57 protein-coding genes, 1 other RNA gene and 1 other annotated feature (1 of these 59 running past the window's edge) are annotated in these 57671 nt (G+C 35.6%); of the genes, 10 read left to right on the top strand and 48 right to left on the bottom strand.

Translation table 11 applies throughout. From position 1 onward, the window contains the following. A protein-coding gene (locus tag J2S19_RS13335; RefSeq protein ID WP_307342719.1) for a hypothetical protein crosses the window boundary here: on the bottom strand, positions 1-48 show its beginning. It extends 108 nt beyond the left edge of the window; 48 of the gene's 156 nt are visible here — the first part of the coding sequence; it begins with the start codon at positions 46-48; its stop codon lies beyond the left edge, outside the window. A 212-nt stretch (positions 49-260) separates the two neighbouring features. Here J2S19_RS13335 and sigK point away from each other — a divergent pair, with 212 nt between their 5' ends. Then, complete coding sequence (sigK, locus tag J2S19_RS13330; protein WP_307342716.1) at positions 261-1001, top strand: RNA polymerase sporulation sigma factor SigK; 741 nt, start codon at positions 261-263, stop codon at positions 999-1001. 137 nt (positions 1002-1138) lie between these two features. On the opposite strand, the gene J2S19_RS13325 is transcribed toward sigK, so the two are convergent. The 3 genes from J2S19_RS13325 to mtnN form a co-directional block, all read right to left on the bottom strand. Then, complete coding sequence (locus J2S19_RS13325) at positions 1139-1276, bottom strand: YrzI family small protein (RefSeq protein ID WP_307342713.1); 138 nt, start codon at positions 1274-1276, stop codon at positions 1139-1141. Positions 1277-1767: 491 nt separating this feature from the next. Further along, positions 1768-1998 carry a YrhC family protein gene (locus tag J2S19_RS13320; RefSeq protein WP_307342710.1) on the bottom strand — a complete coding sequence of 77 codons (231 nt, stop codon included), beginning with the start codon at positions 1996-1998 and terminating at the stop codon, positions 1768-1770. 216 nt (positions 1999-2214) lie between these two features. Continuing rightward, complete coding sequence (gene mtnN / locus J2S19_RS13315) at positions 2215-2913, bottom strand: 5'-methylthioadenosine/S-adenosylhomocysteine nucleosidase (protein ID WP_307342707.1); 699 nt, start codon at positions 2911-2913, stop codon at positions 2215-2217. A 196-nt stretch (positions 2914-3109) separates the two neighbouring features. Between mtnN and J2S19_RS13310 the strand changes: the two genes are divergently transcribed. Next, on the top strand, positions 3110-3316 hold the full coding sequence (locus J2S19_RS13310) for a DUF2536 family protein (protein WP_307342704.1): 207 nt from the start codon (positions 3110-3112) through the stop codon (positions 3314-3316). A gap of 237 nt (positions 3317-3553) precedes the next feature. Here the strand turns inward: J2S19_RS13310 and J2S19_RS13305 are convergent, their stop codons facing one another. The 22 genes from J2S19_RS13305 to J2S19_RS13200 all read right to left on the bottom strand — a co-directional run bounded on the left by J2S19_RS13305 (position 3554) and on the right by J2S19_RS13200 (position 26629). Beyond that, a complete protein-coding gene (locus J2S19_RS13305) occupies positions 3554-4240 on the bottom strand; it encodes a YrrS family protein (RefSeq protein WP_307342701.1) in 687 nt (228 codons plus the stop codon). A gap of 233 nt (positions 4241-4473) precedes the next feature. Then, positions 4474-6222: a peptidoglycan D,D-transpeptidase FtsI family protein gene (locus tag J2S19_RS13300; protein ID WP_307342698.1), complete on the bottom strand. Its 1749-nt coding sequence runs from the start codon at positions 6220-6222 to the stop codon at positions 4474-4476. A gap of 304 nt (positions 6223-6526) precedes the next feature. Further along, positions 6527-7000, bottom strand: coding sequence for a transcription elongation factor GreA (gene greA, locus J2S19_RS13295; RefSeq protein WP_307342695.1), 474 nt, complete (start codon positions 6998-7000; stop codon positions 6527-6529). Positions 7001-7356: 356 nt separating this feature from the next. Then, complete coding sequence (gene udk / locus J2S19_RS13290; RefSeq protein ID WP_307342694.1) at positions 7357-7992, bottom strand: uridine kinase; 636 nt, start codon at positions 7990-7992, stop codon at positions 7357-7359. Between the two features lie 3 nt (positions 7993-7995). After that, positions 7996-9264: a peptidase U32 family protein gene (locus J2S19_RS13285; protein ID WP_307342691.1), complete on the bottom strand. Its 1269-nt coding sequence runs from the start codon at positions 9262-9264 to the stop codon at positions 7996-7998. Positions 9265-9382: 118 nt separating this feature from the next. Next, the gene (locus J2S19_RS13280) at positions 9383-10312 is read right to left on the bottom strand and encodes a peptidase U32 family protein (RefSeq protein WP_307342688.1); all 930 of its coding nucleotides are present in this window, start codon (positions 10310-10312) and stop codon (positions 9383-9385) included. A gap of 168 nt (positions 10313-10480) precedes the next feature. Then, entirely contained in the window at positions 10481-11125 is a 645-nt protein-coding gene (locus J2S19_RS13275; RefSeq protein ID WP_307342685.1) for an O-methyltransferase, read from the bottom strand. Between the two features lie 226 nt (positions 11126-11351). Next, positions 11352-12491, bottom strand: coding sequence for an endolytic transglycosylase MltG (gene mltG, locus J2S19_RS13270; RefSeq protein ID WP_307342682.1), 1140 nt, complete (start codon positions 12489-12491; stop codon positions 11352-11354). Between the two features lie 444 nt (positions 12492-12935). Next, complete coding sequence (locus tag J2S19_RS13265) at positions 12936-13223, bottom strand: DUF1292 domain-containing protein (protein ID WP_307342680.1); 288 nt, start codon at positions 13221-13223, stop codon at positions 12936-12938. A gap of 40 nt (positions 13224-13263) precedes the next feature. Then, on the bottom strand, positions 13264-13683 hold the full coding sequence (ruvX, locus tag J2S19_RS13260; protein ID WP_307342677.1) for a Holliday junction resolvase RuvX: 420 nt from the start codon (positions 13681-13683) through the stop codon (positions 13264-13266). 54 nt (positions 13684-13737) lie between these two features. Continuing rightward, positions 13738-14022, bottom strand: a complete 285-nt coding sequence (locus J2S19_RS13255; protein ID WP_307342922.1) for an IreB family regulatory phosphoprotein — start codon at positions 14020-14022, stop codon at positions 13738-13740. Between the two features lie 79 nt (positions 14023-14101). Next, on the bottom strand, positions 14102-16741 hold the full coding sequence (gene alaS, locus J2S19_RS13250; RefSeq protein ID WP_307342674.1) for an alanine--tRNA ligase: 2640 nt from the start codon (positions 16739-16741) through the stop codon (positions 14102-14104). A 511-nt stretch (positions 16742-17252) separates the two neighbouring features. Beyond that, positions 17253-18314, bottom strand: a complete 1062-nt coding sequence (locus J2S19_RS13245) for an AI-2E family transporter (protein ID WP_307342671.1) — start codon at positions 18312-18314, stop codon at positions 17253-17255. A gap of 159 nt (positions 18315-18473) precedes the next feature. Further along, entirely contained in the window at positions 18474-18605 is a 132-nt protein-coding gene (locus J2S19_RS13240) for a YrzQ family protein (RefSeq protein ID WP_307342668.1), read from the bottom strand. A gap of 14 nt (positions 18606-18619) precedes the next feature. Then, positions 18620-18811 carry a YrzR-like zinc ribbon domain gene (locus J2S19_RS13235; RefSeq protein WP_307342665.1) on the bottom strand — a complete coding sequence of 64 codons (192 nt, stop codon included), beginning with the start codon at positions 18809-18811 and terminating at the stop codon, positions 18620-18622. 13 nt (positions 18812-18824) lie between these two features. Then, the gene (locus J2S19_RS13230; protein ID WP_307342661.1) at positions 18825-19301 is read right to left on the bottom strand and encodes a PRC-barrel domain-containing protein; all 477 of its coding nucleotides are present in this window, start codon (positions 19299-19301) and stop codon (positions 18825-18827) included. Positions 19302-19920: 619 nt separating this feature from the next. Then, positions 19921-22290, bottom strand: a complete 2370-nt coding sequence (gene recD2 / locus J2S19_RS13225) for an SF1B family DNA helicase RecD2 (protein ID WP_307342658.1) — start codon at positions 22288-22290, stop codon at positions 19921-19923. A gap of 41 nt (positions 22291-22331) precedes the next feature. Further along, positions 22332-22988, bottom strand: coding sequence for a tetratricopeptide repeat protein (locus J2S19_RS13220; protein ID WP_307342654.1), 657 nt, complete (start codon positions 22986-22988; stop codon positions 22332-22334). A 152-nt stretch (positions 22989-23140) separates the two neighbouring features. Further along, complete coding sequence (mnmA, locus tag J2S19_RS13215; protein WP_307342651.1) at positions 23141-24250, bottom strand: tRNA 2-thiouridine(34) synthase MnmA; 1110 nt, start codon at positions 24248-24250, stop codon at positions 23141-23143. A 21-nt stretch (positions 24251-24271) separates the two neighbouring features. Beyond that, complete coding sequence (locus tag J2S19_RS13210; protein WP_307342648.1) at positions 24272-25414, bottom strand: cysteine desulfurase family protein; 1143 nt, start codon at positions 25412-25414, stop codon at positions 24272-24274. A gap of 105 nt (positions 25415-25519) precedes the next feature. Continuing rightward, entirely contained in the window at positions 25520-25936 is a 417-nt protein-coding gene (cymR, locus tag J2S19_RS13205; RefSeq protein WP_307342645.1) for a cysteine metabolism transcriptional regulator CymR, read from the bottom strand. A 12-nt stretch (positions 25937-25948) separates the two neighbouring features. Then, positions 25949-26629 (bottom strand): YczE/YyaS/YitT family protein, encoded by a 681-nt coding sequence (locus J2S19_RS13200; RefSeq protein ID WP_307342642.1) that lies wholly within the window; start codon positions 26627-26629, stop codon positions 25949-25951. Between the two features lie 371 nt (positions 26630-27000). On the opposite strand from J2S19_RS13200, the gene J2S19_RS13195 reads away from it, so the two are divergent. Together J2S19_RS13195 and J2S19_RS13190 are read left to right on the top strand one after the other, a co-directional pair. After that, positions 27001-28257, top strand: a complete 1257-nt coding sequence (locus tag J2S19_RS13195) for a replication-associated recombination protein A (RefSeq protein WP_307342919.1) — start codon at positions 27001-27003, stop codon at positions 28255-28257. A gap of 113 nt (positions 28258-28370) precedes the next feature. After that, complete coding sequence (locus J2S19_RS13190) at positions 28371-28937, top strand: hypothetical protein (RefSeq protein ID WP_307342639.1); 567 nt, start codon at positions 28371-28373, stop codon at positions 28935-28937. 37 nt (positions 28938-28974) lie between these two features. Here J2S19_RS13190 and J2S19_RS13185 read toward each other — a convergent pair whose 3' ends face one another. After that, on the bottom strand, positions 28975-29742 hold the full coding sequence (locus tag J2S19_RS13185; RefSeq protein ID WP_307342636.1) for a tRNA threonylcarbamoyladenosine dehydratase: 768 nt from the start codon (positions 29740-29742) through the stop codon (positions 28975-28977). A gap of 464 nt (positions 29743-30206) precedes the next feature. Between J2S19_RS13185 and ssrS the strand changes: the two genes are divergently transcribed. Then, a non-coding RNA gene (ssrS, locus tag J2S19_RS13180) (6S RNA) lies at positions 30207-30396 on the top strand. A 174-nt stretch (positions 30397-30570) separates the two neighbouring features. On the opposite strand, the gene aspS is transcribed toward ssrS, so the two are convergent. From aspS to J2S19_RS13165, 3 genes are all read right to left on the bottom strand, one after another. Beyond that, on the bottom strand, positions 30571-32340 hold the full coding sequence (gene aspS / locus J2S19_RS13175; protein ID WP_307342633.1) for an aspartate--tRNA ligase: 1770 nt from the start codon (positions 32338-32340) through the stop codon (positions 30571-30573). Between the two features lie 219 nt (positions 32341-32559). Continuing rightward, positions 32560-33828, bottom strand: coding sequence for a histidine--tRNA ligase (hisS, locus tag J2S19_RS13170; RefSeq protein ID WP_307342630.1), 1269 nt, complete (start codon positions 33826-33828; stop codon positions 32560-32562). 311 nt (positions 33829-34139) lie between these two features. Further along, positions 34140-34373 (bottom strand) — a binding site (T-box leader). 47 nt (positions 34374-34420) lie between these two features. Beyond that, positions 34421-34594, bottom strand: a complete 174-nt coding sequence (locus J2S19_RS13165) for a hypothetical protein (protein WP_307342628.1) — start codon at positions 34592-34594, stop codon at positions 34421-34423. Between the two features lie 225 nt (positions 34595-34819). Between J2S19_RS13165 and J2S19_RS13160 the strand changes: the two genes are divergently transcribed. The 3 genes from J2S19_RS13160 (at position 34820) to J2S19_RS13150 (ending at position 37557) form a co-directional block, all read left to right on the top strand. Next, the gene (locus J2S19_RS13160) at positions 34820-36343 is read left to right on the top strand and encodes an N-acetylmuramoyl-L-alanine amidase family protein (protein ID WP_307342625.1); all 1524 of its coding nucleotides are present in this window, start codon (positions 34820-34822) and stop codon (positions 36341-36343) included. Between the two features lie 348 nt (positions 36344-36691). Further along, a complete protein-coding gene (locus J2S19_RS13155) occupies positions 36692-37141 on the top strand; it encodes a LytTR family DNA-binding domain-containing protein (RefSeq protein WP_307342622.1) in 450 nt (149 codons plus the stop codon). A 5-nt stretch (positions 37142-37146) separates the two neighbouring features. Further along, positions 37147-37557: a DUF3021 domain-containing protein gene (locus tag J2S19_RS13150; RefSeq protein WP_307342619.1), complete on the top strand. Its 411-nt coding sequence runs from the start codon at positions 37147-37149 to the stop codon at positions 37555-37557. Between the two features lie 150 nt (positions 37558-37707). Here J2S19_RS13150 and dtd read toward each other — a convergent pair whose 3' ends face one another. The 8 genes from dtd to J2S19_RS13110 form a co-directional block, all read right to left on the bottom strand. After that, the gene (gene dtd, locus J2S19_RS13145; RefSeq protein ID WP_307342615.1) at positions 37708-38148 is read right to left on the bottom strand and encodes a D-aminoacyl-tRNA deacylase; all 441 of its coding nucleotides are present in this window, start codon (positions 38146-38148) and stop codon (positions 37708-37710) included. A gap of 32 nt (positions 38149-38180) precedes the next feature. Then, positions 38181-40385, bottom strand: coding sequence for a RelA/SpoT family protein (locus J2S19_RS13140; protein ID WP_307342612.1), 2205 nt, complete (start codon positions 40383-40385; stop codon positions 38181-38183). Positions 40386-40654: 269 nt separating this feature from the next. Then, positions 40655-41167 (bottom strand): adenine phosphoribosyltransferase, encoded by a 513-nt coding sequence (locus tag J2S19_RS13135; protein ID WP_307342609.1) that lies wholly within the window; start codon positions 41165-41167, stop codon positions 40655-40657. A gap of 14 nt (positions 41168-41181) precedes the next feature. Further along, on the bottom strand, positions 41182-43545 hold the full coding sequence (gene recJ, locus J2S19_RS13130) for a single-stranded-DNA-specific exonuclease RecJ (RefSeq protein WP_307342606.1): 2364 nt from the start codon (positions 43543-43545) through the stop codon (positions 41182-41184). 92 nt (positions 43546-43637) lie between these two features. Beyond that, complete coding sequence (locus J2S19_RS13125; RefSeq protein ID WP_307342602.1) at positions 43638-43940, bottom strand: LapA family protein; 303 nt, start codon at positions 43938-43940, stop codon at positions 43638-43640. A gap of 14 nt (positions 43941-43954) precedes the next feature. Continuing rightward, the gene (locus J2S19_RS13120) at positions 43955-44851 is read right to left on the bottom strand and encodes a cation diffusion facilitator family transporter (protein WP_307342599.1); all 897 of its coding nucleotides are present in this window, start codon (positions 44849-44851) and stop codon (positions 43955-43957) included. A gap of 95 nt (positions 44852-44946) precedes the next feature. Then, positions 44947-47202: a protein translocase subunit SecDF gene (secDF, locus tag J2S19_RS13115; protein ID WP_307342595.1), complete on the bottom strand. Its 2256-nt coding sequence runs from the start codon at positions 47200-47202 to the stop codon at positions 44947-44949. Positions 47203-47321: 119 nt separating this feature from the next. Continuing rightward, positions 47322-47615 carry a post-transcriptional regulator gene (locus J2S19_RS13110; RefSeq protein WP_307342592.1) on the bottom strand — a complete coding sequence of 98 codons (294 nt, stop codon included), beginning with the start codon at positions 47613-47615 and terminating at the stop codon, positions 47322-47324. Positions 47616-47767: 152 nt separating this feature from the next. Between J2S19_RS13110 and spoVB the strand changes: the two genes are divergently transcribed. Then, positions 47768-49342: a stage V sporulation protein B gene (gene spoVB / locus J2S19_RS13105; RefSeq protein WP_307342589.1), complete on the top strand. Its 1575-nt coding sequence runs from the start codon at positions 47768-47770 to the stop codon at positions 49340-49342. 109 nt (positions 49343-49451) lie between these two features. Here the strand turns inward: spoVB and J2S19_RS13100 are convergent, their stop codons facing one another. After that, on the bottom strand, positions 49452-50108 hold the full coding sequence (locus J2S19_RS13100) for a DUF421 domain-containing protein (protein WP_307342916.1): 657 nt from the start codon (positions 50106-50108) through the stop codon (positions 49452-49454). A 247-nt stretch (positions 50109-50355) separates the two neighbouring features. Between J2S19_RS13100 and J2S19_RS13095 the strand changes: the two genes are divergently transcribed. After that, the gene (locus J2S19_RS13095; protein WP_307342586.1) at positions 50356-50742 is read left to right on the top strand and encodes a TIGR04086 family membrane protein; all 387 of its coding nucleotides are present in this window, start codon (positions 50356-50358) and stop codon (positions 50740-50742) included. Between the two features lie 65 nt (positions 50743-50807). On the opposite strand, the gene yajC is transcribed toward J2S19_RS13095, so the two are convergent. From yajC to J2S19_RS13050, 9 genes are all read right to left on the bottom strand, one after another. After that, entirely contained in the window at positions 50808-51068 is a 261-nt protein-coding gene (gene yajC, locus J2S19_RS13090) for a preprotein translocase subunit YajC (RefSeq protein ID WP_307342583.1), read from the bottom strand. Positions 51069-51093: 25 nt separating this feature from the next. After that, the gene (gene tgt / locus J2S19_RS13085) at positions 51094-52239 is read right to left on the bottom strand and encodes a tRNA guanosine(34) transglycosylase Tgt (protein ID WP_307342579.1); all 1146 of its coding nucleotides are present in this window, start codon (positions 52237-52239) and stop codon (positions 51094-51096) included. Positions 52240-52385: 146 nt separating this feature from the next. Then, positions 52386-53414 (bottom strand): tRNA preQ1(34) S-adenosylmethionine ribosyltransferase-isomerase QueA, encoded by a 1029-nt coding sequence (gene queA, locus J2S19_RS13080; RefSeq protein ID WP_307342576.1) that lies wholly within the window; start codon positions 53412-53414, stop codon positions 52386-52388. A gap of 83 nt (positions 53415-53497) precedes the next feature. Beyond that, positions 53498-53698 carry a DUF2905 domain-containing protein gene (locus J2S19_RS13075; protein ID WP_307342574.1) on the bottom strand — a complete coding sequence of 67 codons (201 nt, stop codon included), beginning with the start codon at positions 53696-53698 and terminating at the stop codon, positions 53498-53500. Further along, entirely contained in the window at positions 53691-54695 is a 1005-nt protein-coding gene (ruvB, locus tag J2S19_RS13070) for a Holliday junction branch migration DNA helicase RuvB (protein WP_307342571.1), read from the bottom strand. The genes J2S19_RS13075 and ruvB overlap by 8 nt, the downstream gene beginning before the upstream one ends. A gap of 11 nt (positions 54696-54706) precedes the next feature. After that, positions 54707-55315, bottom strand: a complete 609-nt coding sequence (gene ruvA / locus J2S19_RS13065) for a Holliday junction branch migration protein RuvA (RefSeq protein WP_307342568.1) — start codon at positions 55313-55315, stop codon at positions 54707-54709. A gap of 259 nt (positions 55316-55574) precedes the next feature. Then, a complete protein-coding gene (locus J2S19_RS13060; protein WP_307342565.1) occupies positions 55575-56105 on the bottom strand; it encodes a BofC C-terminal domain-containing protein in 531 nt (176 codons plus the stop codon). A 115-nt stretch (positions 56106-56220) separates the two neighbouring features. Beyond that, positions 56221-56406, bottom strand: a complete 186-nt coding sequence (locus J2S19_RS13055; protein ID WP_307342562.1) for a DUF8096 family protein — start codon at positions 56404-56406, stop codon at positions 56221-56223. An 82-nt stretch (positions 56407-56488) separates the two neighbouring features. After that, the gene (locus J2S19_RS13050) at positions 56489-57334 is read right to left on the bottom strand and encodes a YhcN/YlaJ family sporulation lipoprotein (protein ID WP_307342559.1); all 846 of its coding nucleotides are present in this window, start codon (positions 57332-57334) and stop codon (positions 56489-56491) included. Between the last annotated feature and the right edge of the window lie 337 nt (positions 57335-57671).

The following is a 57671-nucleotide window of genomic DNA, read 5'->3' as shown; positions in this document are numbered from 1 at the left end:
TGGATAGTATGGGTATGGACCTGGACCGTAATAAGCATATCCATCCATAATAGTACCTCCTTTATATAAACCTATATATAAATATGTATAGATGTCTAAATGTGTATAGGCTAGCAAAATATTCTATTGCCATTGATTATTAAATCTAAAGAAAATATAAATGCTCTAATTTCATTGTACATGCACGAACCGAGGAATCTTTACATACATATTATTTATAGGCTTTAGCCTATATAAATGGATTAGTGGAGGTGGAGGTAATGGCAGGTCTCTTATCAGCACTAGGCTTTTTCGTAAAAGAATTAGTGTTCTTAGTATCTTATGTAAAAAATAATGCCTTCCCACAGCCTTTGTCTGCATCGGACGAAAAGAAATATTTACGTCTAATGGCAGAAGGTGACGAGTATGCGAGAAATCTTCTGATTGAACATAATTTAAGACTCGTTGCTCACATTGTCAAAAAATTTGAAAATACAGGGGAAGATTCTGAAGACCTTATTTCCATTGGTACAATCGGCTTGATTAAAGCTATTGAAAGTTACTCTCAAGGAAAAGGTACAAAACTCGCAACATACGCGGCTCGTTGTATAGAGAACGAAATACTGATGCATTTACGGGCCTTAAAGAAAACAAAAAAAGATGTTTCATTACATGACCCAATTGGGCAGGATAAAGAAGGAAATGAGATCAGTTTAATCGATGTCTTAAAGTCAGAAAATGAAGATGTAATCGACACGATTCAGCTAAACATGGAATTAGAAAAGGTAAAAGAATACATTGATATATTAGATGGAAGAGAAAGAGAAGTAATTGTAGGCAGATTTGGGTTGGATTTAAAAGAAGAAAAGACACAAAGAGAAATAGCAAAAGAATTAGGCATTTCAAGAAGCTATGTATCGAGAATTGAAAAACGGGCACTTATGAAAATGTTTCACGAGTTTTATCGGGCTGAGAAGGAAAAACGAAAAAAAAGTAATCCTAAAAGAAGAAGAGAAGGCTAGAGCCTTCTCTCTTTCTAACTATATTCTAATAGCTATATTCACATATAATAGCTAGGTACTATCCTTCAAAACGAATAAATGTTGTAATCTTTCTTTCCCAATCATAAAAATTCCTCCTGTTCACTTTTTAAGTAATTTTACATATCTCCTGTTTTGTAAAGTTTATCTCGAGATTGTTCCATTAATTTGTTGATTTCTTCGTTACGTTCAACCTTGTCTTTTGACTGTAAACGCCTTGTTATAGTTAATGTAATAAAGAATAAATTTATCGTCATGCTTCTCACCCCCTTTAATTGAGTTTTTTTATAATAATCGACCACCTTTCATCATTTAATCAATATACTACTGCCTCTATTTTTCAAAATTCACATTCATAAATATGAGCATTTAAAAGAAACAAAATAAAAACGCCACAGGATTCTGTGACGTTAATAATAAATATTTTAAGCCACGGAGAGACATCTATCCCCGTTGGCATTCATAATTTGTTTAGTAAACTCTCACAATGAATGATCCTTTAGCGGTCGATAAGATGAAAATATGTATAATGAATGATTGATAGTTGTTTGCTGTGTAGTTTTCATTTTCATCGACCTCCTTTTTGATAATGGTAATTATAACCTCAATTTCCAACAATGTAAAGATTTTTTTAAAACTAAAATCTCGTGAATTCAGTCTCCCGAGCAGACTCATTTGAACGATACGATTCGAGACCAAATTTTGCATAACAAAGGGTGACTCAAAAATCATATGAGTCACCCTTTGCTTATTCTTCGATATTGTCATATTGCTTTTTATAAAATAAAGACCGTTTAAAACATAGAAATGAAATGACTAGCAATGCTATTGTCGATACCATGAGAATTATATCATACAATTCAGATTTTCCTTGGTCAGGTATTACTACCCCTATATATAAAAAAGTACTAACAGCTAATAAAATAATCGCGTAGTTTTTAAAATCTATCATTAAACCATGTAATTTTTTCTTTTCCATAGTTCCCCACCTATATTGGACGTTATAGAAAAAGAATAACATAATCTAGCTGTCTATGAATCATGTAAATTTCACCAAAATTTACGGCTATGCTATGATGGGACCACGCCAAAGCGATACATAAGACTAAGTAAAGATAGTATATTTACGAACACCACAATAACAGGTCAGCTTTTCTGCCCACCTGTCTTGTTGATGTACTTATATCAATAAATCTTAATTATTTATTTCTTCAATCATACTTAGTATTAATTGTGCTGAATTTTTTGCCGCTTTATCTAAAAATTGCTCAAATGAAACATTGGATTCTTTACCTGCAATATCAGAAAGAGAACGTATAACGAGAAATGGTATATTAAATAAATGACAAACTTGAGCTATTGCAGCAGCTTCCATTTCTCCTGCATGTAAATCGTTGAATTTATTTCTGATAAATTCTACTTTTTCAGGGTCACTCAAAAAAGAATCACCCGTAACAATTAACCCTTTTTTAACCTGAATATCTTTTATTTCCTTCGCTTTAGTGACTGCTATGTCGATAAGTTTTTCATTAGGGATAAAAGCAGGCGGTAACCCTGGAACTTGTCCATATTCATAATTAAATGCTGTTACATCCACATCGTTGTGGCGAACTTCAGAAGAAATGACAACATCTCCTACATTTAACTCGGGATGAAAACCACCTGCTGACCCTGTATTAATAACATAGTTAGGTTGGTAACGGTCTAACAACAAAGTCGTGCTCATTGCTGCATTTACTTTACCAATACCCGATTTTAGCAAGACAATTTCTTTTCCATTATATTGTCCTGTAGTAAATTCACTTCCAGCAATAACTTCTTGTTTACGATTCTCCAACTTGTCTCTAAGTATGGTAACCTCTTCTTCCATTGCTCCGATTATCGCAATTTTCATGTCTTCAAATCCTTTCCATATTAAGCACTATTGATATGTACGATATACCACCTAGAAGTTTACCTATTTTATGATACCATAGCAAGAAAAAAACTGGACTTTCGCTAACTGCCAAGGATTACGTATCGTCCTATTAGATTCTGTTGTAAAATAAACTTAGAGCTATTACAGAAAATGTGTTTGTGAGGTGTATAGAATGAATTTCAAACTGGATATTTTAAAAGACAAAGTAGAATTTTTCGAAGCAACTTCTATAAAAGAGCTGGAGAAGAGAATAAATGAAAAAATCGAGCAGAATCAGGCGATTTTATTATCAGTATCATCTGTGTCACATCAAATGCATATTACAGATGACGGAAAAAGATTCTATAGTGCTGTAGTACACTTTAAAGCGACGAATTAATGAAAAAAATTGGCCTATGTACGCATAGTGTTGACAATCTGAAGAACCCTTTCTAGCCTTTTAAAAATGTATAGTTGGGTGATAAGACCTCTTTCACTTATCACTTTTTCGGATCTGCTAATCCTCAAATTTAAGCGGCATTCCTGCTAGTAACCTTTATTTATTCATCCCATTACACATTAAGAAATTAAAGAAATGGGCAAAAAAACAGTGGAAAAGTCCCACTGTTTTTTTACATTAATTCAATTTTTCTATTTTTGTTGGTTTCCATCCTTTATTTTCAACCCAAGTAATATAAACCTTAAACTTTGCAGACTTATCTTTTGGAGAAATTGTCCCTACAGCATCGTTAGGTGACCCATTATTTTCTAACCGCCAGATAATCATATCATTCTCGGGTATTCCAGTTGCATAACTTAAAGCTCTAGTCATCTCATTCCAATCTTGAGATCCTTTCGTATAGTCTGCTGCATGGGGCTCGGATTGAGAAGTTCCAACAGGTTCCCATCCTGAACTCTCTATCGTTTCTTCTACACCTGACCCTGGTTCGCCTGCAGTAATTGTTGTATCTTCCGAATTATCATCATCAAGATTTCGTTCGTTATGAGCAGTCTCATCCTCTACTACGTCATCTGATGGTTCTGTTGTATCACTTTCATTAGATTCACTTTTTGTATCTGCATCATTATCGTTTGTATCCTTTTCGTTTTGTTCCTTTATAGTATTTTCCTCATTAGCAAGCTTTATCTCAGGCTGCTCATTATATTTTGCAGTTTTATCTGCATCATTACCTCCAAGAATAAGTTGAGAACCTATAAACACGATAAGCACGACAACAATACCTATTAATGTATTTAAGACAATATTTGTTTTTCTCCGTTTATCCCGTTTCTCAAAACGAGAATGTACATCATAGTTACTCAAGGTCTAACACTCCTTTGCCTCTTACCTTCTGTCTTATTCTAGCATTTGAACGCCATTCAATCTAGTTTTTCGAATAATTTTAGTCCACTAGTATTGTCAATAGGTGATTGGTACGATGCTTTTTCTACAGTGAAAAATGTTATATTTTTGTATTTTATTCCATTCATTTAATTACAAATCCTTGACAAATCTAAGATTGTTCATTTATTAATTAATCCTTAAAATTTGGTGAATTACAAATCTCTATTTGCTAATTCATTTACAATATCATAAAATGATGCATTAGTCCCAGACTCTTCACTCGTTGTATCCATCTCCACAACAACTAAAGCATATTTAGGTTGATTAGACGGAAAGAAGCCTGCAAACCATTTGTTATAGAGTGACGCTCCTTGTTCAGTTTTTTTTCCCGTCTGGGCGGTCCCTGACTTTCCGGATACTTCTACTTCTAATGATTGAAATCGCCTACCAGTCCCTTCTGGGTCGGTAACAACTAACCTCAATAGCTTTTGCATAGATTTTGCAGTAAATGGGCTAATATGTTCACCATCTATAGAATTAGACGTAAAGGAATACATATTAGTTCCATTTTTGTACAATATATTTTCAACGACTCTTACTTTTTTCCTCTCTCCACCACGAGCAACTGTTGCCATCATATTCGCTACTGCCATTGGTGTTACTTTTACATCCTTTTGTCCAATTGCTGTTTGATGTACAGCTCGTTTTATTTGTTTATCTTCGTTTGCACCCCAAATTTTCCCTAACTTTTCATTTGGGAATTGTTTAAAATTGTCATAGTGGAAAACTTTTCCATTCCAGCCAACTGGACCTACTAATCCAAGTTTTTCTGCAGTATCCTCAATGACCGAATCATTTATTTTTATTAACTCCTCAGCAAGTGTTGTAAAAGTATAATTACAACTCTTTGCAAAGCTTCTCTCAAAGTTTAGCATTCCATCATCTTGTCCTCCATCATTTTCACCGTGTAGGTTTAAACTACAATCAAACTGTCGTGTAGCATCATCTAAACCATATTCAATTGCAGCAGCAGAAATGACAGTTTTAAATATGGAACCTGGAAAAATTGGTTGAATCATATGATTGGCGAGTGTAGCATCTTCTGCACGATTTACATCAGGTTTACTTACCATAGCTAAAACATTATTAGTTTCAATATCCAGAAGTACTATCCCGCCCTTTTCTATCTTATGTTTTGATAAGATATCTTCTGACATAGCTTGAATTTCTTTGTCTATTGTAGTCTCGATCGTAACTGGATAAAATGGATTGGCGTCTGCCATATATTTAACATTAATGCCAAACAACGGATTGCCGTCTCCGTCAACATGATAAAGGAGTTTTGTTTCAGCATCCGGTAACAAAAATTCATCAAACGCCTTCTCTAATCCTGTTATACCAATTTGAGTTTTATACGACAAATCACTACGATCAGGGTATTTACTACGTAACAACTCAGGATTTTCACCTGTAATTCCTATTATATGTTCAGCAATCGATTCTTCAATAGGTGATTGTTTATATATAGCGAAAATTCCAGGTATTTTTAAATTATTTATTGATTCAATCTCTTCACTTGTTAAATGTATACCCTCCTTTTTTGAGAGCACTGCAGGTTTCTTTATGTTGGCAAGTAAGTGATTTAATTTAGATTCTGATATATTAATAATTTTCGTTAATTGTTCAACAGGCCATTCAATATCTTTAGAAAATGGAAATATGACAAGAGAAGGTTCAACTTGGTCACGTAGTGGCGCACCATTTCGATCTGTAAATCTGCCTCGTCCATCATCAATAACTACCTCTTGAGTACGTTGACTTACACTCTCTTGAACGAGGTTAACTCCCTTCTTTGAAAATGATTCAGTATGTATTAATTGAATATCTGCTAATCGATATAGAATGACAAATAACCCCATCATTATGATAGTGCCTATAAATATTATTCTTTTCTTAATCATTTTCTCCTCCTCCCTCCTTAACATTTTTCCATGTTTGATATCGCTGTTTATCTAAACGTTCAGTTTGCTTTATGTTTTTTGTCACTTAAGGTATTGTACGTTGAAGGCTATCCGCCTACGTTTTTCGAACTCCTCGGCGTAAACGCCAGTGGGATCTCACCTCTCCTACGCATCCTGCAGGAATCTCGCACTTTTGCTTCAATTAAGCCCTTATGTTCGCAAAAATACAACAACAAAGATAAAAGCCCAATAAAAAACACCTCGTCTTCATTTTCGACGAGGTGCTCCTATATTAAACATTGACTTAGCTGATTTTTACGATTCTTACTAACATTTCACCGCCTGGTGTTTGAACCGTAACCTCTTCATCAACTTTACGGCCCAGTAAACTTTTTGCGATTGGAGAATCATTTGAAATCTTCCCTTCAAATGGGTCTGCTTCCGCGCTACCAACGATTGTATATGTTTCTTCATCGCCATCTGGTAATTCTAAAAAGGTCACAGTTCTACCTAATGAAACTGTACTAGTATCAGCCTCACCAACGATTATTTTAGCATTACGTATCATATTCTCTAGCGTAGTGATCCGTCCTTCAACAAATGCTTGTTCTTCCTTTGCTGAATCGTACTCTGAGTTTTCCGATAAATCTCCAAAACTGCGTGCTATTTTAATTCTTTCTACTACTTCTTTACGTTTAACCGTTTTCAAATATTCAAGCTCTTGCTCTAGCTTTTCTTTACCTTCTTTAGTCATAGGAAAAACTTTTTCTTGTGCCATGTTTTTTCCACTCCTTCTAGTTAACTTCCCCGAATTTTGTTTTTTATTAGGCTGTTTTTGTAAACCTTGCTGCATTACTACTAAAAAAGCAACAAATTTTAGTATCCTTTTCAAACCAAATAGGGGTATTTCTTTAAAGTATGTATTTTGTTGAGACACGAGTTTGTCTCTAATTGCAAAGAGTATTCTTTAGTAAGATATATAGAGACATTAACACTTCAAACTAACTCATATATTCTTACTATGTGAAAAAAGCAAGGGCAATCGTGCCCTTTACTTTTTAATAGATGCTGCAAGAAATATATTTTTCTTATACACATAATATGATCACTGTACTCTTTATCTATGCTATGTTATTACAAAATTGCATTTAGTTCAAGAATTGTTTGAATTTTTGTTACCATTAAGTCAATTGCTACGTAATTGTGACCACCTTCTGGAATGATGATATCTGCATAGCGCTTTGTCGGTTCAATGAATTGATTATGCATTGGACGCACTACCGACAGATATTGTTCAATAATCGAATCAAAAGAACGCCCTCGTTCTTTCATATCACGGGATATTCTACGAATAATCCTTAAATCTGCATCAGTATCAACGAACAGTTTAATATCCATAATATCACGTAATCGTTTGTCCTCTAAAATTAATATCCCCTCTAAGATGATGACATCCTTAGGTTCAACAAGCATAACATCTTTTGATCGCGTATGCAATTTGTAATCATAGATAGGCTTATGAATTGACTTATGATCAAGCAAAGCATTTAGATGCTCTAGCAATAAATCGTTGTCAAATGCTAATGGATGATCATAATTGGTTTTTAGTCTTTCTTCAAAAGGTACATTACTTTGGTCCTTATAATAGAAATCTTGTTCCAGCATGAGAATTGAATGTCCTTTAAAATGTTCATAAATGGCTTTCGTGACACTCGTTTTACCCGAACCAGAACCACCGGCTACACCTATAACAATGGGCTTTTTTTTCATCTATTAGAGCCCCTTTCGCATCATATTCAATTTCGAAACCGGCTTTTCCACTTTGAAGGTTACAATTTGTAAAGGATGGCGCGCCGCGTCAAGTTCATTCCCTTTTTCATCCCAAATTGTTTCGATTGTTTGCGAGAAATTTTCTATTTCTGGTCCGAAAAATTCAACCTTATCACCAGGTTTGAAGAAATTACGTTGCTGTAAAGTAACCATCTTGGTCTCAACGTTATAGTCTAGAACTAGACCAACAAAATCAAATGCAGTTTTTTTACTATGATTACCAAACATTTGCTGTTGGTATCCTGGTATCCCTTCAAAGAAGGATGATGCTGTTTCACGATTCGCACATTTATCTAATTCTTTTAACCATTCCGGGTCAATGATAAAATTTTCCGGGTCAGCACAGTATGCATCAATTACTTTTCTATATACACTTACTACAGTTGCGATATAATGAATTGATTTCATTCTGCCTTCGATTTTTAAACTATCAATCCCTAGTTCAATCATTTTAGGAATAGATTCAATTAAATTTAGGTCTTTCGGACTCATTGCAAAGGCTGCATCATTTTCTTCAAATAGAGCGACTTCTTGTTCGTTATCTTGCTTATATAAATCATAATTCCAACGACAGGATTGACAGCATCCACCGCGGTTTGAATCACGTGCTGTCATATGATTACTTAATGTGCAGCGCCCTGAATAGGCAATACACATCGCTCCGTGGATAAATGCTTCAATTTCTATATCCACCTTTTCTTTCATTTCCTTCATTTCTTCTGCGCCTGTTTCTCGAGCTAAAACAACTCGTTCTAACCCTTCCTCTTTCCAAAATTGAACAGCTTTCCAGTTTGAAAGAGATTGCTGTGTACTAAGGTGAACTTCTAACTTTGGAGCAACTCGCTTACATGTTTCGATTATTAATGGGTCTGCAACGATAATCCCAGTTACTCCAGCACCTTGTAGGCTCATTAAATACTCATCAAGGCCAGCAATATTATCATTATGAGCAAATATATTCGTTGTTACGTAAATCTTTGCACCATATTTGTTTGCAAACCTGACACCTTCTGCCATTTCTTCAATCGTAAAATTATCTGCATTCGATCGAAGTCCATACTCTTGTCCACCGATAAAAACTGCATCTGCACCATAATGAACTGCTATCTTCAATTTTTCTAAATTACCAGCAGGAGCTAGTAATTCCGGTTTTTTAGTTATTACCCGTTTTCCATTTATTATTTTAGAAATTTTATCTTCTAAAACCGTCATGCTTTTCACTCCTATAGCCACTTAAATTACATGGATGTGTTTATCGTTGAATTTGAATTTCATCTCCACATTACCAGCTTGGGTTAAACCTTATGTTTCTCTTTAGTACAAAAGAGAGTTAATATACTGTCTCTTTAAAGAAGAAACCAGTATCTAATGGTCGATTTTTTGGTTGTAATTTTTCGATTTCATCTAAGAAGTTATCTTTTTCTTCTTCATATTTATCAAAGTCATTAGCACAAAGGTCAATTGCTTGGCGATAAATCTTTGTAACGTTTTTAATATACTCAGCGGAATGAAGGATACCATCTATTTTAAATGAATCGATGCCTGTCTCAATCATTTCTCCTAATTCATCAATGATACAAATATCATTAGGACTCATAATATGTGTACCATTTATATCTTCAAAGATTGGATATTTATTATTTCTTTCTGGATCATGCAAAAACATCTTTTCACTTTTCGTGCGTTTTTCAATTTTTAGTGCCTTACCTTGGTATTCGAAGTAATTACCAAGAAGTGTTCGTTTTGATTGGAACATACATGTCATGCCATGTACTTGAACTTCTATTTCTACTTCAGCATGTTCTTTTATTTCAATAATTGCATCCATACTTAGCTCCCGTGCTAATACGGCACGTTTTGCTCCTTTACGTCCCCAGTAGTTACATGTATACCAATTAGTTGCTGTTGTCTCGGTATTCCAATGTAGCTTAATAGATGGAGCAACTTGTTTTGCAATCATTAATACTGCTGGATCTCCGAAGACGACAGCATCAACATCTAACTTAGAAAGGAATGTCAAATAATCTTCAATCTCACTAATCATGTCATTATGAAAGATAGCATTCATTGCTACGTAGACTTTTTTACCTGCCTTATGCGCAATGTCTAGGGCATTTATAATATCTTCTCTAGAAAATTCACCGGCTAATCTTAAGCCGTATTTTTGTTCTCCGATAATAAACGCATCTGCTCCTGCGTCTATTAATGGAGCTATATCGTCAACCTTCTTAGGTGTGACTAATAACTCGGGTTTTTTCATGGTTCAACACCTCATCTTAAAATTATTCAAATAGATTTTTAAACACTAAAATTATTGATAAATTAAGGTACTAATTGTCTATAAATGGTGATTTTGAATATACATCAATAATTTCATAGCAGCCTAAATGAACGATTAAAAACAACAATTGATTTGTATGAGGATAGATTAAGTCCGTTTTGTTACGGCTATTCCATCCCCAACTGGAATAATTGTTGTATCATAGTTTGGTAATTCATATAATGATTTGTTGAAATCATTTAATTTTCTAACTAAGGTTCGTTGTCTCCTCGTTTGAAGTTCTGAACGGTCACGTGCTACAGTCCCTTTAAATAAGACGTTATCGGAATAAATAATACCACCGTCAGATAGCATTGGTTCATACGCTTGAAAAAACTTTGTATATTTCGCTTTTGTAGCATCAATAAATAGTGCATCAAAAGGTCCAAATTGCTTTAATTGTTCTGATATCTCAAGTGCATCAGCATGAAAGGTGTGGATACGCGTTTCTAAATCCATTGCTTTTATATGCTGATTTGCCTGTTGATATCTTTCTTCATCAAGCTCAATTGTATATATTTCTACAGTAGGAATCTTCAATGCCATACGAATAGCCGAATATCCAATTGCTGTACCTATTTCAAGTATTTTCTTTGGCCTTTGCATTGATAATAGTAATAGCAATACTTCAATTCCAGTCTTCTCCATGATCGGAATTTCATTTTGTGCCGCAATTTCTTCCATGTCTTGTACATATTTTGGTCGTTTAGGAAGTAAATTTTCCAAATAGGTAATTACATCGTTATCAATCATCTTGCACACCTACATTCAATAAGTATATCGTTATACCGAAAATAAGAGCCTCATGAAATGAGAACTCTTTAAATAATTTCTTATTCGTAATAACGTCCATTCACAACTCGATATATTGTACCATAACGAGGCTATGTTTGCGAACTGACAACATTAAGCTCTGATGATGGATAGCCGAAAAACCGTCCTTTTTTCTGTTAGAAGTGCGATTACTCTAGTCCAGCTATCATTGACCAATGATATGTTTATTTTTCTCAATATTGTGCTCTTCTAGTGTTTTAGTAAAGATAACTTCGCCTTCTTTTGTTGCTAAGAAATACAGGAAGTCCGTCTCTTCTGGTGCTAAAACGGCATTAAATGATGTCTCACCTGCATTTGCAATTGGTCCAGGCGGGAGTCCTTTATTCTTATACGTGTTATATGGAGAATCAAATTCAAGGTCCTCGTATAATACACGATCCTTATGTTCTCCTAACGCATATAAAACAGTTGGGTCTGTTTGTAAAGGCATGTCTTGTTCAATTCGATTATAAAATACACTAGATATTTTCTCACGGTCTGCTTTTTCAGTTGCTTCCTCTTCAATTAATGAAGCCATTGTGACGAATTCATGAACCGACATTTTTTGTTCTTCCAGTTGTGGTAAGTAAACGGTCACGATTTCATTCATCTTCTTAATCATCGGCTCAATAATTTCTTCAATTGTCGGTTTTTCCTTATAATAAGGATATGTTGCTGGAAATAAATAGCCTTCAAGTGCGTACTTAATATCTTTACCATTAATATCATCTGTTAATAAATTTGGATACTTACCCATCATATCTTGTATAAACTCTTTATCTGTTAATTTCCCCATAATTTCTTTTTCTGAGTATGGTGCTTTCTTTGAGACTAATGAAGCAATCTCATCCAGTTGTCGACCTTCCGGAATCGTAACTTGAAATGCAGCTTCCTGCATTAACATTCCTTGTTGTAAGCTTTCTATTATCTCATTAAATGTCATTGATTTATTAAGGGTATACTCACCAGCTTGAAAATCTGCTGCATTTTTAAATTTTATATAATATTTAAATATGCGTGCATCTTTTATAATCTCTTTCTCTTCTAAAATATTTGAGATTGTTGTCACTGTCGACCCAATCGGTATCGTTACTTCTATACCCTTTTTATCATTTGGATTAACAGGTTCTAGTGCTGATTTAATATATAAATAACCGCCACCTATAAGGCCTGAAAAGACAATGATGATAATGGTAAATACCGTTAGTACAATTTTACGGGCAACCTTAGTTTCTTTTTGCTTTTCAAGTAACTTATTTTTGAACGATTCTTTAAAAGACGATTTATTCGAATCTTTTTCAGACATTCACATCCTCCTCTCATCTCAATCATTATACTACAATGTTCATTATGATTCGGCAATTTTTTCAGAAAAATGGTATGTATATGAAAAATATATGAATCGTAACCGTATTTATTTATCTCGTTTTTATATTTTTCCTATTTACATATGTACTAATACTATTAAATAACTATCTTCAACTTATTTTTAGGGCTTTTTTTAAAGAGGTTGCTTTTTAGGTCAAATATTTCTATGGGTTCATTTAAGCGTAATTACGGAAGTTCTGCGGTAGTGGGAAATGTATAACGTATCCGTGCGTTTACACAGATGAATACGAAAGCAGAAGGCGGCAACAAGCCTGAGACTTAAGCTTATTTAGTTTATTCAATGATACGGATAGTTCATTACTCTAACCCGAAAATAAATCATGCAGCTAACCAAGACGGTTAACTGCATGATTGTTGTAAATTATTCAGCTTCTTCTTCATCTAGAAATGTATTTAGCATTTCCTCAATTAAATCCCATTCCTCTTCCGTTTCAATTGGCTCTAAATCACCATCTTCTCCATCTTCACGTGGGCTAAAACTTGAAGCGTGGATTTCGATTTCTTCACTGTCATCCTCTTCTGCACCAACTGGATAATATAAAACGTACGATTTCTTAAATTCTTCTGATTCAAATGTAAATAACACTTCACATAGTTGTTCATTGCCGTTTTCATCTATAACTGTAATTTGCTTTTCTCCATGTTCCATATATGGACACCTCTTCATTTCTTTTTTTAGTTTGCTGCTTTCAATTACTTAGACTATCTAAATAACTTTGCAAAATCATAACTGCTGCCATTTTATCGATGACCTGCTTTCGCTTCTTTCGGCTCACATCTGCTGAGATTAACATCCTCTCAGCAGCCATCGTTGTAAGTCTTTCATCCCACAAGATGACTGGAACATCAAATTTCTTTTTAAGAACCTCTGCAAAATTTTGACTTGCCTCTGCTCTAGGTCCAATTGTTCCATTCATATTTTTAGGCATACCGAGAACGACTTTTTCTACTGAAAATTCGTCCATAATTTCAGAAAGTCTTTTGATGTTAAAATCTCGGTTTTCTTCGTTTATCTTAATTGTTTCCACACCTTGTGCTGTCCAGCCTAGTTCATCACTTATTGCTACACCAAGTGTTTTAGAACCTAAATCTAATCCTAATATACGCATGTTTGTCCTTTCGATATCATCAAAATAAAGATTATCATAACTAAAAGCTAACCGTTATTTTATTTGTTTCGCATTTGCTCCATTTTGATTCTGTAAATAAGATTTTACGAGTTCTTCAATTAATTCGTCTCTTTCAAGCTTACGAATTAAATTTCGTGCATCTCGGTGACGTGGGATATAAGCAGGATCACCAGAAAGTAAGTAGCCTACAATTTGATTAATTGGATTATAACCTTTTTCTTGTAAAGCATCATAAACGGTATAGAGTACTTCATTTACATTTGTTTCGACCGAATCATCAGAGAAATTAAATTTCATCGTTTTATCAAATGAACTCACCATTCGCACCTCTTTCTTAGATTCATTAGAATCTGCATGTCCAATCTTACTTATCTTCATTCTACACTACTTTACTTAATTATAAAACGGATTGAACCCATTCTTCGACATAGTTCAATGCATCTGTTAAATTTTCTGGATTTTTTGCACCAGCTTGTGCCATTTCTGGGCGTCCGCCACCTTTACCACCACAACGTTCTGCTACTTCTTTTATTAGTTTACCTGCATGATAACCCTTTTCAACTAAGTCTTTCGTTATTCCTGCAACAATATTTACTTTATCGTTATCTGTGGCACCAAGCACTACAATGGCGGATCCTAGTTTATTTTTCAAGTCATCCATCATTCCACGTAAACTATTCATATCTTTTGCATTTACCTTTGCAGCTAACACCGTAACACCATTTATCGATACAGCTTTATCTACAATATTACTTGCTTCAAGATTACCTAGTTTCGCAAGTAATGATTCATTTTCTCGTTGAAGTTCACGATGCTCTGATAAAAGACTTTCAATTCTACTTACAATGTCTTTTGGGTTTGTCTTTAGAGATGCAGAAGCTTCCTGTAACGTTTCTAGTTGTTCATTAATAACCTCGTACGCAGCTTTCCCTGTTACTGCTTCAATACGTCTTGTACCGGCACCAATTCCTGTTTCAGATACAATTTTAAAGAGTCCGATAGTTGCAGTATTATCAACATGACAACCGCCACATAATTCAAGACTATAATCACCTACTTGAACGACTCGTACAATTTCGCCGTATTTTTCGCCAAATAAGGCCATCGCTCCCATTGATTTTGCTTCAGTTAAAGTTTTAAAATCAATATTTACTTGGATATTGCTCCAAATTTTTTCGTTGACAATTTGTTCTATTTTAGCCAGTTCTTCATGAGTAACCTGCCCAAAATGTGAAAAGTCAAATCGGAGTCTATCATCCGTCACTAACGAACCGGCTTGATTTACATGATTTCCGAGAATATCTTTTAATGCTTGATGTAATAAATGTGTCGCTGTATGATTCTTGACAACTCCACTACGATTTTCTTCAGATACAATCGCATTGACGAGATCATTCGTTTTAATCACGCCGTCTTTAATTGTTACATTATGAAGGTTTTGGCCATTAGGCGCTTTTTGTACATCTTTAACAACAATGTTGACTTGTTCATTACTAATAATACCTTCATCAGCTATTTGTCCGCCGCTCTCTGCATAAAAAGGTGTTTTGTCTAGAATTAATTGTACTTCGTCTCCAGCTTGAGCTTCTGATAACACTTCTCCATCTTTTACAATGACTAACACTTTAGAATTTTCAATAGCTAGCTGATTATAACCAACGAACTCACTCTCGACTTTAATATCGCCAAGCACGCCTCCTTGAACTTGCATTGAATCAACCTTCTGAATAGCTGCCCGAGCACGGTCACGTTGCTTTTCCATTTCTAATTCAAAGCCTGCATGGTCAATTTTCATATTATCTTCTTCAGCATATTCTTCTGTAAGTTCCACTGGGAAACCGTATGTATCATACAGTCTGAATACATCAGCACCCGGAATAACTTGGCTTCCATTCGCCTTTTGTTCCTTCATAACCGAACTTAAAATCGCTAAACCATCATTCAATGTTTCATGGAAGCGTTCTTCCTCATTTTTTATTACTTTCTGGATAAATTCTGTCTTCGCTTTTACATCTGGATAGAAATCAACCATGATTTCACCGACAACAGGTACTAGTTCATACATAAACGGACGATTAATGTTAATGTTTTTCGCATAACGAACGGCTCTTCTTAATAATCTTCGTAATACATAGCCTCGTCCTTCATTTGATGGGAGTGCACCATCACTTATAGCAAAGCTTACTGTTCTAACATGATCTGCAATCACTTTAAACGATACATCTTTTTCACTATTTGTTCGATACGTCTCTCCAGATATTTGTTCAGTTGCCTTGATAATTGGCATGAATAAATCTGTATCAAAATTTGTTTCCGCATCTTGGATAATGGATACCATACGTTCTAGTCCCATACCTGTATCAATATTTTTCTTCGGAAGTGGAGTATATGTACCGTCTGGATTATGATTAAATTGTGAGAAAACAAGATTCCAAACCTCTAAATATCTTTCATTCTCACCACCTGGATATAGCTCAGGGTCGCTAGGATCATTCCCAAAGCTTTCTCCACGGTCATAAAATATCTCAGTATTTGGCCCACTTGGTCCTTCACCGATATCCCAGAAGTTTCCCTCTAAACGGATAATTCGTTCCTCAGGTATACCAATTTTATCTCTCCAAAGTAAAAATGCCTCTTCATCTTCAGGGTGGATCGTTACAGATAACTTCTCAGGTTCAAATCCAATCCACTTTTCACTCGTTAAAAACTCCCATGCCCATTCAATTGCTTCAACTTTAAAATAGTCACCAATTGAAAAGTTCCCTAACATTTCAAAAAATGTATGATGGCGAGCAGTTTTCCCTACATTTTCAATATCATTCGTACGAATTGACTTCTGAGCATTACAAATTCTTGGATTAGCAGGTATAACACGCCCGTCAAAATATTTCTTAAGGGTTGCAACACCACTATTTATCCATAAAAGTGTAGGATCCTCATGTGGCACAAGCGATGCACTTGGTTCAACAGTATGGCCTTTTTCCTTAAAAAAATCTAAAAACATTTGTCTTACTTCAGCAGATGATAGTTTTTTCATATGTATCCTCCTTGTGTATCTATATAATTAATATTTTTGCTGTCACAGTAAACTTCGTTATGTTGTTTCTGCTTGTGATGCTGTAATTAGCAGGTGGAATAGTTCCAAGCATCTATTCACAATCGTTAGGCATAGGAAATACAATTCTATTGAAAAGAACAATTAGAGAATAGTCAAGGTTACAAATTGCCCTTTTAAACAGAAGAACTCCCGTCTCTGTGTAAAGAAATCCTCTTTCCACAGGGACGAGAGCTCACTCGCGGTACCACCCTGATTACAGATTTTCCCCTAAGCGTGCAGGTACAATTAGCGAAAATCTATCACTTCATTATCAGTAACGAGATAAACCGGCAGTCTTTACCTGCACTTAGGAGTAGCTTTCTGCTGCCCATACTTTAGAATTTCTTCCAGCCAAAGGAAATTCTTCTCTATAAAGTGGTACAACATACTTGTTCCATCATAGTTTTGTTATATATTCTATCGTGAATTATAGACAAGCCATCTAAAATTGTCAATGTTTCCGTTTTATTTCAACTAGATGCATGATAACCACCCTTAAAATAACGACAATTGGCACAGCTAACATCATCCCTAACACACCAGCTATTTCTCCACCGGCTAATAATGCAAGCATAATAATGATCGGGTGCATATGAAGACTTCGACCAACGATTAATGGACCTAAAATGTTTCCTTCAAGGAATTGGAGAACAACAATAATAATGATGACTACCATAATCGATTTACCAGACATCGTTGCCGCAATAATAAGAGCGGGAATTGCCCCAATTAATGGACCGAAATAAGGAATAATATTTGTTATACCGATGACTAGACCTAATATCAACGGATATTTTATGTTAAAGAACCATAATGAGACAAAAGCTAACGCACCGATAATAAAACAAACAAGTAATTGTCCTCTAATATAATTTCCTAGGGAATGGTCGATATCTTTTAAAAACTTTCTCGCTGGGTTTCGCCATTTTCGCGGTGTTAAATACCAGGAGGTTCTTTTCAGTAACTCATAATCCTTTAGCATATAAAAGACTAAAAAAGGAATAATTGCTAGTAAAAGCATATAATCAAGTATGCCTCTAAGTCCGTTGATAACCTTTTCAACAGTCTTTGCTAGCCATTCCTCAGTTTGTTGGAACATCAAGTCAATTCTTTCGTGGACACCTTCAGGCCAATTATTTGTATGTGTATGGATCGTTTTTATCCAATCATTATAAGTAATCGATAATCGTGGGAAATTCTCAGATAAATCACGTAGTTGGCTAATAAGTACCGGTATCCCCCGGTAAAACCCATAACCAATGACGCCAAAGAACAACAAATAGATAATTAATATAGATAAAGATCTTGGGACACCTGTCCGGTGAAGCTTTTCAATTACAGGATGAAGTAAATACGTAATAAAACCACTAATGAGAAAAGGGACCAATATTGCTTTAATCATTAAAAACAACGGAGCCCAAACATCATAGATTCTAAAAAATACAAAAACTGTTAACAAACTTAACAATAAGATTGAAATATGTAATAACCATTTAATCTGACGTTCTCTCATCATATTCCTCCTTCCCTATATTGTGGAAGGAAGTGAACATTTTATACATTAAAAAGAGGGCTGACCAACAAACATTGATATAGAAAATAAGAATGCTTTAAATCTATATATAATGTTTGAAGTGCCAGTCCCCTTTTTTAAAAATGACTAAATTTCTTGTTAAAGCATCTTCATGACACGTTTTTTCATATTCTTCATAGAACGATTTGATTGTAAATTAGAATTACGAGCAAAGTGATATGCGGCAGCTCCAAGACCAATTGAAAGTAGTGAGGTTACGGTACGTTTCAAGACCAATCTCCCCTTTACATGCTTATTGATCGTTCATCATCTGAAAACAAATCATCCAAAGAACTTAATGTTCCATCTTCTTCAACTTGGTGAGTTAATATCTTACCCTTCGAAACTGATAGCTCAATGAAACAACTCCAACAATAATATTGATTTACACCGATTTTCCCTAGGTCTTTACTTCTACAATTCGGACATGAAAACAACTGGCACACCTCACTAACTAAAATCCATGACGATCGCATCTTTGCTAATCGTAAGTGGTTCACCAGAAGCTTTAACAACTTTCTTTCCTTCTGTGATATCAGCAAAAAATCCGTCCGTCAATTCGTATGCCTCAATTGTTCCCATTTTTTCAGAAATATATACATCTTCTAATAATCCCAATTTTTCACCTTCTCTTGTTAATACAGACTTAAAATGAAGGTCATCGTATGGGATATACTGTTGATTCGTTTTTATAGCATGGACAGGTTGTAAACTATTTCGATCCTTAACCATGACACCATTCTCTCCTAAAGCATCCACAACTTCAAAAGGAACAAATTTGTCACGATTAATGAGCCCTTTGCCTTCCATTAATAGTCCGAATATTTGACCTTGAGGGGATAAATATAAATCGGTTACATATCCTAATAGGGTTGCACTTTTATTACAATATACAGGCATCCCTTTCAATGTTGAAAATGTCCGCAAAGTCATCTCCACCTTCCCGAACATTTTTAGCATTTGCTGTTTGGACAGCCATCATACGGTGTAACGATTACCAATAGGAATCGTTCATAATTCACTTATGTTATTATTCGCAGTAGTTTCCAAAGGATATTTGAGGTTTCATTCGCTCTCGTTTTCGGCTTCATACGCTTTATGAAGACGGTTTTGACTCTGATTCGTTCTCATTTTCAGCTTCATACGCCTTATGAAGACGATTTTGACTCTGATTCGTTCTCGTTTTCGGCTTCATACACTTTATGAAGAGGGTTTTGACTCTGATTCGTTCTCGTTTTCGGCTTCATACGCTTTATGATGAAGACGAATTTGACTCTGATTCGCTCTCGTTTTCGGCTTCATACGCTTTATGAAGACAATTTTGACTCTGATTCGTTCTCGTTTTCGGCTTCATACGCCTTATGAAGACGGTTTTTGACTCAGTATCTTTCTGTTTTCAGTTTCAATGACTGCCAGATTTTAATCTTCATTCCTAAGTCATTTTACAGTTCCTTCCCTGTAAATACAGTAAATCCACAAAAAAAGACGGTTATTGAGTAAGTTTTAACTTTGTTCAATAAGCGTCTATGTATAGCTATTACGGTCGTTATTCCATAAAGTCATATGGTGTAATATTTTCCATGCCGATATTGGCATCTGCCAATGGAAAAGGTAATTCTTTTTGCAATTCATCGTCAATAGGGTTATCGTTTACACCGATTAACTTTAACATAAGACTTGTCTGACGTTCAGAACTATCGTTATTTGAAATCCCCCATTTTAATGCCTCTTTCTCACCACAGAGAACTAATGAGCGCTTACTTCTTGTAATAGCCGTATAAATCAAGTTCCTTCTTAGCATTCGAAAATACCCTTTGACAATCGGAAGGACAACGATAGGGAACTCACTACCTTGTGACTTATGAATCGAACAGCAAAATGCATGTGTGAACTGATTAAAATCCTGCTTCGTATAAGTGACTTCATTCCCGTCAAATGATACTACTATCATATCTTCCTTCTCAGTATTCTCTTTTGCATAGAAAATCGAGACGATTTCACCTATATCACCGTTAAAGACATTGCTATCTGGCTGATTCACTAATTGTAAAATCTTATCACCGTTTCGATAAACAATCTCCCCATATTTGATCTCCCGTTTATTAGGTGCCTTCGGATTAAATAACTCTTGAAGCAATAAATTTAATTGGTCAATTCCTGCAGACCCACGATACATCGGTGCTAAAATTTGAATATCCTTTGCTGAATATCCCTTTCTTATTGCACTATTGATTACTTTTTCAATGACTTCTTTCATCTGCGCTTGAGTACATTGAATAAATGAACGGTCAGCTGTAGGCGTAACAATATTTGCAGGTAACGTCCCATTTTTAATATCATGAGCAAGCTCGATTATGGATGAGCCTTCAGCTTGACGATATATATCTGTTAGCCGAACTGTAGGAATAATTTGTGCTGACAATAAATCTTTAAGAACTTGTCCTGGTCCAACGGATGGGAGCTGGTCTTCATCACCAACCATAATAACCTGTATATTCTCTGGTAATGCTTTAAAAAGTTGATTAGCGATCCAAATGTCAACCATAGAAACCTCATCAATGATAATAAGTTTCCCTGCAATTGGATTATCTTCCCCGTGTTCAAAGCCGTCCGCACCGTTCCATTTCAGCAAGCGATGAATTGTTACAGCAGGCATTCCTGTAGCTTCACTCATTCGCTTCGCTGCTCGTCCAGTCGGAGCAACTAAAACAATTGGAAATGGCTCCTCTTTTTTATAATCATTCACATTTAATGAGCACCCGTGTAAATCTGCATATAATTCAACAATCCCTTTAATAACTGTTGTTTTTCCTGTACCGGGACCACCAGTTAATAATAACATCGGCGACATTAAAGCTTTTTGAATTGCATCCTTTTGTGATGGAGCATATTGAACATTCATTCTCTCTTCAAGCTGCCCTAGTGATAAGAGGAATTCAGACTCAGGAAACAAATCATCATATTCAGTTTGCTCAAGAACCTTTTTTATGTTCTTTGCTAAGCCATGTTCAGCATAAAATAGTGTTGGCATATAGGCACGCCCATCTTCAACAATTATTTTATTCTCTTCCTGAAGTGCTTCTATTTCATTAAGGATTGTCTCTTCTTGAATTCCACTTTGCTGCGACCTATCTAGCAGCTCCTTTGTCTTCATCACTAGCTGATCAATTGTTAAATAAACGTGACCTTCCTGAAGACACATTGTTTCAATATTATAATGGCAAGCTGCCTTAATTCGTTCAGGGTCCTGGTCGATAATCCCTAACTGTTTGCCAAGCTCGTCTGCTCTAACAAAGCCAATTCCTTCAACATCTTGAACGAGCTGATAGGGATTTGCTTGAATAATGGATAACGTCTCATCTTTATATACTTGATATATCTTCATAGCTAATTGAGGGCCAAATCCTAACTGGTTAAGTGCAATCATTATCCGTTCTAATCCTTGATGGGAAATAAGTGCTTCGGCTAATTGCTTTGATTTTTCTTTGTTAATTTTCGGTATCCCCTCAAGTACACTTGGATTCTCTAAAATTTTAGAAATTGCAGATTCGCCTAACTTTTCAACAATTGCTTCAGCAGTCTTTTTGCCGATTCCTTTAAATAAGTCACTAGATAAGTATTGAATTATACCTTCTTTCGTTTGTGGCAATTCTTTTCGGAAATGTTCAGTCTGAAACTGCTGGCCAAATTTAGGATGGTTCGTAAAAGAGCCATAAAAGGTATAGACTTCATCTTCATGCAGGAGTGGAAAGTAACCAGTTACTGTGATTTCTTTCTCATCAATTTCTTCTGTCGTTTCATGTACTCTAACTTTCAAAACGGAATATAAATTCTGATCATTATGAAAGATAACAACTTTTATTAAACCTTTGACATAACGCTCTTGTTCACCAAATAAATCCGCACTTTCCTGCATGAAAGTCTCTCCCTTCTCGTTCCGTCCTTTTTGCTTAGAAATTAATTTTCTGAATTAGTTAAAATTTTCAACGCATGGCTAGCTAAAAGGTGATCTGGCTGGATCGATAACGCTTTGCGTAACAGTTCCTGTGCCTTCTCGATATTTTCCTTAAATGCATAGGCTACCCCTAAATTATAATAAGCATCTGCATGCTCCTCATTTATCGCAATTACTGATTGAAATTGTTCTATAGCCTCATCGATTAAATCTAATCTAGCTAAACATAAACCATATTGAAACAGTGCATCTTGGTCATTTTCATTTAATTCAACAGCACGTTGAAAATATGGCAAAGCTAAACGGCCCTGATCAATATTTAACAAACACATACCGAGCATAAAGTGAAGATCACCTTGGTCTAAACCTTGTTTCATCGCTTTTTCAAACATGTTTTTTGCTTCATTATAGTTTTCAAGATTATAATAGACATTTCCTGCCCCATAATATGCTGTTGCAGCTTTAGAATCAATTTCAATCGCTTTTTCATAAAATTTTATGGCTCTGTCAAACTCATTTACTGCTGAAAGTAAATTCCCAAAGTTAATATAATGAACCGGGTTATTTGGGTCAGCTTCAATCGCTTTTGAAAAAATTGTTGCCGCTTCTTCAAAATTACCCTTTTGCATTGCTTCGATTCCTTTATGGTTCGTATCCATTAAACCCACTCCTAATAACTCTTATTATGTATGTAATTTTAGGCTTATATTTCGTTTATTGTTAACCAGTGCTTCTATAAAGCATAGTCAACAGAAAAGGGTTGACTCACTTTCAGATGTGTCAACCCCCATTTTATACTATCTTACTTTCGTTATACATACCATAATTTTTCGCCATTTTTATAAACATCGTCGATCGTTCCACCGCCGAGACATACTTCTCCATCATAAAACACGACGGCTTGTCCAGGTGTCACTGCACGGATTGGCTGTTTGAACGTCACCTTTGCTGTATCTTTATCTAGGATAGTTACAGTCACTTCATTATCTTCCTGTCTGTAGCGGAATTTCGCCGTACAAGATAATTCAGTTACAGGTTTGTCTGAAATCCAGCTAATGTTCGTTGCAGTAATTGAATCTGAATAAAGTAACTCATTATGAAAACCTTGGTCGACATACAATACGTTTTTCTCTAAATCTTTTCCTACAGCAAACCAAGGTTCACCACTTCCACCGATTCCAAGACCATGACGTTGCCCGATTGTATAATACATTAACCCGTCATGTTTTCCTTTCACTTCACCATCAAGTGTTTTCATTAGGCCTGGTTGTGCTGGTAAATATCCGCTTAAGAACTCTTTAAAGTTACGTTCTCCGATAAAGCAGATACCGGTACTATCTTTTTTAGTTGCTGTTGCTAAATTAGCTTCCTTAGCCATTTCTCTTACTTTAGGTTTCTCAATATCACCTAATGGAAACATGACTTTTGATAGTTGTTCTTGGCCAAGTTGGTTTAAAAAGTATGTTTGGTCTTTATTCGTATCTATACCACGTAACATTTTATATTCCCCGTCACGGTAATCTACTCGTGCATAATGTCCAGTTGCTAAGTAATCAGCACCAAGTGACAATGCATGTTCTAAAAATGCTTTAAATTTAATTTCCTTATTACACATAACATCAGGATTCGGCGTTCTTCCTGCTTTATACTCATCTAAAAAGTACGTAAATACTTTTTCCCAGTACTGTTTTTCAAAATTCACTGCGTAATAAGGGATGCCAATTTGATTACAAACTTCAATGACATCATTGTAATCCTCTGTCGCAGTACATACTCCATTTTCATCGGTATCATCCCAATTTTTCATAAAAATACCGATGACATCATATCCTTGTTCTTTTAATCTAAGTGCAGCTACTGAAGAGTCAACACCACCAGACATACCAACAACTACTCTAGTATCTTTCGGTTCCTTCTTCATAGTGGCTATCACCTCCATGTATCAATGATTTGTTAATCTATTTACTATATTCACTATTTGTTGTGCTGCATATTGGACATCTTCCAACTGTGTGCCTAGTCCAAAACTAAAACGTACTGAAGATGTGATACGATCTGACTCCTTACCATACATCGCCACTAATACGTGTGAAGGGTCAACCGATCCTGCTGTACATGCAGAACCACTTGAAACAGCGATACCTGCCAAGTCTAAATTAACGAGTAATGATTCGATATGAGTCTTTGGAAAATAAAAATTTGCAATATGCGGTAAACCTTCTAAAGAACCATTTAATTCATAACGAATTGAATGTTCCTCAAAGATGGACATCATCTCACGTTTAAATTTAAGAAACATTTCTTGTTTCGTTTCAAGTTCTGATGTAGCAAAATCTGAAGCTAAACTTAAACCAAAAATCCCCGGTACATTTTCAGTTCCAGCTCTTCTCTTAAGTTCCTGTTCACCTCCGTAAAAGGTTGGAGTCAACTTTAACCCTGATTTCACATATAGAAAACCGACACCTTTTGGACCGTTTATTTTATGAGATGATACTGAAACTAAATCGCATCCTAGCTCCTTGACATTAATTGAAAGTATACCAAAAGCTTGTACAGCATCAGTATGAAATAATGCTTGATGGTCTTTCAACAACTTTGCTATTTCTTGTATCGGTTGAATCGTACCAACCTCGTTATTACCATACATAATTGTCACTAGAATTGTTTCGTCTGTAAGTTCTCTTTTCAGATCATTTATTGAAACGAACCCATGCTTATCGACTGGTAAATATGTGACATTAAAGCCATTCTTCTCCAAATATTGACATGACCTTAACACAGCATGGTGCTCAATCTCTGACGTGATAATATGATTTCCTTTATGTCTGTGAGCTAGTGCAGTCCCTATAATTGCTAAATTATCTGCTTCTGTTCCACCACTTGTAAAAATTACTTCTGATGGTGTAGCTCCTATTTTAGTCGCGAGATTTCTTCTAGACTCATCAAGGATACGACGTGCATCTCTACCAAATGAGTGAATACTTGATGGATTCCCGAAATGTTCTTTCATCATAGAAAACATTTTTTCCATTACAACTGGGTGAATTGGTGATGTGGCTGCGTGATCTAAGTAAACTCTCTTCACTTAAAAAACCTCCTTTCTGCAATTAGCATTTTATCTAATACTATCTTTAACAGTCTCAACGCAATCTGTAGGAGTTACAAACTGTTGTGAAAAATACCAACAATTTTAAATATAGAACATATACGGCTCTTGCTCACCTTCCGTGTAACTAGCAAGATCCTCTAACGTCGTATTATCAATAACATCGACAACTGCATCACGTATTTTAATCCATAATTGTCTTTTTGCTGGTTCTTCATCTTCTAGCACTTCAACAGGACTAATCGGCCCTTCTAAAACGCGTATAATGTCACCAGATGTAATATTTGCAGGCTCATCGCCTAATATATAACCACCATATGCACCTCGAATACTTTTAACGAGACGAGCATTGCGTAATGGAGCAATTAATTGTTCAAGATAATGTTCTGATAAATCATGGGCCTGTGCGATACTTTTCAAAGATGTCGGACCTTCACCATGTTTTTTCGCTAACTCTATCATTATCGTTAAACCGTAACGACCCTTTGTTGAAATTTTCATTTAAAAAACCCCCTATATATTTCGGTTCATAAAGCTTGGGTTATGCATTTGCCGTTTATCAATTGCAACCTTGTATACCAACCATTCTGTCCACTTCTCACAAAGCGGAATCATGATACCTGCAACATACCCCATTGATGCTGTTGCAATAATTGTTCCAATAAAAACAGGACCTCCAAGAATCCATCCTAAAACAAGGACGATAACCTCAATTGTTCCCCTTATAAAGGTAATCGACCTCCCTGTTTTTTCTACAAGTGCAATCATTAAACTATCCCTTGGCCCTGTCCCTCGTTTTGCAGATATATACAGTCCCATTCCGAAACCTAGGACGAGAATTCCTAGGAGCAGCATACACATTTTCCCTAAAAACGTATCAGGTGTTTGTAGGACTGGCATCAACATATATAAATCAATAAAAACTCCTACTGATAGCATGTTAATAATTGCACCAAGCTGTGGGAGTTTTTTTGAAAGTAATGAAGAAGAAATGAGTACGATGACTCCAATTAATATTGACCACGTACCTATAGACAAACCAAACCTATAATAAAGTCCCATATGGAGTACATCCCAAGACGATACTCCTAAATTTGCTTTCATCGTTAAAACTATTCCAAATGCCATTATGAAAAGTCCAATAAAAAAGATGAACCACTTTATGATAGAAGACATAAGTCGATTTTGTTTCACAGTCAATCCCCCGGTTGTTATATACACAAAGATGCTAATTCATTCAATTTCCTTCTATCTTTCTGCAACATACTTTGAACATTAGCCATTATAGCATATTATTAAGTTAAAGGTCACTAAAACCAACTTACAAGGTTTGATATGCACTTGATGTCAAATACCATATTAAATATTCATAATAAAGTTTCCTTTTCTAAAAGGCATGCAGGCGTATGAAGCCGCAGTAGCTAGCACCGCAAGAAGCGCCAATCCATAGTGACAACTAATCAAAAGTGACAATGTTTTTTGAAATTATCCTTAATAACTAACCATACAATAAATTCTCAAATACGTTTGGAGTGTAAAAATTGAAACAACCATTAGCGTTTAGAATGAGACCGAAGAAAATTGAAGAGATTATTGGACAAGAACATCTTGTTTCTAAAGGGAAAATAATTGAACGGATGGTGAAGGCTAAACATTTATCCTCAATGATATTGTATGGCCCCCCAGGTATTGGTAAGACATCTATCGCTACTGCGATTGCAGGTAGCACTAACACAGCATTCAGAAAGTTAAATGCAGTGATAAATAATAAAAAGGATATGGAAATTGTTGTTGAAGAAGCGAAAATGTCTGGACAAGTTATTTTAATTCTAGATGAGGTGCATCGTCTAGATAAAGCGAAGCAAGATTTTTTGCTTCCACATTTAGAAAACGGAAAAATCATTTTAATAGGCGCTACAACTAGTAACCCTTATCACGCAATTAACCCAGCAATACGGAGTAGGTGTCAAATCTTTGAACTTCATCCACTGAGTGATGAAGATATAAAAGAAGCATTATTGAGAGCATTAAAAGATGATGAGAATGGATTTGGTCATAAAAAAGTCCATTTGGATGAAGCGGCTCTTTATCATTTTTCAACAAGTTGTGGCGGTGACGTACGTTCGGCATTAAATGCACTTGAATTAGCAGTTATATCTACAGATGAAGATGAAGCAGGTGAGATATGTATTGACCTAAAAGTAGCAGAGGAATGCTTACAGAAAAAAAGCTTTGTACATGATAAAGATGGGGATGCGCATTATGATGTTCTTTCAGCATTCCAAAAATCAATAAGAGGTTCGGACGTAAATGCAGCTTTACATTATTTAGGAAGATTAATTGAAGCAGGTGACCTCGTTAGCATTAATCGGCGATTATTAGTTATTGCTTACGAAGATATCGGGCTTGCAAATCCACAAGCTGGGCAACGGACTCTCGCTGCAATTGAATCAACTGAACGATTAGGCTTTCCAGAAGCAAGAATTCCATTAGCAAATGCTGTAATCGAGCTCTGTCTTTCTCCTAAATCAAATAGTGCATATCAAGCGCTAGACCTTGCTATTGCTGATATTCGTTCCGGTCTATCAGGTGAAGTTCCACTACACTTAAAGGATGCTCATTATAAAGGAGCGAAAAATTTAGGCAGAGGTGTCGATTACCTTTATCCACATGATTATGAAAATGGCTGGGTGCAACAACAATACCTGCCTGATCGCTTGAAACATAAAGTATATTATAAACCAAAGCGAACTGGAAAATTTGAATTAGCGTTGAGTCAGGTCTATGACAAATTATTATCTAAATCAAAATCATCAAATTAATATGCACTTATTTCCTATTGAGTTGTGGTCTCTTGCTTGCATAATACAGTATGTTTCGGTAAGGATAGGATTAACTTTATTTATAAACATGATTGAATAGAAAGGAGACAGCTGTGGGGAGTAAACATACATTATGGAGTGAAGAAGATGACATGTTTCTTGTAAAAACCGTCTTAAACCATATCCGAGAAGGAAATACCCAAACTCGCGCATTCGAGGAAGTAGCGCAACAATTAAATCGAACTTCTGCAGCTTGTGGGTATCGCTGGAATGCTGTTCTCAGAAGTGATTACAAACAGGAAATTGAGGAAGCAAAGAAAACAAGAATTGCAAAGGTAAAAGGTAGACCTTCCCATCAAATAGAAAAGGCTTCACCTGTCGAAGTAAATGAGAAGAGTAAGCAGCATTTGCCTGAGGCATCATTGACAATTTCAGATTGTATCAGCTACTTAAATCAGCTTAATTTGTACAATAGTCAAACGCTAAAAACAGAAAATGAGCAACTATTAAATGAAAAGATAAAATTAACAGATGAAAAGAATGAATTGTCCTTGAAGTATGACAAACTTATGAAAAAGAAAAGCAAGCTGGAACAAGAATATAGTCTTTTAGCGAGAATTTTGAGACAGGCACAGAATATTGCTGAAGATACGTTAGAATTGAAACTAGATTATCATTAAGGAGGGTGATTTTTAGTCACCTTCCCCAATGTCTTAATTATTTTTCATCTTTGACTCTTACTATTTTTATGTCTTTTACTAGTTCTGTCACAACATACCCGCCCATTATTAAACCTGCAACAGACGGAACGAAGGCATTTGAAGATGGTGGCATTTTTGCTTTACGGATTTTTGCTTTATCGTTCCCTACTACTTTACGAACATCCTCCCTAATGACGATTGGACTTTCATCAGAGAAGACAACTTTAATCCCCTTCTTTATTCCCTCTTTACGTAAACGTGTCCGAATTACTTTCGCAATTGGGTCGGTATGTGTTTTGGAGATATCTGCTACTTGGAAACGTGTCGGGTCCATTTTATTTGCTGCACCCATACTTGATATAATCGGAATATTTCGTATCAAACATTCTTTCATAAGGTGTATTTTGTATGCGATTGTATCCGATGCGTCAATAACATAGTCTATTTTATACTCAAAGAATTGCTCATACGTTTCTTCTGTATAAAACATTTTTAATGAAACGACTTCACATTCTGGATTAATTTCTTTAATACGTGCTTCCATTAAATCAACTTTCGGTTGGCCAATTGTCGAAAGTAACGCATGTATTTGCCGATTGACATTTGTAATATCTACATCATCTTTATCCACTAAAATTATTTTGCCAACGCCAGAACGTGCTAGTGCTTCTGCAGAAAAAGACCCAACTCCCCCGACACCTAATACAGCTACCGTACTATTTTTTAATATTTCTAAGCCTTCTTTTCCAATTGCTAGTTCATTTCGCGAAAATTGATGTAACAACTACCTCACTCCAATATTTATCGTCTAATCAATAATGACAGTATTTTTTCCTGAAAAAGAATATAACATACGTATTTGAAAAAGCAAGTACTTTTCATATAAATTACTTTTATCATCAAATATGACTTTTTTCACATCCGAGCAAATTGTCCCAAGAATGATTCCTTACCAAATTAAGTAGAATTGATTATGAGGCTGAACAAAAGGCTTTAAAGATAGGCTGTTTTCGTAAACAATGTTGCTTTTAACTGAGTTATCGTTTAGGGTTTGTCTCCTCTTGCAGTACTCACGGGAAGCGGGGTGGGTGGTTATATCCCAGCCTTATACAATTATAAACAAAGAAATGATAAGTAAAGGAATTGTAAATTATGAAACCAAATGTTAATAACTAATTTTTCATCAAGACTTGATATGCATTTTTTTGTATGCTAATATTTATTTACAAACAAAATGAAAGCGCAAACATAATCCTGATGTGTTCGTTGCACACCTAGTTTTGACCTAACATCTTTACTACGGGAGCTTTCGTTTCTAAGCAAAGTAAATGCCTTCTAACACGATTGTTTAGGACTTACAAACCTTAGAACAGAGCACCCACCTGCTGTTGGCGGGATCAAAACAAGGGAAGTTCGTAACGGCATAATCGGGACTTTTTTTGCATTTAATAGAACTACATACAAAATCAAAGGGCCAGACTCATTGAACACTCATTCTATAAAGATTAAAATAGTGTCATTAATCTTTATAGAAATGTGCACTTGAAAAGTCTGACCCTTAAAAAGGTCTCATTAATTTGTTAAGCAGATATGAGCTAAACGACTTTAAGTTTTAAATATCTCTTATTTCTAGATTTAATTCCTCAAGCTGTGCTTCACTTACAGTACTTGGTGCATTCGTAAGTAGGTCACTTGCACTAGCCGTTTTCGGAAATGCTATTGTATCTCTTAAATTAGTACGGCCTGATAATAGCATCACTAAACGGTCTAGACCTAAAGCAATCCCACCGTGAGGAGGAGTACCGTATTCAAAGGCATCAAGTAAGAAACCAAACTGCTCATGTGCTTCTTCTTCCGTAAAGCCTAATAATTTAAACATTTTCTCTTGAATGTCTTTTTCAAATATCCGAATTGATCCACCACCTAATTCGTAACCGTTCAATACGATATCATATGCTTGAGCTTTCATGCTGCTCGGATCTGTTTCAAATAAATCTAAATCTTCACGAGCTGGCATTGTAAATGGATGATGTGCAGCATAATAACGTTTAGTCGCTTCATCATACTCAAGCAATGGCCAATCAACAACCCATAGGAAATTGAATTTACTTTCATCAATCAATTGCAAGTCTTTACCTAATTTTAGACGGAGTGCACCAAGTGCGTCTGCCACAACTGATTTTTTATCTGCAACAAATACTAGTAAATCCCCAATTGATGCATCCATTGTTTTCACTAAATTGGCTTGCTCTTCCTCTGTGAAGAACTTAATAATTGGCCCTTTTAAGCCATCCGCTTCTACCTTTAACCATGCTAGTCCTTTAGCACCGTACGGAGCAACAAATTCAGCTAATGCATCCATATCTTTTCGTGAATATTTATCAGCAGCACCTTTTACATTAATTGATTTTACTTGTCCACCACTTGCTACGACCGTACTGAATACTTTCAGTCCGCTGTCTTTCACAATTTCACCAACATCTACTAATTCTAAACCGAAACGAGTATCTGGTTTATCTGACCCAAATCGTCCGATAGCTTCATCGTAAGGCATTCTTTGGATAGGTAGGTCAATTTCAATCCCTTTCGTCTCTTTCATTATTCTAGCCATCATTTGCTCTGTCATTGACATAATGTCATCTTGGCTCATAAATGATGCCTCAATATCTATTTGTGTGAATTCCGGCTGTCTGTCAGCACGTAAATCTTCATCACGGAAGCAGCGTGCGATTTGATAATATTTATCGAATCCAGAAACCATTAATAGCTGTTTAAATATTTGTGGTGATTGTGGTAATGCGTAAAATTCACCTTCATGAACACGGCTTGGTACTAAATAATCGCGCGCACCTTCTGGGGTACTTTTTGTTAAAATTGGTGTTTCAATATCTAAAAATCCATTTTCATCAAGGAAATGTCTCATTGATTTCGTTACATCATGACGCATTTTAATTGTATTGAATAAAGCAGGTCTTCTTAAATCTAAATAACGGTATTTTAAACGAACATCTTCGGAAACCTCGTCCGATTTATCTTCAATAAGGAACGGTGGATTTTTCGCTGCGTTAATAATGGATACTTTTTCAACGATAACCTCAATTTTCCCTGTTGGGATGTTCGGATTAATCGTCTCTTCATCACGAACAACTACTTTTCCGGTAATATCTAACACATATTCACTTCTTACGCGTTCTGCGATAGCAAGTGCTTCTTCAGAAATTTCCGGATTGAATACGATTTGAACAACACCTGTACGGTCACGAAGATCAATGAAAATGACTCCACCTAAATCACGACGCTTAGCTACCCATCCTTTTAAAACAACTTGCTCTCCGATTGCTGTTTCAGGTACTTCTCCGCAATAATATGTACGACCAAACATGAAAAACCTCTCCTTTGGTTAATAGTTTATTTTAGGTTGTTATTTCTGTTATTGCTGATATATAAGTAGTATTATTTGGTTAACTGCAGTGTTCACTCGAAGCATTGGAGGTGAGGTTCAATGCATCAATGTAACTCACCTGTACTACTTACTCCATAATAATTTTAATTTATTTTTCATTGCACCTTTAAAAAGTTTGTGTATTTAGTAATAAGCTTTTTAGCTTCGTCCTCTTAAATAATCAATAAGTTGGTTAATTTGTACTTCTTCTTGATTCCCTGTTTCCATATCCTTAACAGCAATTACATTTCTAGCAAGTTCGTCATCACCGAGTACTGCGACATACTTTGCCTGATGACGGTCAGCAGCTTTAAATTGTGCTTTCAGCTTTTTATTTTCATAGTCTTTTTCAGCAAGTAAGCCTGCAGCTCTCATTTCAAATAATAATGAGACAGCACGGTCCTTTGCTTCTTCTCCCATCGTCACGACATAGCAATCGATTGAAGAGTTAATTGGTAATTCTATACCTTCTGCATCTAAGGCAGATAGGAGTCTTTCAATGCTTAAGGCAAAACCGATACCAGGAGTTTCAGGACCACCTATCTCTTGGGCTAAACCGTTATAACGGCCTCCACCACACAAAGTTGTAATTGCACCAAAGCCTTCTGCATTGCTCATAATTTCAAAGGCAGTGTGGTTATAATAATCTAATCCTCTTACAAGTCTTGCATCTACTTCAAATTCTATACCGTTAGCAGATAAGTATGTTTGTACTTTATTAAAATACTGTATAGAGTCTTCATTTAAGTAATCTAAAATTGAAGGTGCCGTTTCCATTAATGCATGCTCTCTGTCTTTCTTACAATCTAAGATACGTAATGGATTTTGTTGAAGCCTGTTCTGACAATCAGAGCAAAATTCACCAATGCTTGGTTCGAAGTGAGCGATTAATGCCTCACGATGTGCTTTTCTACTTTCAGCATCACCTAAGCTATTAATGACAAGCTTTAAGCTTTTTAACCCAAGTGTTTGATATAGTGACATCGCAAGAGAGATTACTTCTGCATCAATTCCAGGATCATTGCTGCCTAACGCTTCAATACCAAATTGTACGAATTGACGATACCTACCTGTTTGTGGTCTCTCATAGCGGAACATTGGCCCAATATAATATAGCTTTGTTGGCTGTGCAGCATTTGCATAAAGCTTTTTCTCAACGAAGGCACGAACAGTGGAAGCCGTCCCCTCTGGTCTTAATGTAATGCTTCTACCTTTTCGGTCTTGAAAGGTATACATTTCCTTTTGAACAATATCTGTACTTTCTCCAACACCTCTAGAAAACAATTCAGTATGCTCAAATATAGGTGTCCGTATCTCTTTATATTGGTATCTATTACAAAGCTCACGTGCAGTATTTTCAATAAACTGCCATTTTTCAACTTCCCCAGGTAATATATCCTGAGTCCCTCTTGGTATTTGAAATGACAAAACATTCCCTCCATTTCTTGAAAGTATAGGTTATGAAACCTATCTATTATCTAACTTAGCGTTTGTCTTATGTTCGGGTAAAAATTGTATGTATAAGTAACATATCACTTATCTTTCATATTATTTCTCTCGTCGTAAACGTTCCATTGGTTGATTCTGAAAAAAGACTACTTATCAACATATCACGCGTCTAATTTCAATGAAACAATGAGTCACTTTGGCTATATAGTAATAAAGATTAACATTTATAAAAGCATAGCCTTCTATAATGAAAACTGAGACAACAATAAAAAACTCCCGTCTCTACATAATGTAGGGACGAGAGTTATACCCGTGGTTCCACCCTAGTTGAAATAAGCCTCAGCCTACTTCCACTCAAACAGTTAACGCCTGTCACGTTCATCACCTATTAGACTTATCATCGTTCAGTGAGAAACCTAAGAAGTGTTGTTCTATAAGTCATCATGTAGAAATGTTTTCAGCCTAGGACATTTCCTCTCTTTGCATGTGTAGTCTTATATACTTTTCTTCCTCAATGGTTCAAAAATATAATCGAATTTTATCTTATCATACGAGTCTTTCACATACTATGTCAAGAACGATTTAGATGTTTTTTTAAATTCTTTACTTCTCGAAGCGAAATTCCAAATTCTGATGCAAGCTCCATCGATGTATCGTTTTGTTCTTTTATCATAAAATCATGAAAATCCACACCAAAAATTTCACGATTCGAATGGGATAGTGCCCCTTTTTCACTATTTCTCATCAAAAAGCCTCCTTCGTCAAACTACATTACTCTTATCTTTTCCTAACTTGGCAGAATTTATTTAAAAATAATAAAGGAACATTGATATTTTTAAAGAACTTTTAAAAGATATTTATACTATCTAAAGCTAAAATCAATGTTATGGGACACGATTAAATCATGATTTCCACCTTGGAAAAATTAGTAGTCTATTCGTTATGTAAGAAGTAGAGAGGAGTAATTTTTTTGAAAAAGATATTCTTCACCATTTCGTTGCTGTTAATACTTACATGTATAACAAAAACATCTATAGTAAATGCGTCAAATAATGACGTATTAATAAATACAGACGACTTAAATGTTAGAAGTGGTGCTAGTCTATCCGCTCCAATAATTGCTGAAGTTAAGAGAGGGGAAAGGTACGAATTTATCGAAGAGAGTGATGAGTGGATTAAAATCAAATTAACCTCTGCACAAAGTGGGTGGGTTTCTAAGACACATATCATAAAGAAAACAAATCTTAAATCTCAAAGCTCACCTTCGGACCTAATTGTAATAACAAAGTCTACAGGCTTAAGAATCCGATCTGGACCAGGTATTTCCTTTCAAGTTATCGGAACATTCAAAAATAGCCAACATGCCATATTTTTAGAAAAAAGTGGGGAATGGATTCAAATATCTTATAATGGGACCGTTGGTTGGGTCGCAGAGAGGTACATAGAATATCAACGAGATAATAATTCTGCTAAACCCATGAAATCTCAACCTAAACAAAAGGGAATTGTTACGGCAAGTAAACTATCAATCCACTCTGATGGTCGACTAGACAGTGAAGTCATTGATACTATCAAAAAAGGTGTGGAAGTAACGATTTCTGAAGAGAACAATGATTGGTACAAGATATTTTATGATACAGATAAAAGCGGATGGGTCGCGAGTTGGTTTATTGCCAAAAATCCTTTGAGTTCCATCGATTCATCTACCAGCCGGGAAGCAAAAAACTTAATAAAAATTATCTACGACGGGACAAATATCCGTTCAGGACCATCTACAACTCATTCAACAATTAAAACAGTCAATTATGGAGATACCTTTGAAATAACGCAGCTAGTCGGAGATTGGTTTGAAATCAACCTTGAAGATAATCAAACAGGCTATATCGCAGGATGGATTGTAGAGCCGATTGGTGGAACGAAATTAATTAGAAAACCCGGGATAGAGCAATATTTAAAAAACCAAATAGTCGTAATTGACCCCGGTCATGGTGGTAAAGATAGTGGCGCTATCGGTATAAATGGTACATTCGAAAAAGACTTGACGTTAACAACTGCTAAACTCTTATATGATAAGCTTCATTCTGCAGGTGCAAACGTATTTTTGACCCGTAGTAATGATTCATATATTAGTTTAAACTCAAGGGTCAGTACCTCACATTATAGGAAAGCAGATGCCTTTATAAGTCTACATTATGATAGTACGATAAATCGAACGATTTCCGGAACAACAGCATATTACTATCACTCAATAAAAGATGGACCACTTGCTTCCCATCTAAAAAAGGAGCTTATTAAACAGACCCATTTGAATGACCGTGGCGTAAAGTTCGGCAATTACTATGTGTTGCGTGAAAATAATAATCCTGCCGTCCTGTTAGAGTTAGGTTACTTAAGCAATCAGACTGATGAGATAACAGTAGGAACACCTTACTACCAAGAACGAGCTTCTCAAGGAATATATAATGGTCTAGCCCAATATTTTAAAAATAAGTAATTATCTAAATGTATATTTACATTTAGATAATATATCTGAACTGTAAGGACTAATTAAGATACAGCATTCTCTCAATATAAAAAGCAACAGTTTAACAAAATAAGAGGGGAACTTTAATGACAATATGTTGCCCTCTATCCCCTTCTTCTATTTTTAACCTTTTTGAAAGCTACACCTAATGCAACTCACCAGCTATTTCCTGCATATTACCATTCCAATCTAGCGAGTTACGGAAAATCCCTCGTTTAGAAAGTAAAAACACCGTAAAATTTTAGTAAGAAAGGAGGTAAAAAACACTTCAAGAATATAGACATTTACATGTTCAACAAAGAAATGGGGTATGAAATTATGAAACTATATCTAAACATCGATAAGTCAACAAAGGAAACGAAGATTACGATAGAAGCTCCTGAAATAAACGAGAGAATTCAGAAACTAATCGATTTTCTTCAGAGTGAGGAGACAGAATTTATAGTCGGTAAAAAGGGCGACATGCAATATATTCTCAAACCGTTTGATATTCATTATTTTCATACTGAAAAAGACCGAGTATTTGCTGTAACGGCCACAGATTCATATATTTTAAAGGAAAAATTATATGAGCTTGAGGCTTTGCTTCCTGCACATAAATTTATCCGATTGTCTAAATCCGTGATTGCCAATTTATATGAATTGAGCCGCTTTGAAGCATCATTCAATGGTACACTTTGCGTTTATTTTAAATCCGGTAAGAAGGAGTATGTGTCGCGTACCTATGTACCTGCAATTAGAGAAGCCTTAAAATTTAATAGGAGGTAATTAAAATGAAAAGTTTTATTATGAGAAGTTTCATTGGTATATGTTTTGGAGCGATTGTGGCAGTTGTCGTTACAAATCTACTATTCCTTGTCGGAGGCCTTGAGGCGATTGACGGAGATTTATTTTTGAAAAATTCATTAGGATCGCTGTTCTGTGGCTGGTTCTTCATAGTAAGCCCTATGTATTTTGAAATAAGAAAACTGACACTATCACAACAAACAATCCTTCACTTTGTAACAGTATTAGTGCTTTATTTCATCTTGGCATTGACCATCGGTTGGATCCCGTTTAATACGAATATTATCCTGTTAACGATTTTTAGTGCGATCGTTGTATATGCTGGTATTTGGACTGCTTTTTATCTTTATTTTAAAAATCAGGCACGGAAATTAAATGATGATTTGAAAAAATGTTAAAAAAAGCTATAGAGTGTAAGATTCTTATTAGTACTAACTTATGGTAATTATGAATAGGCATGACTCTTTCCATTAAATGGAAAAAACTAAAAAAAGTAGTCTTAAGATCATCATACATTTATGGAAATAGATGATCATTAAGACTACATTTTATTTACTCTCTAAAATTAATGTAACTGGACCGACATTCGTAAATTGAACGTTCATCATTGCACCAAATGAACCTGTTTCAACATGTACGCCTCTATCCCGTAATTTTTGATTAAAGGTTTCATATAATTCATTTGCAATATCAGGCTTTGCTGCATTCATAAAATTAGGACGTCTACCTTTTCGGCAATCTCCATATAACGTAAATTGTGAGACAGACAATACTTGTCCCTGAATATCAAGCAAGGAGAGGTTCATTTTACCTGCTTCATCTTCAAAGATTCGTAAGTTAGCTACTTTATCTGCTAAGTAATCTGCATCAGCCACTGTATCGTCGTGTGTAATCCCGACAAGTACCATTACTCCTTGTTCGATTTTTCCTACAACCTCTTCATTTACGATAACCTTTGCATTTTCAGCCCGTTGTATTACTATTTTCAAAATACTCAATCCTTATATAAATATTTTACAAATTAGTTCATGACTCTTCGCACTGAATAAATATCAGAAATTTGCTTTATTCTTTCTACTACTTTATGCAGATGGTTAATATTAGAAATTGCGATCGCCATGTTTATCGTCGCTACTTTATTTCGGTCTGATTTACCAGAAACAGAAGAGATGTTAGTTTTCGTTTCATTTACAGCTTGTAACACTTCATTTAATAATCCACGACGGTCATAGCCTAGGATTTCGATTTCGACGTTATATTCTTTACGTGTTGTTGAAGCGTGGTTTTCCCATTCTACATCGATTAGGCGCTCTTTTGCATCCTCAGTATGAACATTCGGACAATCTTCCCTATGAACAGATACACCTCTGCCTTTTGTGATAAATCCTACGATATCATCTCCAGGGACAGGGTTACAACATTTTGATAGACGGATAAGCAGATTATCGATTCCTTTAACTTGAACACCAGCGTCACGCTTTCTAGCTGTTGTTGGGAACTGTTTCGTATCTTTCACGACTTCTTGAATATTTTTCTCTTGTTCTTCTTTATCACGTATCTTTCGCCATTTTTCAGTTAAACGGTTTGCAACTTGGAGGGCGGTTACTCCGTTATACCCAACAGCTGCATACATATCCTCTTCATTAGCGAAATTAAATTTCTCTGCAACTCTTTGTAAATTATCTGCTGTCATTACTTGCTTAATATCGAAGTCGAGATTTTTAATTTCCTTCTCAACCATCTCTTTTCCCTTTTCGACATTTTCCTCACGTCGTTGCTTTTTAAAGAATTGACGGATTTTATTTTTCGCTTGGGAAGTTTGTGCTAATTTCAACCAATCTTGACTTGGTCCATACGAATGTTTTGATGTAAGAATTTCAATGATGTCACCTGTTTTGAGTTTATAGTCAAGTGTCACCATTTTCCCGTTAATTTTTGCACCAATCGTTTTATTTCCTATTTCAGAATGTATCCGGTAGGCAAAATCAATTGGGACCGAACCAGAAGGTAGTTCAATAACATCACCTTTTGGAGTAAAGATAAAGACCATGTCGGAGAAAAGGTCAATCTTTAATGACTCCATGAACTCTTCCGCATTTGTTACATCATTTTGAAACTCTAATATCTCTCTAAACCATGAGAGTTTCTTGTCTAATGTTGTCTTTTCATCTACATGTTTTCCCTCTTTATAAGCCCAATGTGCTGCAATCCCGTATTCTGCGATTTGGTGCATTTCAAATGTACGAATTTGTACTTCAAGTGGGTCTCCTTTTGGTCCAATAACTGTAGTATGAAGTGATTGATACATATTAGGTTTAGGCATGGCAATATAGTCTTTAAACCTGCCTGGCATCGGTTTCCAACATGTATGGATAATACCAAGTACTGCATAGCAATCCTTAATACTGTTGACGACAATTCGAACAGCTAATAAATCATAAATTTCATTGAACTGCTTATTTTGGAGAACCATTTTTCGATAGATACTATAAATATGTTTTGGTCTACCCGAAAACTCTGCTTCAATGTTCACTTCATCAACTCGTTCACGGACTTCATTGATTACTTGATCAAGGTATTCTAATCGTTCTTGACGTTTTTTCTTCATTAAATTTACAATTCGATAATATTGTTGTGGATTTAAATAGCGAAGAGAAGTATCCTCTAGCTCCCACTTAATTTTTGAAATACCCAAACGGTGTGCTAGTGGTGCAAAAATCTCAAGTGTTTCATTGGAAATTCTTCTTTGCTTTTCTTGAGGTAAATGTTTCAGTGTACGCATATTGTGTAGACGATCAGCAAGTTTTATTAAAATAACTCGGATATCTTGCGCCATTGCCACAAACATTTTTCGATGATTTTCTGCTTGTTGTTCTTCTTGGGATTTATATTTGATTTTTCCTAGTTTTGTTACCCCGTCAACTAGCATTGCTACTTCGTCATTAAATTCTTTCCTTAAATCGTCTAGGGTAGCCTCGGTGTCTTCCACGACATCATGTAAAAATCCACCCGCAATTGTAGACGGATCCATTTCCAAATCAACTAATATTCCCGCAACTTGAATCGGATGGATGATATAAGGTTCACCTGATTTCCTAAATTGTTCCCGATGTGCCTCTTCTGCATAGTCATAGGCACGTTGGATAAAAACAATATCCTCACTTGGGAGATATCGTTTGGCCTTTTCAATTACTTGCTCAGAAGATAATACTTGTTCATTTGCCATGGAATCACCTTTTTATATTAAAAACTTTATTTACGATATTTAACATGTATTATAACTATTTCCAATTAGAAAACTTACTATATTGTAACTATTATCAATAAAAAATAGAAAGATGTAAAGAAAAAATATCTTTTTTATAGTATGGATACGAAATTAGGTCATACCCTTAAAAACGATAGTTGAAAGATACATTCATTTAATAAAGAATCTTTAGAAAAGAGTAAAAACAACTTTTAGAAAAAAAGCACCCGTAAAGAGTGCTTTTATCGTTAAAACTTCATTAATGTTAAAACATCATAACCATCTAGTAATTTTCGTCCCTCAAGGTAGGATAATTCAATCAAAAAGGCAATACCTGCCACAACCCCACCTAATTCTTCAACAAGCTTTATCGTTGCTTCAATTGTACCACCTGTTGCTAATAAGTCATCTGTAATCAACACGCGCTGACCAGGCTTAATAGCATCTTTATGAATCGTAAGTACATCTTTACCATATTCAAGCCCGTATTCGACTTTAATGACTTCTCTAGGAAGCTTACCTTCCTTACGTACAGGTGCAAAGCCAAGACCTAATGAATATGCAACAGGGCACCCAATGATAAATCCTCTAGCTTCAGGACCAACAACAAGCTCAATTTCTTTTTCTCGAGCATACTCTACAATCTGGTCTGTAGCATATTTATATGCATCACCATTATCCATTAAAGTCGTAATATCTTTAAATTGAATGCCTGGCTTTGGATAATCCGGCACGACTGTTACAAATTGCTTTAAATCCATTTTTATTATCCTCCTTATACATTCACAAGTGCATCGTTTATTGACTCAAATTGGTCTTCGAACCATTGCTTAAGTTGCATATATGATGTATATAATAGCGTTTTTTCCAGTTCTAATTGCATTTGCTTTTGCTGATATGTTTTCGACTCTGTTAAATCTCGTTTTTGTTTTGTGGAATTTGTCGAAATAACACCATTTTCTATTGTAACAAATTCTAGTTCAAAAAACACCTTTGACATAAATACAATCGTTTCTTTTGTCCATCCTTTATACTTAGCGAGCTGTTCTCCTTGTTCTCTTAGGTTAAACGGTCCTTTTTTCAATAAGAATGCATAAAACCATTTAAAATGATCCCTTGTCGGAATTGTAGAGAAAAAGTGTTCAGCTTCTTGATAAAATATTGAATATATTCTTGAAGGTATTCCTTGTTTAAATATCGATAGAAGTGTATCCATAGAATCTGGTAAATCTAGTAAAACAACTGGAGTATGATGAACATTTAACTGTACTGCATCAGCAACTTGCCTTACTAACACAGCATTTTGTTCATAGCCATTTTGTTTTAAATATTCGAACGTTTTTTCTTGAAACGAGATGATTTGACTGTCCTGATCCTTCGTAACAAACATTTTCAATAACTTGTCCATATTTTTTGTTCCACGATAATCAAATAACTGCCATTTATCTACACTTACATCTTGAAGCATTAATTGCGGTTTCCTAAAGTTATTCCACTCATTAATAGAAAGTTCCCCAATCGCCGATAATGTAATAGATGGTGATAGCTCATCGTGGATATGACCTAACCCGAAACCAACACTATCTAACTGCAAATCCTCCTGCTCCAATACAAGTTTTAGATGATTTTGCTCAGAACCAATTTTTCGGATATTTGCTAATTTTACATCTTCAAGTTGGATAACAGGTTTAGGATTATGCATTCCAAATGGGGCGAGTTTATTCATTTCCTCAATCGCTTCAATTGAGATATCCTCCAATTTACAGCATACATCAACATTTGTAATTGGAATGAAATCAGCATCTGATAATTGCTGTTTCGCTAACTGTACTAAACGGTTACGAAGTTCATCTACATCATCGATATTTAACGTCATACCTGCAGCCATCGGATGACCACCAAAATGAGGGAGTATCTCTCGGCAAGTTGATAAGTTCGCAAAAAGGTCAAAACCTGCAATACTTCTTGCTGAACCTTTTGCGATCCCTTTTTCACGATCAATACTTAATACTATTGTAGGTCGGTAGTACTTTTCAACGAGTCGGGATGCTACAATACCGACAACACCTGCATTCCAATCTTCCTTTGCAATGACTAAAACCGGATACTCATCAATCGGATAATTTGTCTCGACCTCTGCAACAGCTTCCTCTGTCATAGAGTTAACTAGTTTTTGTCTTTCTTTATTTAAGGAGTCTATTTCTTCAGCAATGTATAGTGCCTCATCTTCATCTTCAGATAATAATAAATCGACTGCTGGGTCAGCAGATTGCAATCTACCAACCGCATTTATTCGTGGTGCAATAGCAAAACCGATTGTTTCTTCATTAATCGCGTTGCTTTCAACTTTGGCTATCTTTAAGAGAGCTTTTAATCCAACCCGATTAGTTGATTGCATCTGTTTTAATCCTAATTTAGCTATTACACGATTTTCACCGTGTAAAGAAACTAAATCGGCAATCGTACCAATCGCAGCTATTTCCAACAGATTAGTAGGCAGTTCACCTAGTAATGCATGAGATAATTTAAAGGCCACCCCTACTCCTGCCAGTTCTTTAAACGGGTATGGACAATCAGGTTGCTTCGGATGGATAATCGCTATAGCATCTGGTAACACTGGTCCAGGTTCATGGTGATCAGTAATAATTAAATCCATTCCAAGCTCTTTAGCAATGCTCGCTTCATGTACTGCTGCAATACCTGTATCAACTGTAATAATTAACGAAAAACCATTATCATGAGCAAATCGGAAAGCAGCCTCGTTTGGCCCATATCCTTCAGTAAATCGATTAGGAATATAAAATTCTACATTTGCCCCTAACTCACGTAATGTTGTGATAAGTACGGTCGTACTACTAACACCATCAGCATCATAGTCTCCATATATTAATATCATTTCATTTTTTTCAATTGCCTGTTTTATACGGCTAACAGCCTTATCCATATCCTTTAGTAAAAAAGGGTCGTGAAAGGACTTCAAACCAGCTTGTAAAAATTCTCTTGCTTCATCGTTTGAAGTAATACCACGATTCACCAGTAATGAAGCAACAAGTGGTGTTAATGATAGTTCGTTCATAAATCTATTTATCAATTCCTCATTTGACTCTTTTATCATCCACCGAGTTTTTGCCTTTAACATAATTTCACCCCTCAACCGTTCTATTATACTAAAACGACAAAGGGGTTTCAATTTAAGGTTATTGGCAATAGATAGTTTAGTTTTGGGTAAATTTACTCCTCCACTGTATCATGAGGAGCAATTACCATTTGATCATTTTCTAACTTTTCCTTTAATAATTGATTTTCTTTTTCAACCATTTTAAGTTTTCGTTGCAGTGCAACTATACGGATAAATCCGGTTGTAGCAATTAAAAAGCCTCCCATTAATACTGAGCCGAGTATAATGAGGACAAGTGGCCATTCTGCTTGTCCGAATAGATAATCGACCTGTACAGGTTCAACATTAATCACAGCAAAAATGGCGATAATGAGTGCAAATAATATTGCAATGACGATACTCCATTGTCGTTTCATTAGATGCCTTCCTTTCATGTTGGAGAGTATGGATTTATATGTACGAATACATTTTGTACATGGTCATGTTCTTCCATTAATTTTTGCTTAACGAGCTTTCCAATTCGATGACCTTCCTCAACAGTCATTTTCGGATCTACAGAAACTTTAATATCTACTATCACATAATGCCCATGTTCGCGAGCATGAAGTTCATCAATCTGCTTTACTTCCACAATTTTTTTGACTGATTCTTTAAGGCCAACAACTTCTTCCTCATGTAGAACATGATCAAGAGTAGTGTGAATGGATTCAGCACCAATTTTCCATGCCATTCTTATGACAAGAATAGAGACAAATAAACCTGCAACAGGGTCAGCATAAACTAACCAATCGAATCCAAACCTGGGTCCGAACACTGCTGCACCAATCCCAATTAACGCAGCAATTGAAGAATATACGTCTGACCGATGTTCGTAAGCATTAGCGATGATTGCATCACTATTAATTCTTTTACCCAATCGGAACTTATATTGAAACATCCACTCTTTTACAACAATTGATAATACCACAGCATAGATTGCCAGTATCCTTGGTGCTTCTATTTCAGCAAAAAATGCCTCAACAGATGACTTTCCAATTTCTAAACCAACTAAAAATAATAAAACCGCTACTATAATTGCTGCAATTGATTCAGCTTTTCCATGACCATACGGATGATCTTCATCAGGCGGTTGTTTCGCTGCCCTCACTCCGATAAATACAGCTAACGACCCGACAACATCTGAAGCAGAATGAACTGCATCAGCAACTAATGCCCGACTATCTGAAATGACACCAACTACACCCTTTACGATCGCAAGTAAAATATTACCTACAACACCGACTATCGCTGCAAATTCTGCCTGTTTGAAACGATCTTTCTCACTCATCTTTTCACCTCTTTCTTATGTACATTTAGTGTAACCAACAAATGAAAATATAAAAAAAGAGCTAACCCTATTTGGAAGGGTTAACTCATTAATGGTTATACTTGTGGTTCATCGTTTATTGAAGCTGATTGAGGAGCTTCTTTCTTTTTATTTAGTTGCTTACCTTTCCAAACTAACCAAAGCTGAGCTGCGATAAACAATGAAGAATAGGTCCCGCAAACTAACCCTACAAGTAAAGCAATTGAAAAGTTTGAAATTGACGAGCTACCAAAAATCAGTAATGCGACAACTGCAATGACGACAGTTAATACAGTATTTAACGAGCGTGTAAATGTTTGCTGTAAACTACGATTTACAATAAGTTTTAAGTCATCAACAGTTTTTACTTTTATTTTCTTCTGCATTTCACGGATTCTGTCAAAGGTTACAATTGTATCATTTATAGAGTAACCTACGATTGTTAATACTGCTGCAATAAAGGTAATGTCAACTTCTAATCTAGTGATACTGAAAAAGGCAATAATGAAAAACGCATCATGTAGTAAAGCGATAACCGATGCTAATGCCATATAAAACTCAAAGCGAAGTGAGACATAAATGATAATTCCAATTGAAGCAATGAGTACACCAATTAACGCATTTTGTGCTAGTTCCTTACCAACTGTTGGTGAAACCGTGCTCACATTTGGTTCAGTACCATAAACACCTTTGAAATGCTCCTTTAGTTCGGCAATCTTTTCCTTATCAATTGTACCAAGGAGTCGGATAACACCAATCTCATTTTCAGCTCCTGATAATACAACATCACTTTTCTCAATTGTTAAATCTAACTTTTCCATTTCATCAACGATTTCTTCTGTCGTAACCGTCTTACCTGCCATGACATCAATTCTCGTCCCACTCGCAAAGTCAATTCCTAAATTTAACCTAAATACTAATATCACCACAATTCCTACTATTACTGCAATTGTTGAGGCAACAAAGAATTTTCTATGATGCTTCACGAAATCAACCCGGTCAAATATAGTCGGGACTAATGTATCATCATCTGATTCATCTAAGCTTAAGATTTGGTTCTTCTTCACACCAAAGAGTCCCTTTTTCTTATCAAGCCAACGACTTTGAACTAGTAAACCTAATAAAATACGGGATAGGAATACTGCAGTTACAAAGCTGACAACTATACTTAGTATTAACATTGTTGCAAAGCCTTTAACCGAGCTTGATCCGAAGAAAAATAGTACGGCTCCCGCAAGAATTGTGGTTATATTTGCATCGAGAATTGTCGTAAATGAACGTCTAGTTCCGGCTTTAAATGCAGAACGAACCGTTCTTCCACGTTTAATCTCTTCTTTAATTCGTTCAAAGGTTAATATGTTTGCATCAACTGCCATCCCAACACCAAGAATAAGTGCTGCAATTCCAGGCAGAGTCAGAACTGCATTCATCCAATCAAACACTTGGAGAATTAAATAAATATAAGCAGTTAATGTGATAATCGATATTAACCCAGGTAGGCGGTAAATAATTAACATAAATAAGAAAATAACTGCTATCCCGATAATTCCTGCTAAAACTGTTTCATTAAGTGCTTGCTCACCAAACTGTGCACCGACAGATGTTGAATATATTTCTTTCAATTTAACCGGCAATGAGCCAGCGTTCAGCAAGTCCGCAAGTTCTTTCGCTTCTTCGATACTAAAGTTTCCTTCAATTGTTACTTCTGTCTGATTAAATACTTGATTAACATTTGGAGCTGAGATGTATTTCGGGTTTTCTTTTGTTATTTCTTCCTGATATTTGTCACCTTCAGCATAATCAAGCCATATAATCAATTGATTATATGGTGTATTCCCTGAGATTTCCTGTGTGACTTGTTTGAATTTATTGGCATCCTTTAATTCTATGACGACATTCGGCGCTCCATTTTCATCAAAAGATTGTTTTGCTGCACCTTCTTTTAAATCGGCACCGTCAAGCATTTTCTTATCTTCGTAGTCTCGAAACGTTAATTCAGCTTGTGTGGAGAGAATTTCTCTTGCCTTATTTTGGTCCGTAACGCCAGCAAGCTGAACACGTATCCTGTCGTTTCCTTCGATTTGGATATTAGGTTCACTTACACCTAATACATTCGTTCTTTTTTGGAGTGCTTGTACAGTACTCAAAAGTACCTCTTTAGTAATTTTGTCTCCATCATTCGCTGGACTTACTTCATATAAAACTTCAAATCCACCTTGTAAATCCAAACCAAGGATAATATTATTTGTTGCTTTATTCGTAAATAAACCGACTATTGATCCTACAAGTAGTACGATTAGAAAGAAAGCAACTATCCGACCGCGCTTAACCATTATGTATCCTCCTAACTATCTGTAACACAATTATGTCATTGAAACTTTTCTATTATTACTTTACAAACTTAAGTTTTCTCATTCAAAATTATACGCTTAATAGGTAGAACTAAGCAATGTTAAATCAGTCCTTTTAGTAATTCCTTGCCTTCCTCACTTTCAAACCAATTGTCCTTCTTATATGATTCCACTGTTACAAAATTCATATATTCTCCTACTTTAACTGATAAAACGTCACTGACTACTTCATACACTGATAATTCTTTTGTTTTTCTCCATTTCTTATTTTTTAAAAAATCCCATAGTTTTTCTTCTGAAACTTCCGCATAACCGAGCATTTTAAATTCTTCGAGTTTACTCTTTAGTGCTGGCTTCACATGATCTTTATAGTATTCTACAGGCTGTTTATCCATCTTATCTTCTCCTTAAATAGATTGTTCCTACTTTACTACTTAGACCTTGCTAATAGTTTTTACAATCTTACAGAACTTGTCATGCTTGGCCTAGTCAATCGCATATAGTAATTGTATCTGAATATACGAATTTTGAGAAGGCAGGGAGAGAAATGACAAAGCAATCGTTTCTGAAAGGAACGCTCATCTTAATTTTAGCAGGCTTTATTACACGTATTCTTGGATTTATCAATCGGATCGTCATTGCTCGATTTATTGGTGAAGAAGGCGTTGGCTTATATATGATGGCAGTACCAACTCTTGTTTTAGTTATTACGATTACACAACTAGGCTTACCTGTTGCAATATCAAAGCTAGTTGCCGAGGCCGAGGCACAAGGTGACCAAAGGAAAATAAAGAAAATCTTAGTTGTTTCCCTCTCCATTACCGGAGGTTTAAGCGTTATTTTCACGCCAGCAATTATCTTCTTTGCACCTTTATTAGCTGAAAATATTTTCACTGATGAACGCATTATCTGGCCATTGCTTGCAATAACACCGGTTATTCCTATCGTTGCAATCTCTTCGGTTATCCGTGGATATTTTCAAGGAAAGCAAAACATGCGTCCCGCTGCTGTTTCTCAAGTATTAGAACAAACAATTCGCATCTCTTTAGTTGCGATATGTACGAGCGCTTTCCTCCCTTATGGTATTGAGTATGCAGCTGCCGGTGCAATGTTTTCATCTGTTATTGGAGAATTAATTTCACTCATTTATTTAGCTGCCATGTTTAAAGTAAAGAAACGAAAATTAAAAATTCGCCGTAATTTCTTTACATCACTTAAGAAAGGAAAAGATACTTTTAACCAATTAATGGGGATCGCTCTCCCGACTACAGGAAGCAGGCTTATCGGTTCAATTTCATGGTTTTTTGAGCCTATTGTTGTTGCAAATAGCCTTGCCATCGCGGGAGTTGCCACTGCTGTCGCAACAAAACAATATGGTGGACTTACTGGATATGCATTGCCATTATTAATGTTACCTTCATTTATTACTTATTCTTTATCTACTTCACTAGTTCCTGCTATTAGTGAAGCAATGGCCCAAAATAAATTGAAGCTAGTCGAACACCGCCTTCAACAAGCAATCCGTTTATCAATAGTTAGTGGAGGATTAGCTTGTGTTGTGCTATATATTTTTGCTGAGCCATTAATGATTGTGATGTATGGTAATAGTCAATCTGCAATTTTCGTCCAAGTACTTGCACCATTCTTTATTTTTCATTATTTCCAAGGTCCGTTACAAGCTGTGCTTCAAGCACTTGACCTCGCTAGAGCAGCAATGATTAATAGTTTGATTGGTTCCGCTGTTAAAACCGCGCTTATCTTTGCGTTAGCAACACAACCATCATTAGGCATTATGGGTGCGGGGTTAGCGATTGTTATTGGCATGATGCTTACAACCTTGCTACATTTTGCAACGGTTATGAAAGTTGTGCCATTTACGATCCATGTAAGGTCTTATCTAAAAAGTGGTATTACAATAGTAATATCAGGATTTATCGGTTTCCTATGCTATCACAATCTCATCGTCCAAGCTTCACTAATGCCTAGACTACTCATATCGATATGCGTTACTACATTCATTTACTGTTTATTCCTAATTATTTTCAGCTTAATAGAACGTGATGAAATGAAGCGAATACCATTTGTTGGTGTGCATTTAGCAAAATTAATTCCTATAAAGTAGCTATTACCTTTCAAATATATTTAGAGGGTGACCATAACCAAGTTCAGACCATCAAGCAAAGTGTTTGTTGCGTGGTATGTTCCTATTGTGTCACCCTCTTCATTTTGCACTATTTTATTTCATCCATTAAATCAATAGAAAATGTACCATTATTATATGTGCATATAGATATCTTTTTAATATCATGATACCCTAACTTTTCTAGTTCTTCCTTTAACCAATTATCGTTTTTGTCAATTAACTTCAAATGGTCTTCTTGTATGAACCCATCAACAATTAGCGGCATTTGTAACATTGGACTTTCTTTTTCATTTTCATCCTTCTTAATAATAGACAACTTTCCGGATGATTCAAGGATTGCAAATTCTACATCCGCTATACTACTAATGTCTTTCTCACGAAGTTGTGTTAACAAATCATCAATATTATAACGTTGAGACCTCATCGCATGTTCATCGACTTTACCACGGTTAATAATGACTGTTGGTTTTCCGTCAAGAATATGCCGTAACTTTGTACTTTTAAGTGATAAATAAGCTAAAGTAATTTGGATAGATAATAGAACAAGCATCGGGATAATCGTATGTAATAATGGGTCTTTATGATTTTCAATCGAAGTAACAGCAATTTCAGCTGTCATTAAAAAAACAACTAAGTCAAATATACTTAGTTCTGCAATCTCACGTTTTCCCATGATGCGGAAAATAATGATAATCAAAAAATAGAGAATTATTGTCCGCCCTATTATGGAAGGATACATATCCATCAAATGGTAGGCCTCCTTCAACCTGTTCCTTTTTAATAGTTTTTATCATTTCAACTGCTTTTATGTACAAATTGAATAGTCATGCAATTAAATCTTCATAATAGCAAGCTACATCTATTAACACATTCAACAATTAACTTTGACCTTAATTCTAAATATTTATATTCTATTTTCTTTTTTCTTGAATATCCTCTATTAAGACGAGCTACAAGCTTGACCATTTATAGAAAAGGGAGGGGAAACCATAATGGAAACGAAAAAGTGGGGTAAAGCGATTCTCTATGGTTTGACGACTATATTTGTGATCGCTTTAATTACTAGCCTAATATTTGCGACACTTTTAAAATTCACTGATTTATCAGAGTCATCGATAACATGGCTACTTTTAGGGATTTCAATATTAGCTGTTTTCATTGGCGGGTTCGTAGCTGGAGGTAATGGAAAAGAAAAAGGGTGGCTAGTTGGTGGTATAACCGCACTCCTTTATTCATGTATTATCTTCCTCTTTAAGTTCTTAGGCTATGGCCAATTATTTACGATGGAAGAAATGTTGTATCATGGAGGGTTCCTGTTAGCTGCAATGGTAGGCGGAGTATTCGGAGTAAATTTAGCAGCTTCTAGGTCTAGTAATTAATATCTTACTATAAAAAAACAAGCCAATCATTAACGAAATTGGCTTGTTTTTTTGATATGTATCAATTAGTTTTTTACAACTTCGCGAACTGAACGACGGTCAAAAGTTAAACGTGTTCCGTCTCCAACTTTTAAGATAATTTTGTCTTCATCAATAGAATCCAAAATACCATGAAGTCCACCAATTGTTACAATTTTATCACCCTTTTGCAGGCTGCTTTGCATTTCGCGTACCGCTTTTTGTTGCTTTTGCTGCGGACGGATTAATAAGAAATAAAATATTGCGAACATCGCAATTAATGGTAGAACAGTACCTATAAGTTCCATATATTTTCCCTCCTTTCAATTGTTTTTAGAAGTTTTTGGCATTAGGTTTATTAAACCCATATTGTTCAAAGAATTCATCTCGGAAATCACCTAAACGATCTTCACGAATGGCTTGCCTTACATTCTCCATTAAGTTTACCAGAAAATATAGATTATGATAAGAAGTTAATCTTAATCCGAATGTTTCATCACATTTAATTAAGTGGCGAATATATGCTCTAGAATAATTTTTGCATGTATAGCAATCACAATTTTCATCAAGCGGACCAAAATCTCTTGCGTATTTCGCATTTTTAACAACAAGTCTACCTTCACTCGTCATCAATGTACCGTTTCTCGCAATTCTAGTCGGCAGCACACAGTCAAACATATCGATTCCTCTAATTGCACCATCGATTAGAGAATCTGGTGATCCGACACCCATTAAGTATCTTGGTTTATTATCCGGTAATAATGGTGTTGTAAAATCAAGCACTCTGTTCATCACATCTTTAGGTTCACCAACTGAAAGTCCTCCTACTGCGTAACCAGGGAAGTCTAATGATACTAAATCCTTTGCACTTTGCTTCCGTAATTCTTCATATTCCCCACCTTGAACAATTCCAAACAACCCTTGGTCATTCGGGCGTTTATGTGCGGATAAACAGCGCTCTGCCCAACGGCTCGTCCGTTCTACAGACTTTTTCATGTAATCATACTCTGCTGGATATGGTGGACATTCATCAAATGCCATCATAATATCTGACCCTAAATCATTTTGAATCTGCATCGCCTTCTCAGGTGAAAGGAACAATTTATCACCATTTAGGTGGTTACGGAAATGAACCCCTTCTTCTTCAATAGTACGCATATCACTTAAACTAAATACTTGGAAACCGCCTGAATCAGTTAATATCGCCCGATCCCAATTCATAAATTTATGTAAGCCGCCAGCTTCCTTTACAATCTCATTTCCAGGTCTTAACCATAAATGATATGTATTACTTAAGATAATTCCTGCGCCCATTTGCTTTAAGTCCTCTGGAGACATCGTTTTAACTGTTGCTAGTGTTCCGACCGGCATGAAAACTGGTGTCTCAAAGCTACCATGAGGGGTATGGACAATACCAAGTCTAGCTCCTGTTTGTTTACATGTTTTAATTAATTCGTATCTGATTGGTGAAGTTGACACGTTATTCCTCCTTTTAAAACAAGGCTGTTTTTGTATAGTTGCATCCCTGTTGTCCACTTATGAAAACAACAACCCTATAACATCAAGTTATAACTATAAACAAACCTAAAGTGAAAAATTTTTAGGTATATGAAAACAATAATGTATTAAATAATTAGCATCGCATCTCCAAAACTGAAAAAACGATACTTTTCCTTTACTGCAGTTTCATACGCATTCATCACAAACTCTCTAGATGCTAATGCACTGACAAGCATAATCAATGAAGACTTTGGCAAATGGAAATTCGTAATCATCCCATCAATACCTGTGAACTCGTAGCCAGGATAAATAAATATGCTAGTCCAACCACTCTCAGCAACAAATTTCCCTTGATGCTTTGAAGCAATTGTTTCAAGTGTTCGCGTTGATGTAGTACCAACCGAAATAATTCTGCCGCCATTCTGACGAACCTCATTTAACCGTGTTGCAGTCTCCTCACTAACTTGGTAAAACTCAGCATGCATTTCATGTTCTTCAACCGTTTCAGCGCTGACTGGGCGAAATGTTCCTAACCCAACATGCAATGTAATAAAGGCAATATGTACACCTTTTTCCTTAAGTGCTTCTAATATTTCCTCTGTGAAATGTAATCCTGCTGTCGGTGCTGCTGCGGAACCAATTTCACGTGAGAATACTGTTTGATAGCGTTCGCGATCGTCTAATTGTTCTTTTATATATGGAGGAAGCGGCATCTCGCCTAATGAATCAAGTACTTCATAAAAGATACCTTCATAGTTGAATTTCAATAAACGTCCACCATGTTCGCTAGTACCGATACATGTTGCTGTTAATTGGCCTGAACCAAATGTTATGACTGTTCCTTCTTTTACACGCTTAGCTGGCTTAACTAACGTCTCCCAAATGTCTTCTTCTTGTTGTTTTAAAAGAAGAATTTCAATGCTGGCACCTGTATCTTCTTTGATACCAAACAGTCTTGCTGGCATAACCCGTGTATCATTTAATACAAGACAGTCTCCAGCATTGAAATAATCAACAATTGATTTGAACGTCTCATGGATTACTTCTCCTGTAGTACGATTTAAGACCATTAATCTTGAGGCATCTCTTTCTTTAAGCGGAACTTGAGCAATCAGATCCTCAGGAAGTTCAAAATCAAATAACTCTACTTTCAATCTGGTTCACCTTTTTTCTATATAACTTTTCATAACTAATATTCGTATCCTATTATTCAATACGTTAATGTGATTTTCACTACTTATTTAAATCTCCCAATGAGTGACATAACGATTGATAATACAATGCTTATCACAATACATGTGACAATTGGAAAGAAAACGGTCGTGTTTCCTTTTTTAAAGATAATATCACCTGGTAGTTTACCAATAAACTGCATGAAAAATCCAATAATTAAAAGCACACCACCTAAAATCATAAGGATTTTCGGAAAGTCAATCATGCTTTGGTACCTCCATATGAAAGTGTCGATAAACTAAATCTGTTACAACTCTTCCTCTTGGCGTTCTTTGCAGAAAACCGATTTGAAGCAAATATGGTTCATAAACATCTTCAATTGTGTGTGATTCTTCTCCTATTGTTGCCGAGATTGTGTCAATTCCTACCGGTCCACCGCGATATTTTTCAATAATACCGAGTAATAATTTATGATCGATATGATCTAAACCAAGTTTATCAACCTGCAGCTTTTCAAGCGCATCTACGGCGAGTTGTGTCGTTATCGTTTGTACACCATTTACTTGTGCAAAATCTCTTACTCTACGTAATAATCGGTTAGCTACCCTTGGTGTACCTCTGGATCTTCTCGCTATTTCAAGAGCTCCATCAAACTCAATCCCGATTTCAAGGATCTCTGCTGTTCGCTGTACAATGTCCGCTAATTGTTGTTCATGATAATATTCAAGTCTACTTAAAACGCCAAATCGATCCCGTAGTGGGGCAGTTAACAGACCTACTCTCGTAGTTGCACCAATCAATGTAAATGGCGGTAAATCTAATCGTACAGACTTAGCAGAAGGCCCTTTGCCAATGACAATATCTAAGCAAAAATCCTCCATTGCAGCATATAAAACTTCTTCAATTGAGCGTTGAAGTCGGTGGATTTCATCAATAAACAAAACATCTCCGGGCTCTAATGCAGTTAGGATTGCTGCAAGATCACCTGGCCTCTCTATCGCTGGTCCTGAAGTTGTCCGTATTTGTACACCCATTTCATTTGCTATAATCGTTGCCAATGTTGTCTTTCCTAGTCCGGGTGGTCCATAGAGTAAAACATGGTCTAATGTTTCATGGCGAATTTTTGCTGCCTCAATAAATACCTTTAAGTTCTCCTTCACTTTATCTTGTCCGATATATTGTGAAAGGGTTTGAGGTCTTAAGCTTAATTCCATATATTCTTCTTGCGTACCTGCCTCACTTGATACAAGGCGCTCATCCATCATTTATCACCTTACTTTAACAGCTTTTGCAATGCTTTTTTCACATATTGGTCTGTTGATAAACTCTCTTGTTTTAGTGTCGGTAATACTTTATTAATTTCACGCTCTGCGTAGCCAAGAACTTTTAACGCTTCAACCGCTTCTAGTAAAGCAAGATTATCGGTTTCTTCTTTTTCAATTTTCTCATGTGTAAATAAATCTGGTGCGTAAAGTGCTGCTATATCTCCAAGCTTCCCTTTTAAATCTAAAATAATTTGTCGGGCCGTTTTTTTTCCGACACCAGGGAATTTAACTAAGAATGTATCGTTTTCTTCTTCAATTGCTTCAATAACTTGTTTCGGATTTCCAGATGCAAGAATCGCTAACGCCCCTTTTGGACCAATCCCTGTCACATTTAACAATTTCATAAATAATGCTTTTTCTTCTCTCGTTTGGAATCCGTATAAAGCAATGAGGTCCTCACGTACATGCTGATATGTATAAATAATAACCTCTTCATTAGCACTTTTATTATAAATAAAAGGATTTGGTGTATGTACTTTATAGCCTAAACCATGATGGTCAATGACGATATATTCTGGAGTGACGTAGTCAATAAATCCTTTAATAAATTCAATCAAAACTTTCACCTCTCATTTGAGACTGTACCTCATTGTATCAAAAAAGCTATCGAATCAGAAGATGTTTTATTTGAAATCAGTAACAAAACACGCACAATTGTTCTAATTATATCAAAAATAAAATGCATTGGAGTTAAATAATCTGTACGACAAAAAAGCTAGAGGGTAACCCGAATGTATAAGACCCTAACAGCATTTGTACAATTTAGCATGTGTTGTTAGGGTCTTGTTCTTAGGTTTAAACACCATCTAGCTGTTATCATTGTTTGATAGCTTTTGAATACAATTCATAATTTTTAAGTACTTCCAAATATTGATCCTTGGAATGAATACGAATTCCCTTTTTCAATTGATGATGCATTCTACTCTCTAGCTTTTTAATATCAATTTGAAAAAAAGATTGAATGACCTCGTTTGTTTCAGGCTTCCCATTAAACGTCGATAATGTACCATCACCAGTTAATCCAAAGTATCCATTCGTTTTTAACAATGGAGAAATATCATCTATATGCCGTCTAAAGACATATTTCTCGTTGCTTTTGCTGATTAATGCCCACTCTTTATATTTAGTTAAAAGTTTTGTCTCTGATTCATTTGGTTCCATCAATACTTCTTCACTTTGTTCCCCATCTAGATAGGTTTGTTGTAGGATTACCTTGACAGAATGAGAACTATTTATTTTTTCGCTAGTAGCAGCTGCATGGTCCATTTGAGTAAACAATTGTAGAATTCCAATTAAGAACGCAATACTGATTATAGTAAGGATGTGACGACGATGAAATCTGCTCATCTAACTCACCTCTATTATTTTTTTCACAAGAATTGCTCCGTTACTATTGTGACCAATAATAGAATTTTTAACCACTATAAAAATAAATATGGCCATATGTAAAAAGAGCACCAAGTTAGATGCTCTTTTTCATTCCACATTCTCTGCATTCTCTTAAAAAGACAAAATCTTTCACAGAACTTTTAAAGAGTGTATTTCCACAATTGTCACAGCGCCCGCTAATTTCATCAGGATATTCTTTGAAATCATAGATTATTGTTGTATCGATACCTTTTGTTTCTCTTTTCGTAGTTTTCTCCAAATTACTCACCCGCTTGTCTGCTTTTCCTTATCATATCATAAATTTTATGTAAAAAAACAAGGGAGAAATCCCCCTTGTTATGTTAACGGTTCCCAGTAAACGGACGTCTAATTGCGTCTCCTAAATCATTCATTAAATTATTGATATCCGTGTCAATCATTCCACGTTCGCCACCGTTATTGATATTATTGTTTATATTACGTACGCGGGAAACTGTACCTTCATCTGTTACGACTTGTACATTACGTCCGCTTGTGACATTGCGTAACTCTTTTGTAATATTCTCTTTCATGGCCTTGTCATTATTATCATTGGTATCAACTGCAACAAGAATATTGTCATCTGTTACAACAACGTTTGCATTTTCAACATTATTCATTTTCTCTACAGTTTCTCTAACACGTTCTGATAATTCACGTTCTTCTCTGCCATAGTAACCTTCAGTATTTAAGTGGCCATGATAATTCATATCTGTATAACGGTTATTTCTGTTTGCACCGTTATTCTGATTTCCTTGTTGAGCTGTTTGATTATTTTGGCCATTGTTATTAGTAGCGTTATTTACTTGGCGCATTGAGTTATTTCCTTGGTTATTCGCCTGATTGCCATCTGAAGTTCTACCTTGGTTTCCTTGGTTTACCTGAGTTGGTTGATTAGTATTTCCGTTTGTCCCTTGATTACCTCTTGTAGCTGCATTTCTGTTACCTTGTTGATTTGCTGCATTGTTTCTGCCATCTAAAAATTCAGTTACAGGGCCTTCATTATCTCTATTTGTATTCTCATTTGTATAATATCCAATTGGCTGTGCGTTTCCATTTCCTCTATTGCCATTATTACCTTCATCCATAGCACCGTTATTCGCATTACATGCAGCTAAACTTGTTGATAATAATGCAATAGAAGCAATTGCGGTCACTTTTTTATTCAATCGGAATACCCCCTGTACGAATTGTTGAGCACAAAATATGCTCGTTACGTAGCTTATGCTTTAAGGGTACCTTTCACACTGTAATTTATAGGTAAGCAAATAAATTATCACCAATCACAATATACAAATGACAACTTTTATAAACATTGTTGTTTTTTACATAGTTGTTCCTTTTGCTTGTAACAATGGTAGCTGGAGGGTTACTAAGCATAAAACAATAACCTCTAAGAAAAAAACTACAAAATAGAGTAGGCGCATGAATTACTCATGCGCCTCTCACAGATCCGTACGTGCGGGTCTTCGCATACGGCTCCTCCATGTTTATCCCCTTTGGAGA

This window comes from Metabacillus malikii (assembly GCF_030813355.1).
Taxonomy (GTDB): domain Bacteria; phylum Bacillota; class Bacilli; order Bacillales; family Bacillaceae; genus Metabacillus; species Metabacillus malikii.
The sequence above is the reverse complement of the archived record's forward strand: the minus strand, read 5'-3'. Positions and strand labels throughout refer to the sequence as shown.

Coding starts and splice junctions, on each gene's coding strand:
- sigK (WP_307342716.1), top strand. CDS start 261: ATGGCAGGTCTCTTATCAGCACTAGGCTTTTTCGTAAAAGAATTAGTG.
- J2S19_RS13325 (WP_307342713.1), bottom strand. CDS start 1,276: ATGACGATAAATTTATTCTTTATTACATTAACTATAACAAGGCGTTTA.
- J2S19_RS13320 (WP_307342710.1), bottom strand. CDS start 1,998: ATGGAAAAGAAAAAATTACATGGTTTAATGATAGATTTTAAAAACTAC.
- mtnN (WP_307342707.1), bottom strand. CDS start 2,913: ATGAAAATTGCGATAATCGGAGCAATGGAAGAAGAGGTTACCATACTT.
- J2S19_RS13310 (WP_307342704.1), top strand. CDS start 3,110: ATGAATTTCAAACTGGATATTTTAAAAGACAAAGTAGAATTTTTCGAA.
- J2S19_RS13300 (WP_307342698.1), bottom strand. CDS start 6,222: ATGATTAAGAAAAGAATAATATTTATAGGCACTATCATAATGATGGGG.
- greA (WP_307342695.1), bottom strand. CDS start 7,000: ATGGCACAAGAAAAAGTTTTTCCTATGACTAAAGAAGGTAAAGAAAAG.
- udk (WP_307342694.1), bottom strand. CDS start 7,992: ATGAAAAAAAAGCCCATTGTTATAGGTGTAGCCGGTGGTTCTGGTTCG.
- J2S19_RS13285 (WP_307342691.1), bottom strand. CDS start 9,264: ATGACGGTTTTAGAAGATAAAATTTCTAAAATAATAAATGGAAAACGG.
- J2S19_RS13280 (WP_307342688.1), bottom strand. CDS start 10,312: ATGAAAAAACCCGAGTTATTAGTCACACCTAAGAAGGTTGACGATATA.
- J2S19_RS13275 (WP_307342685.1), bottom strand. CDS start 11,125: ATGATTGATAACGATGTAATTACCTATTTGGAAAATTTACTTCCTAAA.
- mltG (WP_307342682.1), bottom strand. CDS start 12,491: ATGTCTGAAAAAGATTCGAATAAATCGTCTTTTAAAGAATCGTTCAAA.
- J2S19_RS13265 (WP_307342680.1), bottom strand. CDS start 13,223: ATGGAACATGGAGAAAAGCAAATTACAGTTATAGATGAAAACGGCAAT.
- ruvX (WP_307342677.1), bottom strand. CDS start 13,683: ATGCGTATATTAGGATTAGATTTAGGTTCTAAAACACTTGGTGTAGCA.
- alaS (WP_307342674.1), bottom strand. CDS start 16,741: ATGAAAAAACTATCATCTGCTGAAGTAAGACAAATGTTTTTAGATTTT.
- J2S19_RS13245 (WP_307342671.1), bottom strand. CDS start 18,314: ATGAGAGAACGTCAGATTAAATGGTTATTACATATTTCAATCTTATTG.
- recD2 (WP_307342658.1), bottom strand. CDS start 22,290: ATGCAGGAAAGTGCGGATTTATTTGGTGAACAAGAGCGTTATGTCAAA.
- J2S19_RS13220 (WP_307342654.1), bottom strand. CDS start 22,988: ATGGATACGAACCATAAAGGAATCGAAGCAATGCAAAAGGGTAATTTT.
- mnmA (WP_307342651.1), bottom strand. CDS start 24,250: ATGAAGAAGGAACCGAAAGATACTAGAGTAGTTGTTGGTATGTCTGGT.
- cymR (WP_307342645.1), bottom strand. CDS start 25,936: ATGAAAATTTCAACAAAGGGTCGTTACGGTTTAACGATAATGATAGAG.
- J2S19_RS13195 (WP_307342919.1), top strand. CDS start 27,001: ATGAGACCGAAGAAAATTGAAGAGATTATTGGACAAGAACATCTTGTT.
- aspS (WP_307342633.1), bottom strand. CDS start 32,340: ATGTTTGGTCGTACATATTATTGCGGAGAAGTACCTGAAACAGCAATC.
- J2S19_RS13165 (WP_307342628.1), bottom strand. CDS start 34,594: ATGAGAAATAGTGAAAAAGGGGCACTATCCCATTCGAATCGTGAAATT.
- J2S19_RS13155 (WP_307342622.1), top strand. CDS start 36,692: ATGAAACTATATCTAAACATCGATAAGTCAACAAAGGAAACGAAGATT.
- J2S19_RS13150 (WP_307342619.1), top strand. CDS start 37,147: ATGAAAAGTTTTATTATGAGAAGTTTCATTGGTATATGTTTTGGAGCG.
- J2S19_RS13140 (WP_307342612.1), bottom strand. CDS start 40,385: ATGGCAAATGAACAAGTATTATCTTCTGAGCAAGTAATTGAAAAGGCC.
- J2S19_RS13135 (WP_307342609.1), bottom strand. CDS start 41,167: ATGGATTTAAAGCAATTTGTAACAGTCGTGCCGGATTATCCAAAGCCA.
- recJ (WP_307342606.1), bottom strand. CDS start 43,545: ATGTTAAAGGCAAAAACTCGGTGGATGATAAAAGAGTCAAATGAGGAA.
- J2S19_RS13125 (WP_307342602.1), bottom strand. CDS start 43,940: ATGAAACGACAATGGAGTATCGTCATTGCAATATTATTTGCACTCATT.
- J2S19_RS13120 (WP_307342599.1), bottom strand. CDS start 44,851: ATGAGTGAGAAAGATCGTTTCAAACAGGCAGAATTTGCAGCGATAGTC.
- secDF (WP_307342595.1), bottom strand. CDS start 47,202: ATGGTTAAGCGCGGTCGGATAGTTGCTTTCTTTCTAATCGTACTACTT.
- J2S19_RS13110 (WP_307342592.1), bottom strand. CDS start 47,615: ATGGATAAACAGCCTGTAGAATACTATAAAGATCATGTGAAGCCAGCA.
- spoVB (WP_307342589.1), top strand. CDS start 47,768: ATGACAAAGCAATCGTTTCTGAAAGGAACGCTCATCTTAATTTTAGCA.
- J2S19_RS13100 (WP_307342916.1), bottom strand. CDS start 50,108: ATGGATATGTATCCTTCCATAATAGGGCGGACAATAATTCTCTATTTT.
- J2S19_RS13095 (WP_307342586.1), top strand. CDS start 50,356: ATGGAAACGAAAAAGTGGGGTAAAGCGATTCTCTATGGTTTGACGACT.
- yajC (WP_307342583.1), bottom strand. CDS start 51,068: ATGGAACTTATAGGTACTGTTCTACCATTAATTGCGATGTTCGCAATA.
- J2S19_RS13075 (WP_307342574.1), bottom strand. CDS start 53,698: ATGATTGACTTTCCGAAAATCCTTATGATTTTAGGTGGTGTGCTTTTA.
- ruvB (WP_307342571.1), bottom strand. CDS start 54,695: ATGGATGAGCGCCTTGTATCAAGTGAGGCAGGTACGCAAGAAGAATAT.
- J2S19_RS13060 (WP_307342565.1), bottom strand. CDS start 56,105: ATGAGCAGATTTCATCGTCGTCACATCCTTACTATAATCAGTATTGCG.